Genomic DNA, 57,545 nt, shown 5'->3' on the forward strand with positions numbered 1-57,545 from the left:
AGGACAGGGTTGACAAGAGCGAGTTGGATGGTATGAGCGCGGCTTAGCAAGTGCTGAGGGCCGCGGGCGGCCGAGGACGATGGAGGTGGTTATGGGCGAACAGTCCAATGCGCGGCGCCGGCGGGCGTTGCTCGATTTGAGGCCAGGCGTACAAGCGCGCATCATTTCCGAACTGGATCGTTGCGCGATCGCGCCGCACGCGCGTGCCCAGAACTTGGCCAACCTGTGCGGATGCGCCCTGCAGACAGCGATGCGATGGGTCGATCCCGACAAGCCGGGTCTGCCCGATGTGCCCTCCCTGGCGGCTTTGTGCGTCGCATTCGGTGTAGACGCGAATTGGTTGCTGGGATTGGTGCGCGAGCGCGGCGAGCTGCCGCCGTGTGACCTGGTCGGCGGCCGGCCGGCCTCGATGGCGCCCGACGTCGCGCTCTCCGCATGGGCGCGTGTCTTCATCGCGAGACTCAACCTGATCCAGCACGTGCCGGTGCACATCGAATTCGTGGCCGGCGACGAAATGGAACCGGAAATTCGGGCTGGTTCGCCCGTCATCGTCGATACGACGATCCGACGCATTGACCTGAACGGGGTATATGCCTTGCGCTATGCGGGGCGCGTGCTTGTGCGTCGGGCCGAGGTCCGGATCGGTGAAGGCGTAGTCTTGCACTGTGCTAACTCGAACTACCGGGACAGCTTGATTCCCGAACGTGACGTGATGGCAGGAAACGCGTTCGATGTTGTCGGAAGGGTTCGTCTCGTATTTCGTGCGGACGAGCTGTGAAAGGCTGGGTATCGCGTGCCGCGAGGGCCCGCGATACCTGCCTAAAGGGACGAGCTTACGCCGCGTCTGCGATGCCGTTCCATTCCGTTGGCGACATTTCGATTAAGCGGCCGCCCAGCATCTCGAGCTCCGTCGCCCGGTCATAGTCCTCTACATCCTTCGAAAAGTCCGTCACAGCGTTGAGCAGCCCGTAGCCCGTGAGCGAACCCCCGCTCACGAGGAAACGCAGGATGCCAGTCTGCTCCAAACCACTCAGCGCAAAGCGGTCGGCCAAGACTTCGACCGATTTGGCGGGATCGCCGCGCAAAGGGATGCCGAGAGTCTTGCGCATCTTGTCCGCTAGCAGGCTCAGCGTCGCCTCCGATACGGCTGCTTGCACCGCGTCGCGTACGGCCAGCAGTAAGGCTTCGTCTTCGGCGCGCAGCGTGTCGTCCTGGAAAACCACGAAAGTGTCTTCCGACGCTTCGAGCAGCCGTCCCAGGTGGGTCTTGGCTAAGCGTTGGTCGACCGCAATCATGCCGTTGCCGCATTTTAAGCGATACACCAAGGGTTGCACCCACAACCTGCCGCAACCCACTTCCGAGTTACTAACCACGACACCGGCCTGCACTACATCGCCGGGCACGATCTCGTGCTCGATCTTGCGCGAGACGACCTTGAGGTACATGCGCGTCTCCGTCAGTTCGACGGAAGTGAAGGTCGCGCCAGGCAGCTGATCGAGGATGGGGATCACGCGATCCGCGACTTGGAAATTGTCGATACGCCGGTAGCGCTTCGACAGTACGGCCCGGAGTCGTCGGTCAAGTGTCCGCATCAAATAGGACTCGCCGCCCGCATGGAGCCAGGTGTTGACGTTGTGATCCAAGAGCTGCGGCTCCTCGACGCGCATGCGCTCGAAATAATTGAAGGGAATTTTCAATTTCTCGGCCAATTGGCGGCGAGCGACGGGATTCACCAGATAGTCGACTGGGGCCTGCGGTTCGTTGATGGTGACTTTGCTAACGCCGAGCAGATCGGTATGGTGCGCGAACTGCGTGGCCGGGACGACGAGGTCCCGTTTGGAATTGAGCTGGCGCGTCAGTTCTTCGGCCAGGCTGGTCAGGCTACGTCCGTGTTTCATGGTCAAGCTCCTTTCATGCAAGTGAACGGCGGACAAGCCGCCCCGGCGGGGCGGCCCCACCGGGGTAAATGGCTTCAAACAAGCGACGCGGGCGGCGTCGGCTGGCAAACTATCGGCGCGCTTTGATCGCGGTATCCCACGCATCGGACCATCGTTGGCCCGGGTGCGGAGGGACGTGCACTTCGACCGTGATGTCTGCGCGCTCGTGCTTCAATCGCGTCGCCAAGGCGAAAGCGGCCGCTTGACCCTCATGCGCCCGGTCACTGTCGTTGGCCGTGAACACATCCAAGCGGCCCACGCAGGCTGGCACGACGAGTCGGCCCAGACCGTGATGGTCGAGTACCGCCCAAGCCGCCGATCCCAGGTAGGCGCCGACTGTCAATGCGCTTTCGATATCGAGCGTTACGACGAGGTCGGATGCGGGCGCTGCAAGGCGTACGACTGCCCCGTCGATCGTCCTGTGCATGCGCTTGCGTGCAAGCGCTTGTGGCACCGAAGCACGGTCAAGCAAGTACGTCCGATGCAGCGACACGAGTTCGCCTTGCTCGTTTTCGATGGCTGCCAACATGGCTGGCAGCGCTGAATGGCGGAAATGCTTTCCATCCAGACTGTTGATAAAGTCGACGGCAGGGTGGTAACGCAGCTTGCTGGAGATCTGGCCGAATCTCAGGCCAAATCGTGCGAGGTAGCGGCCGACGATATTGTCGGCCGACACCGGATGCCCTTGTTCCCAAAGTTCCAAAGCGCGGCTGGCCGCCTTGCGTCCATTTCTCTGCATTAGCGGTGGCGGAATGCCATGCCTGGCAAGAAACGCGCGCAATTGGGCGATCGCTTGTGCAGTAGGCCAACCGAACACGCCACGCAGGAGTTGAAACCCCCGACCGGAACCACAACGCCGACAACTGTAATTGCCTTCGCCTGCGTGGTCCGTATACTGAAAACAGTCGCGCCCGCCACAAAGGCGGATCGGGCACGGCTGGTTGCGTTTGTTGACGATCCTGCGGTCGATGCCGAGCGCGAGTAAGGCGTCGGTCCAGCGTCCGCGCAGATGGTCAAACAGCTCGCTCCATGCCGCCGGTTTTGCAGTGACATGGCAAGGCTCAAACGAAACGGAAGAAGTCATCGCATCCTCGCTCCTAAAAAGGACAACTTTCCCTCAGGCGAACAAGTCGGCTTGGCGCCGGCCGACCCGCATTGCTTCATTGAGGCATTGCGGGTTGCGTGCCAACCGCTCGGCAATCCAGCCAGGATTGGCTGCGATGGCTGCTTGGACCCAGACGGGGTATGCCGCAAAGGTCGCCCTGAGCCAATGGCGCACCTGTCCACGTAGCCATCCGCGCACTTCGTCCACGTCGATGGCGCCGAGGTAGGCGAGTGGCGAGAAGGGACTGCAGGCGACGACGCGCAGGCAATTGGCGAATGAAAACGGACGAGCGTCGCGTTCGGAGTCGGTGAAGACCCAGCGCAGCAGATCGATTTTTTCATCCAGGGACGCCGTCGGCTCCGCCAAAGCGTCGACTTCACAAAGCAAGCGCCAGTGCAGGTAGACGACTTCCTCTTCGGTCCAATCGACCTGGAGCTCATCGTCGGCCAACAAGACGGCCGTGACTTTGGGCAGGAATGCGACCCTGCGCGAGAAGAGGGCAGATGCCCAAGGCGGAACCGGTGTGTTATCGGACCGCGTGAAAGACAAGGAAGAACCCATATAGCCTCCGAAAAGAAAAATGCGAAGGGAGGCCGTACCGCAATGGGATGGGCGTCCCGTCGCGGGTGGGTCGAAACCGGCTGGGCCGGTATGGAAAGGGCTGGCTTGCGCGGCAGGTGCCGTTCGGTCGGATGCCAGCAACCGACACAGAATGCTATCCCGAGGGGGCGCTGTCGCACCGCCGTCGGGGCAGGGTTCTGTGCGCGGGCGCATTGCGCAGAGCGGAATTGATGCCGGCCTCGAATTCGAGACAGGCTTGGAAAGGGCTCGCCGAAACTTGCAGGGCCAGCTGCTGCTCCGGTCACGATAGGCGAGAAGGTGAACGGCGTCAAACGTCCCTGGCGATTACCTGCGTAATATCAGTTGAGCACAAATCCCCCAGTTCAGGAGGTGGGGTTTTCGATTGAGCTGAGCGCGGTGTCGCGCCATGATCGCGTGCGCTTGTGACGGTTGAGGAGAATGGCATGGACATGCAGCAATTCGTTCGGATCGATCAAGGGGAGATCAATGCCAGGCTCTTGGCCCGCATTGCATCGGAAGACCTTGCCAAAGTCGAGTCGGCTAGCCGCAAAGTCCCCGTATCCTTGTGCAGCCCGGAAGTGAAGCGTTTGTTCCTTCGAAACTACAACTCGATGCAGCGGCAAATGCACTTCATCTCGGTCGTATCGCGTTACAGCTTGCCGGGAGCGGAGGTCGATGAAGTCGAACGCAAAGTGACGATACTGCTTGAGAGGAACATCCGCCTTGCGAACGCGGCAATTGTCCGGTCAAAGGGCAAGTGCGAACGCAACGGGATAACGTCGCTCGCGTCTTATGACGCACAGCCATTGGAAGTCGAAGCCAGGGTCATTTCCCCATTTGGGCGGCGATTGCTCGATCTTTTCCTGATTCTGGATCAATTGATGCCAATGCTTGAGACGCTGGCTCTCGACGACGTCTTATCAAATGAAACGGTGTTCGCGACGAAATGCACCTGTCGTCGTTGGGTGCGGATGATCGTAGGAGAGGTGAGAGCACATGCCGGCCGCCTCACCAAGCGCCTACCTGGACCGGATGACCGTCGCAGCGGAAAGGTCTATTCAAACAAGAAGGATCCCCGCTAAGCGGTTCTTGCTCGCCCGTCGTTTAGAATTGAGGTAACAAGTGTATGTGCGAGCTGCGCGTCCACGGCGTGGCGCGAGTGAGGTCTCGCAATGATGATTTTTCTCAATTCATGGGGCTCGACGAAGTCATACGAGCCAGCAATCTTGCCCACATGGGTTTGGAGCTCCCACTTAAGACTCATCAAGACTGAGCTGCAGTGATTGCAGATCCAGGATATGTTCTGCCATGCCTCATTCTTAGTGCGCACTTGGTGTAGATGCAATGCGACGTTGCCTTTGTCCTCCACATAGACAAGTTCCTCTTTCTTGCGCCGACAAATCGGACAGATCCAATCGGCCTCCACTTTGTTCCAGTGCATAGCGCTGAACTGGTCGCTCAGTAACAGGGCCAGATAGTTCTTTGGCAGCGCTTTGCTTTTACGCTTGGGCTCGGTGCGCCACTTACTCATATTTGGCGTTGAAACTGCCGTTTTGGCGCCGAGGGCATCAGAAATTTCGTCGGTCGTAAACAACTTTAGGACGAATGGGTCGAGAAGCCCGTTCGATCCAAGCATGGGAAGACGTTCCTGCACTTTGCCATTGGGTTCGTACCAGTGCCGATCCGTTGCTGCCGCGTGCGCCACAGCGTCAACGATACGCATCCGCAGGCCATAGGCGGGTTCGGCGGCACCCCAAGCAATCTCGATCTTCTGCTGGTCGAGGCGATGCGGCAAATGATCAGCCACGGAAATGAATGTGGCGATCTGGCCGATTGAGAATGAAAATACGTCCGGAAGTTGGAACAATCGCTTGGCATTGGTGTCGGCGTTGTTACAGTCCTCGCAGACCAGAATCTCATCGTAGGCCGAGAATGCCGAGCTAATGCGCCGAATAAGTTCAAGCCCGTCTACCTGTTCAATGTCTGTTCCAGCCGCTACGAACTGCGCGTTGAAGGCTGTGCGCAGCGCTCGGTCCATGTGGTCATGATGTACGACGCTCTTGGCAAGTATTTGTCCGTGTTGGCCGACGCGCGAAATTTGTAACTTCGAACGCTTGCAGCAAGGGCAGCACCAATCTTGCGGCGAGAGAACCCAGTTGCTGTTCATCTCGAATTTTATGGCGCTATGGTGTCGCATAATTGCGCGCGAGACTGGGGAATTTGGACTATCGAGAATAGACAGTTCGCCGGACTCTACAGATTCAATCAACAGTGGCAAAGCTTGCGATCGGATCGTTTGCGCGTCGTCGCCGGCACGGCGCCGTTCATATACAAACCGCGCGTAACGGGTATCAAAGACTGAATCGTTCGCCATGTGATCTAATTGCAACTTGGATGTTGGGGCCGGACCGTTTGAACTTGGAGCGGGGCAAGGGGCGTACGCTTAGCGAAAGCGCTGTCTTTAGGTCGAGGGCGCGAGCTGGGTCTGTGGATCTTCACACACGGCCTGTCCATCGTTCTCGATCGCTTCTTCGAGATTCTTCATTTTGTGTGCGCTCAGAATGGTCCAGGCACGTGGTGTCAGTTCCGTCTTCGTGAGCACACTGGCTGCACCGCCCAGAGCGACTTTGCCGCCGCAAAGGTAGGGGTGCTTGAGGCAGTAGGCCGCTGTGCCGGCGACCTTCCCCGGGACCTTGCCCACTTTCGCACCGCTCTTCATCGCGGATTCCTGGTCGGTACTTGCCGTGACCATGCCTTCCGTTTGACCGACGATGGACCCGACCTTCTTGGTCGTGCGGAACCCATGATCGATCGAGGATAGCGTCATGTGTTTGATCCCATCCTGGAAGAAATGCGAAAACGCACGGTATTCGGGGCCGCGTAGATCGACACATACGGGTACGGCATATTGTTTGCCGATCACTTTTAGGCCGGCGATTTCTGGTTGGTTCAAGTATTCGGTGGTCAGCTGAGACACGGGATCGCCATAAGCACCAGACTTGCTTTGCCGCGTCGTCACGAAGGACACATAGTGGCGGATCGTGGAGCGCGTGTGTTCGCCGGACGCATCCTTCTGCAGCTGCGCGCTGAGCGGGGCCGGGTTAAAGGCGACGATTTGTGCGACGTTGCTGCGCAAGCCGGCGTATTGGGCGTAGCCGCCGCCAAGCGAATGACCACTGAGGATCAGCCGGTCGGCAGGTGTGCCGCCCTGAATGATCTTTTTGACCAAAGCGTCGGCGACGGAAAAAGCGGCGGGGCGTCCCGTCGATGCCGGCGAGGGATGCGCTTCGCCTGCGCTAACGCGGCTGGCGCCTGTCACCATGGCCCGGCCCGATGCGGTCTTGATGCTATTGACCAGTTCCTTGGCCAGTTCCGGGGTCATGCCAATCTGCAGGTCAGTCCACAGGTCTTGCCCGTTGTCCGTGCCACGGAACACCATGATCTGCCTGCCGTCGGTCAGGCGATAGCGCTCAAAATACACGTGGCCGGCCGAGGCCACGCGGGTCAAGGCGGCATCGACCACTGGCTCGGCGCCATACTCGCGTGCCACTTGGTCCTTGAGCGCCATTTGTGCTTGCAGTTCTTCGAGCTTGAGCACAGCAGCGTCCAGTTTGGGTTGGAGCTCCTTCAGCTCGTGCGCCTGGATCACCGGATCGCGGCCGCTGTCGTTTTGGATGCGCGCGAATTTCTCTTGAATCTGCTGTGCGGTTTTCTGTGCGACCGCAACTTTTTCTGGGTCGCTATACGCCGCATAAGCCAAGGCCGCCAAGAGCTTGTCCAGGCGCAGGGTTGGGGTATCGTCCGGCACGCCGACGATGATGGGCTGGCCATCGGCGGGGGCAGTGGCGGCGGTCGGGTTAGACGTAGACCCGGTCAGCGGCGCGGGCGCCGTGTCAGCCGTGACCGCATCGCCAGGGGCTTGTGATGCTGTTGCCGAAGCTACAGCAGGGCGTGACGACGGGGGCGGGGAATTCGGTTTGCTTTTGGCTCCGGGTCGGGCGGGCGCCCCCGGCCCAGCATTCGGGAGCGGACCAGCCACGAGGATTTGCCCGGTCGCCAGTTCCACAAGAACCAGGCCGATAACGCGTGCAGGCTGCGTTCCCGCCACCAAAGCTTGGTCAAGGAAGTTGCCGACGCGCAGAGGTGCGCCCGTCGCCAGGCGGAACGCCCCATCGCGCGCGGTTACAAAATAAAATCCTGCCTTGCCACCGACGAGCATCTGTTTGATGCGCTGCGCCTCACTTTGCTCGTCGATCGCGAGAAACTGGAAAGCGCCGCTATTTTCATTCCAATTGCTGATGCTGATGCAGGCCGTCTGCGCCATGTTCTGGAATTTATCGTAGGCACCTGCGCAGTGCAACCCGTCCGCTGATTTGGACTTGTTGACAGCAAGCGTGAGCTTGAGCGGAAAACGGTGGTGGTCGAAATCGTATTCTCCGAGCTGGAAGCGCAGGGGGACCAGATAGCCGCCTGTCTGCTTGAGCGTCGCCATTTGTTCTTCCACGAAGGGCCGATAGCGCTCAAGCAGCGCGTGCACTTTGAATTCATCGCGCGAGTACGAGACTTCGGCCAGCGCTTCCTGAGCGTCCTTGGGCATGTCCGCCCGGCCGCTGACGAGAAGGACTTTGAGGTTGTAGGGTTTGGCCGTGTAAGCGGGGTAGAGCAGGGGCGTCGTGATCTTGTTCATCGTCACATAGCCGGCTTGCTCAAGTTCCTGCAAGCTGTTCGCATCGGGCATTTGTGCGCGGCCGAGCGCGGGGAAGAGCGCCACGACCGTGATGATGAATGCGCGCAAGCGTGGCATACGTGACTCCTAAGTTTGTGGCGAATTTGGGTGGTAGCCGAATTCGTAGCCCTGCAAGACTTGTTTGCGGATGGCTTCGAAGACGGGATAGGCGAAGACTTGGGCGTGGATCACGCTGCGGGCAAGTACCATGGCTGCGCGGCCAGGGATGGTTGGGTTGTCGCCGTCGCCGCCCATCGTGCTACCTCTGGCCTCGAAATAGGCAAACAAGGGTTGGCGGGTAATCGGGGATGCCGGCACGAAATAGAAAGTGAGGAGCAAGGCGAACGCCAGGGTTGGCACTGCGATGGCCTTCACGGCGCCATAGGCAAAGCCGCGCTCGAAGGCAAGTTGCAGCGCAAACAGAATCAACTTGATGATGTGCACCAAAGCGCCGATGATCGAGAACATCAGCGCTATCGGCGGGACTGCAAGCGCGCGCATCTGTTCCCGACCAAGGGCCCCTTGCGGACGCCCGTCGGCGAAAGTCGCGACTGGAGCATCGTATTTCTTGAGTTTTTCCTGCACATGGAAGCCCAGGACCTTGTCGTAGACTTGGCGTTGGAAGAAGGCTGGTGCAGCGTTTGGTTCCGGTAAGTCCACCGGAAGCCGCACCCCCGTTCCTTCGTATCCAAGCTTCGCTTGCCATGCAGCCTGGATGGTTGGATGTCCGAAGAACGCGTCCTTGTCCAAGTTGGGCGGCAGACTCGCTTGATTGGGAAATTGCTTGCGCATCCCATCGGCGAAGCGTCGTTCGGATTCGCTGCGGATCTTGTGGGCGATCGCGTTGTAAAAGCCTGCTCGGTCGGCTGGATCCCAGTTGGCCGGCACCGGAACTCCGGCCGCAACCACGTCGCGGCGCACGCGCGCCCAGTAGGGCGGCGGCACGCGATCCGCACTCATCCGATTCTTCTGCAGTTTGCGTTCGTAGTCGGACCATGCCCGCTCCTGTTCCTGCGGCGTGCGTGCGATCGCACGATTGAAGTCCCCGCAGGCTTTCAGGTAGTCACCGTTGTAGCGTTTGATCAGTTCTTCGCGCACGGCGATGAAACGGTTGTAATTCTGGGTGACACCGCCATACATGCGGTCGATCGCGTTGCGCAAGATGAGCGGCTTCTGTTTGCCAATCTTTTGGTCGAGGTCGCGGGTCGAGTACGCGAGCATGGGGAAGATCGCGAGGAAGGTCTTGCCGTCCGGCTCGGCCATCGATTCCAGCGTCAGTGGCAAACCGTCAAGCGTCGCCCCGCGTGAGACGAGGGCGTTTTGTACGGTGACGAGATTGGTCGCGATATAACGCTGTGCGGGCGTCGACCGATCCACGACCCAATTGACCAGTTTGAGCTCCGCTTGGTACACCATGGCTCCGACACCGCTACTGACCACAGCGATCACGAGGACCGCGCTTAGCCAACTAGCGCGGACGCGCAAAGCGCGCTTGAGCAAGGCGGGCCAGAACATCAAGGCGACCGCGAATCCAGACAGAGAGCGTCCGAAGACCTCGATGGATTCGACCGCGTGCTTGTCCGGCATGCCGCCGACGACGTCGAGCAGCCTGGAATTGAAGCCGCATTCGACGAGCAGGTAGAGCGCCGTCACGACTGTCATCAAGACGACCCATCCGGCCCGTGGCTGGTGGCCGATGACGATGTTGGCCAGCTTGGGCCGCGTCCGCGCTGTCGCGATCGCCAAATTAGTTACCGTCATGCAGAGTGATCTTGACGGGCGTGATCTCGCTTTGGGCAGTGGCAGGCAGCTTTTCGTAATTGCCCGCATTGATCGGTTTCGGTCCGCTGCTGCTCGCCGACGTCGCCACAGCCGTTTTGGCCACAGTCGTTGTTGCGGTATTTCCCGCAGGGAGCGGCGCGGCACTGCGTGGCGTGGTAGGGGCGGCCGATTCGACGGCGCCGGATTCGAAGTGGGCACGCGGTCGCGCTTCGCGGGCCGGTGCAGTGGCAGTGGCGGGCGGCGTGGAAACGAACGTCGCGGTTGCAGGTCGGGTTTCCGTCGCTGGGCGTGGCGCGCCAGGGGGAGCGGCGACCGCAGCCGCAGTAGGTACCTGTTCCATGCCGCCTGTTAGCCAGCCGTTGTACCAATTCCAGCGCTGGCGCGCACCTTGGTCCTTGTCTTCGCGGGCGCTCCATCCGTCGGCATACAGTGTGAAGACCAGCGGCGTCTGGCAGCGACCGGACGCGGTGTTCATTTCCCACATGTTGACCTCGTATCCAGCCAATTGGTAGACGCGATAGGCATGTGGGCAGCTGGGCGTAGGCATGTGCACAACGAGGACGTCGTAACGCGGATAACGCTCTGCGTAGGCCACGTAGGCCGATTTGACCTGGCCCCCGAGGTCAAGGACTTTCATCCGGTCGTACAGCTTGATCTGAAGTTGACCCTGCGCGTTCAGACGAAGGACGCCTTTGCTATCCCCGAGTTGGAAGTCCTGCAGGTTCCGGCCCAAGAGCTCATTGTGGTCAATGCCGAATTGATAATTATTCCCCTGCTTGTTGACGGCGCAGCCGGCGAGAAGGGCGGCAAGCGCCAAAACAAAGGCATGAACGAGGGCAATCTTAGAGCGCATGAAATTGGCGAGCCAGTGTGTTCGATACGTACATTTTAACAAGATGTAAAATGACTGAATCGAAATGTTGTTTGTTTCTCAGAAATGAGACCAAACGCCGCGGGGAGCAAAGGCCGGTGACGGTCGAGTCGGGCCTGGCGTTGCTGGGGCGGACATGAAGGATAGCAATGCAAGCTAGCGACCTTTTCAAATCATTACATGACGGGCAAGCAGTCCGTGAGATCGAGCGTATTTATGCGGCGCAAAGTGCGGTCGAGGCGATGTGCCGTGCCGCAGGCGTGAACAATGCTGAAGAATTGTTCAGCCTTTCGGAGAGGGCGGCGGGCGCCGGGCAGTTGCATAGCCGAACCAGCGCGGTGAGTGACTTCCTTGTGGAGCGTGAAAAAATGCGCATCTCGGAGATCGAGCGCGCTCTGGGCGGACAGACGGCGCAAGCGATCTTCTCAGTACAAGCCAGCGCTGCCAGTCAGGTCGGCATTGAGAGCCTTAACCAATGGCTTGCAAGATCGTTCGTGGGCGATGTGGGCGCAAGCGCGCTGCGCGACTTGGACCGCAATTGGTCTCAACTCGTCCAGGACGACCGCTGGAATGCGATCGGCCAGGTCGCACAGACTCTAAGTTTGTCAGATGGCTACGGCACATCGGTGGCGGCGGCCTTGGCGAGGCAACAACTGGAACGGGAGCGGTTCGCGCAGAGGGTCTTAGGAGCAACCGAGTTGACAGTGATGGCACAGGGCGTCGCTCGCCTTGCCCCGTTCCTGGAAAGTGTCTCGACGCTGATGCGTGCCGAACTGGGCGACTTTTCCAGCTGGACGGATTGGTCCGTATTCGCGACGGCAGATGGCGCGGAGCGAAGCGCCATCTACTCAGAACAAGGCTTTTCCCCGGCACTATCGAGTGTGCCTGCGGATGAAGTCGCCGATGTCTTGCTCAGTGAGAAGCCTGACAGCGGATTGGTTCGCCTCGACTCACCCTTGCCGGTGGAATTATTCCTGCGTGCGAAGGATGACGACGAACGCATGGTTTTGGCAAACAAGTGCCTGAAGGCGCTGGAACTGGAACTTAGGGCATTCATCGAGCGCGAAATGCGCCGTGTGTTCGGGGCGAACTGGATGAAAACGCACCTGAGTCAAAAATTGATTCTTGGATGGAAGGAAAAGGCCGAGATCGAAGCGAAAAACCTTGGGAGGCCGCCGGCCCCACTGATGGACTATGCCGATTTCACTGAATACGAAGTGATCATCACTGGGAACGCGGCATGGGAAAAAGTGTTCAAGCGCCACTTCCGAGTGAAGGAAGATGTCAAAGCGGCCTTCTATCGCTTGAGGCCATTACGTGTCGCTACCGCACACCATCGCATCTTGTTGAACGAAGAAGTGGCGATCTTGGCCTTCGAGGGAACGCGCTTGATGCGGCAAATGCGCGCCCCTCTGATCGACATAACCGACACTTAGAGATTGCTACTGGAAAACCAGCGATCACCGCTCAGCCGGGTAGCCGAGTGCTTCCAATTTGAAGAGCCGGTCGAAGTCTCTGATCCGCCGCTGCCGAATTTCCCTTAGCACTCGTTCACGTCGATGAACTTGATCGGGTGTTCCGATAAACAAGGGCTCGCGATCGATTGAAGTCAAGACTTCGGTGTGCCGCCAGCACAAGGTTAGTTTGCGGTGTTCGCTCGAATTGATATCGGGTTCGACTTTCCAAATGCTATTTGCGAAGAAAAATGAAAACCGTTCTTTGGCGAATTCGATCGACTCTGCAAAGGGCGGATCCTCATGACAGTCGGTGATCAGACTTGGGTTATTCCATATGCGCCCGTCCAGGCAAATAATTTGGTAGGCGTCGCCGTGCATGTTGAGTTTCAAATAAGGGCGCTCGAACCATTCTTTCAATTCGGATTCGTCTCGTTCCCAATTGGGAACGCTTGCGCGTGGACCTCGGAGCAATGTCGGTTCCTCCCCGATCGACAGCCCCGCACCACGAACCGTGGCCGCGAAGACGTTGCCCTTCAGTTCCTCCCAGCCTTTCATGTAGCCCGCTTCGCGCGCAAGCAGATCGAGCGCGACTTTGTGCCGCATGCCGGAGCGTGCCAGCGTTTTCGCGGTCTTGCGAATAGTGTTTAAGAGTGTCAAGGTCGCCGGTTTGGGCGCGCGCGTGCCGCGAAGGTTCATCTCGTTCTCCAAATGAGAACCGCATCACGCAGTGGCCAGTACACCACGCAGCGGTGGTTTGGAGAGAAGAGCCGTAGCACCATCCTGCCGTAGCGGGTTTCCATGGACTGGCGTCGTGGCGCAGGTGGGCGCCGACCCTCACCTTATCACAACGACTTTTCCTTTATCAACTGGGACAGGGTGTCGCGCGCTCCGTGGGGTTCCGGCGTCGAGCGAATTACGGTTGAACTTTTGCTCGGCTTTTCCCGTTCCCTCTCGGTCGGCCCTGCTGCGCGCCGGCTAACGATGCAACATAGGGCTCGAGAGCCTCTAGCTTGCCCCTTAGAGTGGCTGCAGTCTCTCGAGCTTGGGTTAAATCCTCGCGGAGCTGCAAATCCCGTTGGGCGTTGGCCTCTTTGGCGGTCGTCTGTGCTTCTCGCAGCTGGCGGATCTCTTCAGCGGTGCTTAGTTGCAGCCTAGTGAGTTCGGCCGAAGTCTTCGCATGAGCGCCGTGGGCCCGGTCGAGTTCCGCCTTCAGATCTTCTGCGCGTCGTTCGATCTCTGCGGATTGGGCCTTCGCCGTCTCCATTGCAGCGACAGCTTCCGCGCGCGCCCGTTCGGCAATGGTCGAAGCCGATTGTGCGGCGCGTAGCTGCTCGGTCAATTCCTGAAGCTGAACGCGCTGGTGCTCCATTGCAGCGTGCGCGGACTCCAACTCGGTTGATTGCGCTTCGAAGGCATTCGCCATTTGCTCTCGGAGCGCTTCCGATTCGGCCCTTTCCAACTCCCAGCTCGCTTGAGCGGCCCGGAGTGCTTCGTTTGCGCACGACACCGCTTCCGCCCAAAGGGCGTTCAAGGAAGCTGTGTTGGCTTGTTGCAGTGTGGCCGGTACCTGAACCGTGACCGGCGCTACCAGGGCGGACTGGGATCGGCGCCACTCCTTCATCCCGGTGCTTGCGTCGTTCATGTTGACCCGTGCTGCCTTGCGAACGGCATCTACGGTTGGGAATGACCGGCGACCGCTTTCTTCGTACAGGGCATCGGCTATTCGAAAGATCCGATCTCTCTTCTCCGTGGCGAGGTCCATGGCTGCTGTCCGGTTTGATTGATGAGGGTAAGCGTAGGCGCTTGCCGCAACTCGGTATTGACCGCGGTCTTATTGGCTGGCTTCGTTTTCGGGAACTTCTTACCATACTGTCCCTATCGCTACCTTCTTATTATTCTTACCTTCTTACCTCCTTACCGAATCGCCGTATTACGTGTTGCCGCTACTTGACCTGCCTGCCGTGCTGCGCATCGCGCACGGCACGCCAGTCTCGCCCTTGTTGGGGATGCCATCCCTGGTGCCTGAGCGCGTTTGCCTCGGGGCGCTTCGCTTGATGAGCAACCGAGGCCTGCGCGTCGTACACAGCGCCCAGTCGGTCAAGAATGCCCCGTGCGCGCCCGGGCGGTTTCTGCTTTTGAAGCGGCGCGGTACGCGGATAGACTGTACCGATCGCGTGTGGCGTCGCCTTCGGATGCGCTTCAAAAGAAAACAGAACCCATGTATTCAATGTCTGACGAAAATGAGCAAGCCTTTACCGGCACTGGCGCCGTCGTCGGTGCGGGAGCGGGTGCCAGCCAGCTGCCCCGGCGCCGCGCCATGGACGGGCAGGGTATCGACGCGTTGACGGCCGAAGATGTCGCGCTCGAACTAGGCTGCGAACCGCAGCATGTCAAAGCCCTAGCCGCTTCCCACGACTTACCGGCCGTGAAATACGGGCGATCCTGGCGCTTTCCCGTCGGGGCATTGAATATTTTCCTCAACGAGCAAGCCTTGGCCCACGTGCGGGCCAAGCCGGCACCGTCCTTGCCGACGGCGGTGGGCGACCCCAAGACGGGGCGGCCGGACCTGACCCGTGTCGTCAAGGTGTCGTAGTCCAAAGGCGCTCGGCAAGGTCCGAACCGCGCAGCGAGACGTAGCGCATGAACATACGCGGATCTTTGTGCCCCGTGATTCTCATGCATTCCTCAGTCCGGAATAGCCAATGCCGTTGCGCGTCGCGCATCAGGACCCAGCGGCACGTGGCCTCGTGGCGTAAATCGTGCTCGGTCAAGTCTGGACATCCGGCGTACGCGAACGCGCGGCCGAACGCGCGGCTCAAGCGGTTCGTGATGCGGCGCAGTTCTTTTTTGTCGTCGGCGCCGCTCCACCATGGGAAAATCGGTTGGCCCTTCTTCGCCGCCTTCACGCGCCGCACGAGAATGTCGTAAGCGACGGGAAGGATCGGGATGTCGCGTGCCGCGCCCGTCTTGCTTGCCGCCACATGGATCGTGCGCTGGTCGAGACGGATGTGTTCGGGCTTCAAGCGGTAGGCCTCGCGCAAACGCATTGCTGTGTTCACGATGATCTCGTATAAGTCGAGCATGGCCGGGCCGTCGGGTAGGGTCAAAGGCCGTTGGCGGCCGTCGCGCTTCTCGCCGCGCAGGACTGCGCGGATGGCCGCTTCCTCGCCGTCGTACAAGCGCCGGTCGCGCTCCACATCGGTCTTGGCCAGTTGGCCGTTGTCGCCCATTAGGAGCATGCGCTCGTGCTCGTTGTAGGTTGAATAGTTCTTCGGCAGGAGGCGCAGCGGATTGGCCACTGGGAGGGCACCGTCTTTGGCTTGCCGCTTGAGATGCCAGTCGAGCATGCGGGCCAGCGCGCCAGTCCGTTTGCGGATCGTCCCCGGCGCCAGGTGGGCTTCTATTTTCATGCTACGCACCCATTCTTCGGCCCATTTGTACGTCAAGGCGCGATCGACGCGGGTGCTGCCGATCTTCCCGTATAACAGGTCGAGGATTTCGCAGTCGAGTGCGCTGACCGGCACGGTCGCTTGGTAGTCGCGGATGACCTTGGCGAGCGTGTCCCCATTGGGGCTCCCGCGTTGCGAAGCGAGGTCTTGCGGGAGCAGGCCTTGCGCCAGCAGGGCTTCCAGGCGCGTCCCGTAGGAACGGGCCTCGCCTTCGGAGTCGAAAGTGCTCGTATAAATCTTGTTCGGCAGCAGTCGGTGTTTGACCCGCAATTCGAACTTGTTGCCGCGTTGCCTGACCATGGCCATGTGCTTCTCCCCGAGTTGGGTAGCAAGGTGGCGGCATCTCGCGTCGACGGCCTACTCGCGTAGACGGACAAACGAGGCCGAATCAGGGTAGCAGTGCTACCCAAACGGGGTAGCAGCGACCCGTTTCGAGCCTATTTGAAAGCAAAAAAGCCGGGGAGTTCCCGGCTTTGCGCAAGCTAAGTGCTTGATTTTGTTGGAGGCGAGGGCCGGAATCGAACCGGCGTAGACGGCTTTGCAGGCCGCTGCATAACCACTTTGCTACCCCGCCTTAGGGGACAAAAAAAGGAAGCCGTTGCTTCCCTTCCGCAATCTGGAGCGGGAGAAGGGTCTCGAACCCTCGACCTCAACCTTGGCAAGGTTGCGCTCTACCAACTGAGCTACTCCCGCATATTCGTGCTGCATAGCTCAACTGGAGCGGGAGAAGGGTCTCGAACCCTCGACCTCAACCTTGGCAAGGTTGCGCTCTACCAACTGAGCTACTCCCGCAGTGAACTGCTACAACTACATTGTCGCCGACCTCCATAAAAAAACGAAGCTTGCGCTTCGCCTCGAATTGGAGCGGGAGAAGGGTCTCGAACCCTCGACCTCAACCTTGGCAAGGTTGCGCTCTACCAACTGAGCTACTCCCGCGTCGTGACAGGTGGGTATTATAGAGGGTTGCCAAAAAATGTCAAGGAAGTGACTTGGACTTACTTGGCTTTTCGTGAGGACCAATGCAGATGGGTAATCACCCAGCGCCCGTTCTGCTTCTCGAGCACGGCGGTCTCGAGGTCGAAGCTGTGCACGGCCTTGCCTTTGTAGCTGCCGCTGGTCTCGCTCTCTTCCGTTACCACCGCCAGCTGCTCGCCCAGGCTGACGCTTTGTTGCAGGCGCTTGCGTTGGGTCTCGCGCGCAAACGCGATGTCGTCACCCAGGTGGTGGCTGGCATAGGCCTCGCGCGAACGCTCGGTGTAGCCCGACTCATAAATCAGAACCTGCGGCGCCAGCCGTGCCAGCGCCTCGTTGCGCTGCCCGCTTTGCAGGGCCGCGTGAAAGGCGTCGAGCGCGCTTTGCGGTGTCTCTTCGGCCCAGACGGGCATGCTCAACAGGGCGGTCGCGATCAGCAAGGGCAGGCGCATCGGTTTTTCCTCAGTCTGGATGGGGTGGGGTAGCGGCCAGGATACTGGCCATGACAAGCGTCGCCAGCAGCAGCAGGCTTTCGCCGCGCAAGATCAGCAGGCAGAGGCGGCGCGCACGCGGGCTGGTGTCCAGGCGCGGCAGCAGCAGAAAGCGGTTGGCGCCGCCAAGCAGGGCGGCCGCAGCCACGAGCGCCAGCTTGGCCAGCAAGAGCGTCTGGTAGGCGCCGCTCAGGCTGAAGGGCGCGAAGCCGGACACGAAGGCCCCATTCGCCAGGCCAGTCAGCACCAGCCCCGCCAGGGCCCAGGTGGCGCTGCGCGAGACGGCGGCCAGATAGCTGGCGAACGTGGGCGCGGGGGTGTCGCCGCGCAGCACGACCCAGCCGGTGAGCAGCACTTCGCCGCACCACACACTGATCAGCAGCAGATGGACGGCGGCGCTCGCGGCCTGCCAGGTCCAGTCGCCGTCGGCGCCGGCATGGCCGAACAGGCTGCGCGCGTAGGCGTACACAGCCAGTGCCGCCAACGCGGGCAGACGGGGGCGCGTGCGCAGCACCCAGGGCAGGGCGCCGAACAGCGCCAGGGTGGCCACGGTCCAGGCGCGTCCGTAGTGGGTCGTGGACAGCATCTGCTGCACGGCCGGGCCCGCCTCGGTGAAGCCAACGTCGGCCATGCTGGCCGCTTCGCTCCAGAGTCCGGCCATGGCGGCGGCCAGGCTGATGCCCCATCCGAGTGCAGCCGTGCGGCCGATGGCGCGCCGGGCGCGATCAGCCCAGCCCGGCGCGCGGGCCTGGGCCAGCCAGGCACCCGCCATCAGGGCCAGGCCCAGGTGGCCGGCGCCGCTCAGCGCCCAGTGGGCCAGTTCAACGACGGACATCTCAACGGACGCTGAAGCGGTACTCGCCCTTGACCTTGTGGCCGTCGCGGGTCATCGCGCTCCAGCGCACCGTGTAGCTGCCGGCGCCGAGTACGGGCACGGCGGTCCGCATGGTTTTGCCCTCGATGGTGGCCGGGGGCAGGGGCAGGGCCTTGGCCTGGGCGTCGCTCAGGGCGATGTTGCTGAAGGCCGGTTCCAGCACTTCATTAAAGCGCAGGCTGATCTCTTTCGGCGCCGCGTCGAGCTGGGCATTGGCGGCCGGGCTGGCGGCCTCCAGCTTGCCGTGGGCCTGGGCCGCGCCCATGCCAATCAGGAGCAGAAGGCCGGCAAACAGGGTGCGAATCATCGTGGGGTGTCCTTTGCATTTAACGAAACATTCGGGGCGATGATACCGCCCTTGGGCAAATATGCGACGATCTTTCGTGCGGATTGGCATACAGATCACATTTCTTGATGAAGTCTTGCTGGGATTCCTATATCCTTAGCGCCTTGGAGACAACGGCCCTGGCAAGCTGTCCAGGTCCGGCTTTGAATAACCACAACAACGTTTAGGAACCCACGTGAGTATTTTCCGAACCAAGAACCTGGACCACATGGTCGCGCAGAGCAAGTCCGACACGGGCTTGAAGAAAGTCCTCGGGCCGATGGACCTCGTCCTGATGGGCATCGGCGCCATCGTCGGCACCGGTATCTTTGTGCTGACCGGTACCGGCGCCGTCACGGCCGGCCCGGCACTGACCCTGTCCTTCGTGATCGCCGCCATTGCCTGTGGCTTTGCCGCCCTGTGCTATGCCGAATTCGCTTCCACGGTGCCGGTCGCTGGTTCGATCTATACCTATAGCTATGCCACCATGGGCGAACTGGTCGCCTGGATGATCGGCTGGGACCTGCTGCTCGAGTATGGTCTGGCCACCTCGGCCGTGTCGGTCGGCTGGTCGGGTTATTTCCAATCCCTCATCGCCGGCTTCGGCATGCGCCTGCCGGTGGAACTCACGGCCGCGCCCGGCGCCGTCGCCGGGGTGCACACCATCATCAACCTGCCGGCCCTGCTGATCATGCTGGTGCTGACCGCCATGCTCTCGCTCGGCGTGCGTGAATCGGCCCGCGCCAATGGCGTGATGGTGGTGATCAAGATCGCCGTCGTGCTGCTGTTCATCTTCACGGGTGCGCGCCACGTGCAGCCGGCCAACTGGCAGCCCTTCATGCCCTTCGGTATGAATGGTGTGATGAGCGCCGCCGCCCTGGTGTTCTTCGCCTTCATCGGTTTCGACGCCGTGACCTCGGCGGCCGAAGAGGTCAAGCGCCCCGAGCGCGATCTGCCGATCGGCATTATCGGTTCGCTGACCGTCTGCACCGTGCTGTATGTGCTGGTGTCGGCCATCATGACTGGCATCGTGCCCTTCCAGCAGTTCGCAGGTGTCGACCACCCGGTCTCGCTGGCCCTGCAGTACGCAAAAGAGAACTGGTTCGCCGGCTTCGTCGATCTGGGCGCGATTCTGGGCATGACCACTGTGATTCTGGTGATGAGCTATGGCCAGACTCGCATCATCTTCGCCATGTCGCGTGACGGCTTGCTGCCGCAGCGCCTGTCGAAAGTGCACCCGAAATACGGCACGCCTTTCTTCGCGACCTGGGTGGTCGGCATCGTGTTCGGCTTGATCGGTTCGATGGTGCCGCTCGATGTGCTGGCCGAGCTGATCAATATCGGCACGCTGGCCGCCTTCTGTCTGGTGTCGGTGGCCGTGGTCGTGCTGCGCAAGAAGCGCCCGGACCTGCCGCGCGCCTTCCGTTGCCCGGGCGTGCCCGTGGTGCCGGCCCTGTCGATCGTGTTCTGCTTGGCCCTGATGAGCTTCCTGAGCAAGACGACCTGGATCGCCTTCCTGATCTGGCTGGTCATCGGTCTGGTGATCTACTTCACCTACTCGCGCCACAACGCCGTGCTGCACAAGCAGCAGTAAGCCGCCCGCAGCGCCTGCTGCAAAACCCGACCCCGGCACTGCCCTGCAGTCCCGGGGTTTTGTTTTGCCCGCACGAAAAAATGGGGTCAGACCCCATTTATCGGTTCGACAGATTCTTGCCTTCCAACGAGAAGCCGGTCTGGCAGGAAAAAATGGGGTCAGACCCCATTTTTCTGGCTGGATAAATGGGGTCTGACCCCATTTTTTATGAACCATTTTTTCTGGCGGTATACCTTGTGTTGGGACGAAAAAAAACCAGCCGCTGACTGCGCGGCTGGCTAGCCCAAGGGAATGGGTAGGGTCAGAACTTGACGCTCATGCCGGCGTAGTAGCGGCGGCCCGACCAGATGTACTCGTTCACGCGCGACAGCGAGCCGGCGTCCGAGACTTGGTTCTGGTTCGACAGATTCTTGCCTTCCAGCGAGAAGGTGATCTGGTCGGAGTAGCGATACTGGATCTTGGCATCCAGATAGCCCGTGGTTTCGATGAACACCGGATTCTTCGATACATCCAGCGATCCCGTGTAGTAGCGGTCGCGGTGGTTGTAGGCGATGCGGGCGTTGATCGGACCCAGGTCATACCAAAGGCCAATGTTGTAGCTGTTCTTGGACAGACCCGGATACGGCAGGATCGAGTTGTCCAGCGGGTTCAGACGTTCCAGACCCTGCGCATAGCTGAAGTTCATGCGCGTGAAGTTGGTGTCCAGACCGAAACCGCGGGCCCAGCCCGGCAGCCAGGTCAGCGCGTGGCGCACAGCGATTTCCACACCGCGCGTGGTGGCGCCCGGGGCGTTCACCGGCAGGGTCACCTGCCACTGCTTGCCGTCGCCGAAGAAGTCCACACCGGTCAGCGTCGTCGAGATCGGGCTGCCGACGGTGATGTTCTTCTGGAAGTAGGCCAGGCTCAGGAAGGTGTCGCGGTTGACGCTGTATTCCAGGCTCAGGTCCTTGTTGGTGGCACGGAAGGGCTTCAGATCCGGGTTGCCGGTGGCGCTACACACGTCGTAGCCATTGCCGCCGAACTGGGCCAGACCGGAACCGAGCGTACAGGTGATGCCCGGCGACAGTTGCTGGATGTTCGGACGGGCCATGACCTTGCCCCAGCCCAGACGCACATTGAAGGTGTCCGGAATGATATTCACGACGGCGTTGAAGCTCGGCAGAATGTCATTGTAGGTGTTGTCGATCGAGGTGATGCCGTTGGCCGTGATGGTGTCGGTATAGGTCGACGCGCCCGGCGCCGTGGCGGTGCGCACCTGGGTACGGGTCAGGCCGATCGCCGTCTCGTAGGTCTTCACGTAACGCACGCCGACATTGCCGCGCACATCGTGGCCAAACAGCTCGGTCCCCCAGTCGCCGCGCAGATAAGCCGCACGCGTGCGCTCGGCCATCTTGTAGGCGGGGATCTGGTCATAGGTCTTGCCGTCGCTGCCCGGCGCCGTGTACAGGTAGTCGTGGTTGAACTTCGACAGGTCGAAGAACTGGCCGACATTCTGGTAACCCGGGGCGATCCAGCTGCTCGGGAAACCGCTGACGCCGCTGTAGCTGGTGTAGAAGTTGTCCGAACGTTCGGTCAGCAGGGAGCTGGCGATGTTCTGCATCGTGGCCGAGTTGACGAAGCGGTTCCAGGTCGGCAGCGAGGCGATGTTCGCCGGGTTCTGCTGGACCGGCAGGGTGCCGGTATTGTTGAACGGATCGTAGTTGATGTTCTGCGTCACGTTGGCCGTCTGCACATACACGCCCGGCGAGACCATGTAGCCGCCGCCCGCGTAGTTGGCCATCGTGCCCTTGCTGGCGCGCACACCGAACATCACGCGTTCGAGGAAGTTCCAGCCGGTGCGATAACGCAGGTCCAGCTTGACCTGGTCTTCGGTGGTCTTCTGCTCGACCGGACGGTACTGCAGCGCGGCCTGCACATAGGAACCCGGATTGCTCGGATCGTAGGCGCTCGGGAAGGTGAAGTGGGGCAGACCCTTGCTGTCGAGCGACACCTGCAGGCCCGGTGCGTTCTGGGTCATGATCAGGTTGTTGGTGTCGTTCGTGTAGAAGGCGTCGGACTTGGTGATCTGGCCTTCCGCTTCGAGGCCGCCGTTCTTGTACTCGAAACCGCCGTTGTAGTAGTTCGAGGTGATGTCCTGCTTGAAGAAGCGGGTGGCGGTCGAGAACGCGCCCTGGCCGCCCTGGTTGGCCACGTACAGGCAGTTGCCGACGGTGTAGGACGTTTCGATATGGTCGGCCGTGGTCACGCCGGCCGGGGTGACGGCAGTGCTGACCGGGGTGCAGGTGCCGGCCTTCGAGGCCAGGCCGGTCTTCGGATCATAGACCGGCGCCGTGCCGGCGTTCGACAGGCGCAGGGCCGTGGTGCCGGTGGTGCTGTTGAAGCTGTTGTCGGTACCGAAGTTACGGTCGGTCAGGGTCTGGTGCTGGGTATTGCGCTGACCGGCCACATACACGTTGAAGCCCTTGTCGATCTGGTACTGGGCCATCAGCTGGGTCGAGTTGCGGTTGTGGTCGCGCGACCACTGGCCGTAACGCGGAATCTGCGGCGCGTAGTCGTACCACTGCAGCTGGCAGTTGCGCTGGCTGGCCGTCGGCAGCGAGGCGCAGCCGGCCGGGGTGGTGATCGCGGCCAGGGTCGGGTCGGTGCTGACGTTGGTCTTGTCGGGCGAGAAGTCCCAATCGCGCAGATAGGTCCACGAGGTATTGCGGATGTAATCGTTACGCGTGAAGACCTTGTCGTACACCACATTGGCCAGCAGGCCAAGGCGGCCGTCGAGGAAGCGGTCGGTGATGAACAGGCTGCCGCGCGGCTGCACGCCGCCACGCAGCGAGGATTGCTCGGCCGAGGCATTCGCCGCCATCGTGAACTTCTTGAAGTCGAGCGGCTTGCGCGTCTTGATGATCACGGAGCCGCCGACACCGCCTTCGACCAGATCGGCCGTCGTGCCTTTGTAGACGTCGATCGACTGGATCAGTTCGGCCGGCATTTCGCGCAGTTCGGCGCCGCGCCCGCCCGGGTTGGTGCCATTGGTCGACAGCACCGAGGCGCCGTCGATCTCGACACGGTTCAGGTCCGGCTCGACGCCGCGGATGGCGACGGTCGAGCCTTCGCCGAATTCGCGCTGCAGCTGCACGCCGGTGACGCGCGAGAGCGCTTCGCCGACGTTCTTGTCCGGGAACTGGCCGATGTCTTCCGCCACGATCGAGTCCACCACGGTGGACGCCTTCATCTTGCGGTCGATCGAGGACTCAATCGATTTGCGCGTGCCGGACACGATCACCGTCGCGGTGTCGTCCTTGCTGGCGGGGGGAGTGCTCTGGGCATACGCGCTCGCGCCGGCAAAGGCCGACATGATCGCGAGATAGGTGCCGCAACGCTTGGTATTCAAGACGCGACGCGGCTGGTCGAGATTTTTCAATTTGGTCTCCTCTGGGTACCGCGCTTGGGTAGGCGGTTCTTGTTACTGCCCGATCATTCTAGGTGGAGCATCTGGCGAAAACAGCAGGGTCAAAAAAGTAATCAGGAAGTTGATTGCCAACTGTGGCGAATTCGTCAGAACGCCAGCAATGGCGGGCTTTTCCGCAATCATGCGGATGATCATTTGCGTCGTTTTCGCCGTTTTTTCGGGCGTGTGATCAGCTCGTCAGCAGCGCACGCCAACGCGCGCGGTAGACGGGCCACATCGGGTCCTGCCAGGGGGCGGCGGCCTGTTCGGCACGCGCCGCACCGGCTGCGCCAAGATGCAGCATCAAGCCGCCACTGGTGGTGCCGCTGGTGTCGTCCGACACCAGCACGGGCTGGGCCGGATGCAGGGCCGCCAGCAGCGGGGCGAAATACGGATTGGTGGTGAAACTGCCTTCGATCACGAGCGGGGCTTGCACGCCGAGGCAGTCGAGGCAGTAGTCGCTCATCAGGGCCACGTACAGCGTGGCCAGCGCATAGGCTTCGGCCGCGTTGGCCGGCGCCGGTCCGATCTGGCGGCCAGCCTGGCCGGCAAACGGCCCGCCCGCTTCGGCGAAACAGGGCAGGGCATAACTGCCGCGTGCGATCAGGCGGGCGATATCGTCGGCGCTGCAGGTCTGCGGCTGCGGCCCCGCCAGGGCGGCGAATTCGCGTCCGCCCATGAAACGCATGCAGGCCACCGGGTTGCCAAACGCGTCCACATTGGCCAGCATGTCGCGCCGCTCGTCCAGGCGCGCCAGCGGCACGTCGAAGGCCGCGACGATCACCCAGGTGCCGGTCGACAGCACCGCCGGCAGGCTGCGCTCGGGCGCCAGCAGGTGGCGCAGCAGTGAGGCATTGCTGTCATGAATGCCGCAGACCACGCCGCAGTCGGCAGGCAGGCCGGTGGCCGCCGCCACGCTCGGCAGCAGCGGGCCGAGCGTGTCGGCCGCCTTGTGCAGCGTCGGAAAGCGGCTCTGCCAGCCTTGCTTGTGCACCAGCGGCGCCAGCTGCTGCTCGAGCGGCAGCCACAGGTCAGTGTGGCAGCCGAGCGAGGTCACTTCGCTGGCGGCCACCCCGCACAGGCGCCAGGCCCAGTATTGCGGGTACATCAGAATATGGCGCGCGCGCTTGAATTCCTGCGGAAAGCGGCGTGCCAGCCAGAACAGCTGGCGGCCGAGATTGAGGCCAGCCGGCAGGCGCGGCGAGTAGGTACACTGGAAGGGATCGCAGGCGGCGCCATAGTCGGGCTCGGCCTCTTCGGGCAAGGCCGATTCGTAGTCGAGCACGGGCAGCACCAGACCCTGCTCATCGATCAGCGCGGCGGTTGCGCCATGCGTCACCGGCACGATCGCGCGCACATGCGCCTGGCTGGCAAACGCGCGCAGCACCTCCAGCATCCACTGCCACAGGCCTTCGGTATCGAGGTGCGGATAGGGACCATCGCGCAGCACGCTGTTGGCGCGGCGCGCGCTGGCGAGCGTCTGCCCGTCATGAGCGATCAGGCTGAGCTTGGCGTTGGTCTTGCCGATGTCGAGGACGATGGTCGCGTCTTGCATGCTTTACTTCTTCTGTTGGCGGCCGTTGAGCAGGCGCGGCAGGGCAATCGTCACCAGCAGCAGGCTGCCAACCACGATCGTCATCACAATGCCGGGCAGATTGGCCAGCGCCAGGCCGTAGTTGACGGCGCCCAGGGTCAGCACGGCCAGCAGTACGCCAGCGATGGTGCCGCTGCCGCCGGCAATGGCGACGCCGCCAAGGATTACCATCGTGATCGCTTCGAGCTCCCAGCCCATGGCGATGTTGGGACGCGTCGAACCGATCCGGCCCGTCAGCAGGAAGGCGGCCAGACCGGAAATCAGGCCGCTGAGGGCGAACAGAGCGAACCGGTAGCGGTCGACGCGGATGCCGGCAAAGCGGGCCGCCAGCGGGTTATTGCCGATGGCAAAAATGCGGCGACCCCAGCGCGTGCCATGCAGCAGCACGGCAAACACCACGGTCAGCAGCAGGAAGATGACGAAGGCGCGCGGCACCAGATCGAACACATAGCCCTGGCCCCAGTCGGCCAGCAGCTGCGGATAGCCGGTAAAGGCCTGGTCGCCGAGTACCACCGAGGCCAGCCCGCGGAACAGCGACACCGTGCCGATCGTCACCACAATCGAGGGCAGGCCGAACACCGTCACCAGCAGGCCATTCACACAGCCGCACAGCGTGCCGGTCGCCAGCGCCACCACGAACAGGCCGCCTGGCGGAACGCCGGCCTGGTGCGCCATGCCCATCGCCACCGAGGACAGGGCCAGAATGCCGGCCACCGAGATATCGATCTCGCGGCAGATGATCAGCAGGGCCATCGGCAGGGCGATCATGGCCTTTTCGCTGAAATTGGAGGTGCCGTCGAGCAGGTTCTGCGGGTCGAGGAAGTTCGGCAGCACGGCGCCGCCCGCGGCCAGCACGATCAGCAGCAGCACGGCCAGCAGGCTCTCCCACTGTTTCAGCCAGGCCGACAGCGGCCGCGGCGCGCGGTCCTGGATCGTATAGCGCGAGCTGCTCACGCCTTCGGACATCATGTTCAAGCTTGGCTCCTTGCGGCGTGGGTGCGGTACAGGGGCAGAATCTGGCGGCTGGCCGCGCGCTGGCTGCGCGCATTGATCAGCACGGCCGCGAGAATCACGACGCCGGTCAGGGCGCTCTGCCAGAACGGCGAGATCTTCAGCACCGGCAGCGCGTTATTGACCACCGACAGGAACAGCGCACCGAGCACGGCCGCGAGCACGCTGCCGGCGCCACCGGCGATCGAGACGCCGCCGATCACGCAGGCCGCGATCACGGTGAATTCATAGCCGTACGCGATTTCCGTGTAAGCCACCGCATAGCGCGCCACCCACAGATAACCGGCCAGGCCCGCCATGGCGCCCGACAGCGCATACACGCCAAGCAGGCGCATGCGCGCATCGATGCCGATATAGCGCGCCGAATGCGGCGCATTGCCGATGGCATACAGGTCGCGCCCGAAACGGGTGAAGCGCACCACATAGGCCATGCCGGCCACCACCGCCACGGCGATCCACACCAGATGGGTCAGGCCCAGCAGGCTGGCGAGCGGGAAGTCGACAAAATGGGCCGGCAGCTGGCGCGAGGACACCCAGGCCCCGCCCGAGAGCACGAACACGAGGCCGCGGAACACGCTCATGGTGCCCAGCGTCACCACGATCGGCGGCAGCTCGAGATAGCCGATCAGCCAGCCATTGAGCAAGCCCTGCACCAGGCCGATCAGGGTGGCCGCCAGCACGATCACCAGCAGCGGCAGCTCCGGATGGGCGGCGGCCAGCAGGGCCGCCATCATGCCCGACAGCGCCAGGTTCGAGGCCACCGACAGGTCGATCCCGCGCGTGACGATGACCAGCATCTGGGTCAGGGCCAGCATGACCAGCACGGCGGCATCGGTCAGCAGATTGCCCAGGCTTGCAGGGCTGAGGAATACGGGCGCACGCAGGCCGACCAGGCCCACCAGCAGCAGGGTGACGAGGGCCAGCACCCACTCGCGCTTTTCGATACGCAGCTTCATGCGGCGAGCTCCTCTTGTTCAGTGATGCCGGAGGCGGCCGAGACCACGGCCTCGGGCGTGGCATCGGCGCGCGCAAAAGTCGTGCGGATATGGCCCTGATGCATGACCACGATGCGGTCGGCTAGACCCAGCACCTCGGGCAGTTCGGACGAGACCAGGATCACCGACAGGCCTTCGCGCACGAGTTCGCTGATAAAGCGGTGCACGGCCGCCTTGGAGCCGATGTCGATGCCCTTGGTCGGTTCGTCGAGAATGATGATGCGCGGCTGCGTGGCCAGCCATTTGCCGAGCACGACCTTCTGCTGATTGCCGCCCGACAGTTCGGACACCTGCTGCAGAAAGTGGTGCGCCTTCAGTTCCAGCTTGCTGGCGAAATGGCGCGCCAGATCGCGCTCCTGGCGGCGCTGGCCGCGCAGGAAGAAGCCCAGCTTGTCGAGCACGGCGAGGCTGAAGTTATGCAGAATCGGCATCGTCAGGTGGGCGCCCTGGTGCTGGCGGTCCTCCGGCACATAGGCCAGGCCGAGCGCAATCGCGTCTTCGGGCGAACGGATGCTGACAGTCTGGCCGCCGATGCGCACCTCGCCGCTGACCTGGCGCGTCAGGCCGAACAGGGCCTGCATGAGTTCCGAGCGGCCGGCGCCGACCAGGCCATAAAAGCCCAGAATCTCGCCCTGGCGCAGATCGAAATCGATCCCGGCAAATTCGGTCGGGTGCGACAGGCCGCGCACCGACAGCAGGGTGTCGCCGAGCACCACCTCGGCCTTCGGATAGGCCTGTTTGACGCTGCGCCCGACCATCATGGCCACCAGGCCCTGCTCGTCGGTATCGGCCAGGCGGCCGGCGGCCACGTATTCGCCGTCGCGCAGCACGGTGTAGCAGTCGGCCACTTCAAAGATTTCGTCGAACTTGTGCGAGATGAAGATGATCGCCGTGCCCGCTTCCTTCAGCTGGCGCACGATGCGGTACAGCTCGCGGATTTCGCGCTGCGACAGCGAGGCGGTCGGTTCGTCCATGATGACCACGCGCGCCGCATGCGACAGGGCGCGCGCGATCTCGACGAAATGGCGCTGCGCCACCGACAGGTCCTTGACCTTCTCCGTCACCGGCAGATCGACTTCCAGCCGCGCGAACAGGGCGCGCGCTCCGGCCTCCATGGCGGCCCAGTCGACGCGCGCCGGCTTGTCCGTCATCGGCTGCCGGCCCACGTAGATGTTTTCGGCCACCGTCAGTTCATCGAACATCACGGTTTCCTGGTGCACGGCGGTGATGCCGGCCGCGCTCGCGTCCTGGGGGCTGCGCAGCTGCAGGGCCTGACCGTCGACCAGAATCTGGCCGCCATCGGGCTGGTAGATGCCGGTCAGGGTTTTCACCAGGGTCGACTTGCCGGCGCCGTTCTCGCCGATCAGGGCCATCACTTCGCCTGCGCGCAGGCTCAGCGAGACCCCATTGAGCGCGACCACACCGGCGAAGCGCTTGCTAATGCCCTGCAGTTCCAGGACGGGGGGAGTAGACATCATGAATCAATCAAGCAGGGGCAAGTTCAGAAGATTTTGGCGAACTTGTCCACGTTATCCTTGTTGTAGACGAAGGGCGGGGCCAGCGCGGCTTCGGTGTTGGCGTCGAGGGCGATCTTGCCCATGCGGCCCGCGTCGATCTGGGCGCCGGCCTTGGCCTGGTTGCTGCCCTTCACGAAGCCATAGGCGGCATAGGTGGCTGCGTAGCCGAGGTCGATCGGATTCCAGATCGCAAACTCCTTGACCGCGCCCGACTTCACATGGCCGGCCATTTCAGACGGCAGGCCAAGGCCGGTGACGAACACCTTGCCGACCAGTTTTTCATCGACCACGGCCTTGCCGGCCGCATTGATGCCGACCGTGGTCGGGGCGATGATGGCCTTCAGGTTCGGATGGGCGCGCAGCAAGCCGATGGCCTCGCGGTAGCTCTTGTCGGACTGATCGTCGCCATACGCGACGGTGACCAGCTTCAGGTTCGCGAACTGCGGCGTCTCGAGCTGCTTCTTCATCGTGGCGATCCACAGATTCTGGTTGGTCGCCTGGGCCGAGGCCGACAGAATCGCGATCTCGCCGCTGCCGCCGATGGCGCTGGCCGCCATCTCCAGCTGCTTGGAGGCGATCAGCTCGGCGTTCGAGGGATTCAGCTGCATCAGGCGGCCTTCGGTCGCGATGCCGGAGTCGAAGGACACCACCTTGATGCCGCGCGCCATGGCCTTCTTGGTGATCGGCACCAGGGCGTTCGGGTCGTTGGCCGAAATCACGATCGCATCGACCTTCTGGCTGATCAGGGAATTGACGATCTCGATCTGGCCTTCGGCGCTGGCCGTGGTCGGGCCGGTGAAGATGATCTCGACATTGCCGAGCTGCTTGGCGGCTTCGTTGGCGCCCTCGTGGGCGGCGTCGAAGAAGCCATTACCCAGGCTCTTGACCACCATGGCGATCTTGACCTTGTCCGTTTTCTGGGCGCAGCCGCCGAGGGCGAGCAGGGCGCCGGCGGTGATGACGGTGGCCAGGGTTTTCAGGACGTTCATTCAAGGATCTCCGTTTCCATAGAGTCGTGGTGGGCAAAGTCACGCGGGTGGTTCATGGCCTGGGGGTAGGGCATGGCTTCGGGCTCGACCGTGATCACGTTGACCCCGGATTGCTCAAGCAGCTGCACGGCATTGTCAGTGGCGCGCGTATCGGTGATCACCGTCGACACGCGGTTCAGGCCGCACAGAATCAGGCCGACCTTCTTCACGAACTTGGACGAGTCGGCCAGCACGATCAATTCCTCGGCCTGGCTGATCAGACGCTTTTCGGCCTGAATCAGCAGGGGATCGGCTTCCATCAGGCCCAGCAGGCTCATGCCATACACGCTCATGAACATCTTCGACGCATAGTGGTGCTGGGTGATGTCATTGTCGAAAGGACTGAGAATGACATTCTGCTCACGGTAGACCTTGCCGCCGGGGATGATGATCTCGTTATCGCTCGACACCAGCAGGCGCTCGGCCATGAGGAAGGAGTTGGTCAGAATCTTGAGCTGCTTATCGACCAGGAACTCGACCATCATGTAGGTGGTCGTGCCGCCATTGATGATGATGGTTTCGCCATCCACACACATGTTCGCGGCGCAGCGGGCGATTGCGCGCTTGGCCTCGGCATTGTTGTGGATGTTATTTTGGAAAGTTTCGCTCTGCAGGGCGAAGTTGCGCTTCTTTTGCTGCAGATGCTCGGCGCCGCCCCGGGTGCGGGTCAGCAGATTGCGTTGGGCCAGCCAGCCGATGTCGCGCCGCACAGTGGCGGGGGAGGCATTGAGCCATTCAACAAGCTGGGGAACAGTGGCGGACTGGTTTTCCGCCAGCAGCTTCAAGAGCCGCTTACGTCGGTTATGATTGATCACTTCGTGTCTCCTGGTGCCGCTTCGTTGATCATTGTGAGCGGCTTTGCCCTGCACCTGTGCCGGTGCCTTCGGGTTTGCTCAGAGTATGCGCCGCACGATTTAACGTCAATCAACAAATGATCAAATGACTGATTGTTTGATTATTGTGCGGTGCAAAACTTGATTGGTGATCAAGTGATTGATTATTTCTGATTCAATCGCCAGTTTGATTGCTTCCGCCTTGACGCTCATCAGCCCCTGTTTTTTACTGTCTCCAGTTGATGCAGCGCTGTTGCGACATCCCCTTACACCGAATGGAGACACGAATGACTTCTGTTAAAACCGCCCAGGAACCCATTGCATCCCGATGGGACGACGCGCTGGCCGCGACCCTGAGCGAACCCCAGTTGCTGCTGTACCGCTCAAACCTGCTCGGTTCTGATCTGCGTGTGACCAATTTCGGTGGTGGCAATACTTCGGCCAAGATCATGATGCAAGATCCGCTCACCGGCGCGCAGACCGAAGTGCTGTGGGTGAAGGGCTCGGGTGGCGACCTCGGCTCGATCAAGCTGGACGGCTTTTCGACCCTCTACATGGACAAGCTGCAGGCCCTCAAGCAGCGCTACCGCGGCCTTGAGCACGAAGACGAGATGGTCGCCTATCTGCCGCACTGCACCTTCAACCTGAACCCGCGCGCCGCCTCGATCGACACCCCGCTGCACGCCTATATCGACCGCAAGCATGTCGACCACATGCACCCGGACTCGGTGATCGCGATTGCCGCCTGCGCCAATTCCAAGGCCCTGACTGAGAAAATCTTCGAAGGCGAGCTGGGCTGGCTGCCGTGGCAGCGTCCGGGCTATGACCTGGGCCTGAAGCTGGAAGCGGCCTCGCGCGAGAATCCGCACTGGAAGGGTCTGGTGCTCGAAGGCCACGGCCTGTTCACCTGGGGCGATGACGCCAAATCCTGCTACGAAACGACGATTGCCATCATCCAGCGCGCTGAAGCCTGGCTGGCGGCGAACGCACGCCAGCCGGCCTTCGGCGGCCAGCAGTCGGCCCCGCTGGCGCGTGAACAGCGCGCCGCCCTCGCTGCGCGCCTGATGCCCGTGCTGCGCGGCAAAATCTCGAAGGACGAGTTCAAGCTCGGCGACTTCAATGACACGGATACCGTGCTCGAGTTCGTCTGCTCGAAGGACCTGAAGGCCCTGGCCGCGCTCGGCACTTCCTGCCCCGACCACTTCCTGCGCACCAAGATCCGTCCGCTGGTGATCGATTTTGATCTGGCCGACGCCGACTTCGACGCCAAGCTCGAGGCCGCCCTGGAAGCCTACCGCGCCGACTACGCCGCCTACTACAACCGCTGCAAGCGCGCCAGCAGCCCGGCCATGCGCGACCCGAATCCGGTCATCTATCTGATCCCGGGCGTGGGCATGCTGTCCTTTGCCAAGGACAAGGCCACGGCCCGCATCGCCGGCGAGTTCTACATCAACGCCATCAACGTCATGCGCGGCGCCAATGGCGTCGACAAATACGTGGGCCTGCCGGAACAGGAAGCCTTCGACATCGAATACTGGCTGCTCGAAGAAGCCAAGCTGCAGCGCATGCCCAAGCCGAAGAGCCTGGCCGGCCGCATCGCCGTGGTCACCGGCGGCGCCGGCGGCATCGGCCGCGCGGTCGCCCGTCAGCTGCTGAGCGAAGGCGCCTGCGTCATGCTGACCGATATCGACGCCGCCGCCCTCGACGACGCCAAGGCCGAACTGGTCAAGGTGGCCGGCAAGGACAATGTGGCCACCGTGGCCGGCAATGTCACCAGCGAAGAGGACGTGCTCGCCGTGTTCGACGCCACCGCCCTGCAGTTCGGCGGCTGCGACCAGCTGATCTCGAACGCCGGGATCGCGTCCTCGGCGCCCCTGCAGGACACCACGCTCGAGGTCTGGAACCGCAACCAGGACATCCTCGTCAAAGGCTACTTCCTGACCTCGCGCACGGCCTTCCAGATGATGCTCAAGCAAAAGCTCGGCGGCTCGATGGTGTTTGTCGCCTCCAAGAACGGCCTGGTCGCCTCGGCCGGCGCCGCCGCCTACTGCACCGCCAAGGCCGCCGAAATCCACCTGGCCCGCTGCGTGGCCCTGGAAGGCGCGCCGCACGGCATCCGCGTCAATGTCGTCAATCCGGACGCCGTGATCCGCGGCTCGCGCATCTGGGACGGCAAGTGGAAGGAAGAGCGCGCCGCCTCGAACAAGATCGGCGCCGAGGACGTGGAAGAGTTCTACCGCAACCGTTCGATGCTCAAGCGCAGCGTGCTGCCGGAAGACATCGCCGAAGCCGTGTATTTCTTCGCGTCCGAGAAGGCCGGCAAGAGCACGGGTAATATCCTGAATGTGGACGCCGGCAACGCTGCCGCCTTCACCCGTTAAGCAAGAGGACGATGATGACGACAACGATAGACACCGCACGTGTGCAGGAGCACAACGCGCGGGCACAGGAGACGCTGCAGGCCGATTTCGACGCGCTGGCCGGGGTGCTGGCGCGACGCGGCCAGGATATTGAACAGCTGGTCCGCGTGGCCCAGCAGTTCGCCGTGGCCATACCGAGCTGGGGCGTGGGCACCGGCGGCACCCGCTTTGCCCGCTTCCCGGGCAAGGGTGAGCCACGCGACGTGTTCGAAAAGATGCGCGATTGTGGCGTGATCCACCAGCTGACGCGCGCCACGCCGACCGTCTCGCTGCACTTTCCGTGGGACCTGCCGCAGGACCCGCAGGCCCTGAAGGACGTGGCCGACAGCTATGGCCTCGGTTTTGACCTGGTCAACTCCAACACCTTCCAGGACCAGGCCGGCCAGGCCGAGACCTACAAGTTCGGCAGCCTGACGGCCACCGATCCGAAGGTGCGCGCCCAGGCCGTGCAGCACAATATCGACTGCATCGAAGTCGGCAAGACGCTCGGTTCCAAGGGCCTGACCGTGTGGGTCGGCGATGGCGCCAACTTCCCCGGCCAGCACAATCTGCGCGGCGCGCTCGAGCGCTATATCGAGTCGGCCAAGCAGATCTACGCGGCCCTGCCGGACGACTGGCAGATGTATATCGAGCACAAGCTGTTCGAGCCGGCCTTCTACTGCACCACGATCGCCGACTGGGGCACCAGCTTTGCCGTGGCCCAGCTGCTCGGTCCCAAGGCCAAGTGCCTGGTCGACCTCGGCCACCACGCGCCGAACACGAATATCGAAATGATCGTCGCCCGCCTGGCCCAGTTTGGCAAGCTCGGCGGCTTCCACTTCAATGACAGCAAGTACGGCGACGACGACCTCGATTCGGGCTCGATCAATCCCTTCCAGCTGTTCCTGGTGTTTAACGAGCTGGTCGACGCGGGCGAGCGCGATCCGGGCTTCCGTCCGGCCTTCATGCTCGACCAGTCGCATAACGTGACCGATCCGATCGAAAGCCTGATGCAGTCGGCCGTGGAAGTGCAGCGCGCCGCCGTCCAGGCCGCGCTGGTCGACCGCGCCGCCCTCAGCGCCTATCAGCAGAGCAATGATGCGCTGCAGGCAGCCCAGACCCTGAAGGCCGCCTTCCGTACTGATGTCAGCCCGATTCTGGCCATGGCGCGCCTGCGCAATGGCGGGGCGATCGATCCGGTGGCCTGCTACCGCGCCAGCGGCTATCGCGCCCGCTGCGCCGAGGAGCGCCCGGCCAAGGCCGGCACCTCCGGTTCCGGTATCGTCTGAGTCCGCCACGATGGGGGCCCAGCACAGCGGCGGCGCAAGCCGCCTGTCCGTGGCCGCCGCCCTGGTGGCCGCGGCCCTGTCCCTGGCTTCGACGGCCGCTTCCGCCACCCGCGTGGCAGAGGCGGCCGCTTCGCTGGCCAAGCCACCGCAGGACGCCCGCACCCTCGTGCGCTGGTGGTGGTTTGGTCCGGCCGAAGAGCAGGGCGAACTGGCGCGCGAAATCCGCGCCATGCACGCCGGTGGTTTCGGCGGTTTCGAAATTCAGCCTGTGTACCCGATGCAGCTCGACGATCCCGCGCGCGGCATCCGCAACACCGGCTATTTGTCACCCGAATTCCTAAAAAACGTCGGCTTCGCCAACGAGCAAGCCCATGCGCTCGGCCTGCGCGTCGACATCACGCTCGGCTCCGGCTGGCCGTATGGCGGCCCGCATATTCCGGTGCAGATGGCCGCTTCGCGCCTGCGCGTGGTGGCGGTCGACATTCCGCCCGGCGCCACTGGCGTGGCCGCGCCCGTGATCGGCAGCGGCGAGCGCCTGCTGGCCAGCTTTATCGGCCCGGGCAGCGCCAAGAAATACGAAGGCAGCCAGCTCCAGCTGAAGGAGCTCGGCCCTGACGCCCGCCCGGCCATTGCGCCCAGCAGCGAGGCGCGCGTGGCCGTGTTCTACCTGGCCAGCCGCACGGGCCAGCAGGTCAAGCGCCCGGCCATCAATGCCGAAGGCTTCGTGCTCGACCACCTGAGCAGCGCGGCCGTCCAGCACCATCTGCAGACCGTGGCCGAGCCGCTGCTGAAAGCCTTTGGCGACAAGCCGCCGTATGCCGTCTTCTCGGACAGCCTGGAAGTGTATGGCACCGACTGGAGCGACGACTTCCTGGCCGAGTTCCAGAAACGCCGCGGCTATGACCTGCGTCCGCTGCTGCCAAACCTGGACGCCATCCACAACGAGCAGGCCGCCGCCATCCGGCACGACTGGGTGCAGACCCAGACCGAGCTGGTGAACGAGCGCTACCTGAGCCCGATCGACGCCTTTGCCAAGGCGCATGGAACGCGTTTCCGCTCGCAGACCTATGGCGAGCCGGCGGTCACGATGTCGTCCAACCGCCTGGTGGCCCTGCCCGAAGGCGAGGGACCGCAGTTCCGCAGTTTTTCGTTCACGCGCTGGGCCACCTCGGCCGGCCACCTGTATGGCCGCAATGTGATTTCGGCCGAAACCTGGACCTGGCTGCATTCGCCCTCGTTCGCAGCGACGCCGCTCGACATGAAGGCCGAGGCCGACCGCATGTTCCTGTCGGGCGTGAACCAGTTCATCGCCCACGGCTGGCCCTACACGCCGCCCGGCACGCCCGAACCCGGTTACAGCTTCTACGCCGCCGCCGTGTTCAACGACCATCTGCCGTGGTGGAACGTGATGCCGGACGTGAACGCTTACCTGACGCGCGTCAGCCATCTGCTGCGCCAGGGCCAGCCGGCCAATGATGTGGCCGTGCTGCTGCCCGTGCACGACGCCTATGCCGAGATGCCGCTCGGTAAAGTCTCCGTCTCGGCCGAGATGCACAAATTCGTCAGCAACACGCTGATGGAGCAAGTGCTCGACGCCGGTCACAATATCGATTACGTCGATCCCGAATCGGTGGCCAGCCTCGGCATCCGCTACCCGCTGCTGGTGCTGCCGCACGTTACGCGCCTGGCGCCCGAGGTGCTGCTGAAGATCGAACAGTACGTCAAGCAGGGCGGCAAGCTGCTGATCGTCGGCAGCCAGCCGCGGCTGGCGCCCGGCTACCGCGACTATGCGCGCCGCTCGCAGGAGACGGCCGCCATCACGGCCCGTCTGATCCAGCTGCCCGGTGTGCGCGTGGTGGCCAGCGATGCCGAGGTCGGCCAGGCCGTGGCCGCGCTGAGTCAGCCCGACATGCAGCTCGACGCCAACGCCAGCGCCATCGGCTTCATCCACCGCAAGCTCGATGACGGCGATCTCTATTTCATCGCCAACACCAGCAACCGGCCGGTGCAGGCCAAGGCCCGCTTCAGCGCCAAGGGCCGCTACGCCGCCTGGTGGGACCCGCACAGCGGCGCCATCAGTCCGGCCGCGACAGCGCCCCAGCTCGATCTGGCGCCCTACGAGTCGCGCGTGCTGGTTTTCAGCGACAAGCCGACCAGCGGCAAGGCCGCCGGTCCCCAGCGCCTGCGCGTGCTGCAGGACCTCGGCCAGCAATGGCGGGTGCGCTTCCCCGGCCAGCCCGAGCAGAACCTGGCCAAGCTGGGTTCCTGGCACGAGGACCCGGCCACGCGCTATCTGTCCGGCGTGGTCAGCTACAGCAAGCGCGTGCAGCTGGCGGCGACGGGCAAGCGCGTCTGGCTCGATTTCGGCCAGGGCACCCCGCTCGACACTGTGCCCAAGGTACCGGCCGGCATGCGCGCCATGCTCGACAGCCCGGTGCGCGAAGCGGCTGTGGTGCTGGTCAATGGCCAGCGCGCCGGCAGCGTCTGGCGGCCGCCTTACCGGATCGACATCACGCCCTGGCTGAAGGCAGGCGAGAACACGATCGAGGTCCAGGTCGGTAATTCGGCGCTGAACGTGCTGGCCGGGCGCGGCTATTTCGACCACCGCCTGCTGTGGGCACGCTATGGCCAGCGCTTCGTCCCCCAGGACACCGAGCTGATCGCCCCGCAGCCGTCCGGCCTGCTGGGCCCGGTCACGCTGCAGACGGAGGCCGAATGAAAACCCTGTGGATGCTGGCCGCGCTGGCCAGCGCAAGCGCCTGGGGCGCCGACTTCCGGCCCGAGGACTTTGGCGCGCGCGCCGACGGCAGCACGCTCGACACGGCCGCGATACAGGCCGCGATCGACCGCGCGGCCGGGCAGGGCGGCACCGTCGTGCTGAGCAAAGGCACCTACCTGTCCGGCTCCGTGTTCGTGAAAAGCGGCGTCACCCTGCGCATCGACAAGGACGCCACCCTGCGCGGCTCGCAGCGCCTGCAGGACTACCCCGTCATGCCGACCCGCATCGCCGGCATCGAAACCAGCTGGCCGGCGGCCCTGGTCAACGTCTATCGCGAGCACAATGCCAGCATCACCGGCGAAGGCACGATCGACGGCGACGGCAAGGTGTTCTGGCAAAGCTTCTGGGACCTGCGCAAGGCCTACGAGCCGCGCGGCCTGCGCTGGGCCGCCGACTACGACGCCCAGCGCCCGCGCCTGGTGCAGGTGTACGATGCGCGCGACGTCAAACTCGGCGGTGGCCTGCTGCTCAAGCGCGCCGGCTTCTGGACCGTGCAGCTCGTCTACAGCGATGGCGTGACCGTCGATGGCGTGACGATCCGCAATAACGAAGACGGCAAAGGCCCCTCGACCGACGGCATCGACATCGATTCCTCGCGCAATGTGCTGGTCCAGCATGCTGATATCAGCGTCAACGACGACGCGCTCTGCCTCAAGGCCGGGCGCGACAGCGACGGTCTGCGCGTCAACCGCCCGACCGAAAACGTGGTGATCCGCGACGTGCTGGTGCGCGAAGGCGCGGCCGGCGTGACCTTCGGCAGCGAGACCTCGGGCGGCTTCCGCAATATCGAAGCCTATAACATCACCGTCGAGGGCCGGGTGCCGGTCGGCATCCTGTTCAAGTCGGCCCACACGCGGGGCGGGCTCGGCCAGGATATCCGCCTGCACGACATCAAGCTGAACAACATCCCCGTGGTGTTCCGCGTGACGATGAACTGGAACCCGTCCTACAGCTACGCGCGCATCCCCGACGGCATCGACCCGGTGCCGCCGATCTGGAAAGTGCTGGCCACGCCGGTCCCGCGTGAGCGCGGCATGGCGCGCCTGCGCGACGTCCAGGTCTGGAATATCGAAGCGCGCGGCGCCCGTACCGTGTTCGAAGTCGAAGGCTTCCCCGAAGCCCCGCTCGAACGCTTCAGCTTCAGCAAACTCGACATCCAGGCCGAGCAGGGCGGCAGCCTGCGCTACGTGCGCGACTGGAAGTTCAGCGACAACAAGATCCAGCTGACCGGCAGCCCGGTCCAGGTGGCGCCCGAGTCCAGCGTGACCGGCTTGTAAGACCAACAGGAGACCCATGAACTCGATCCGAACCGCCGTCCTCGCCTTGTGCCTGGGCCTGGCCGCCAGCGCCCAGGCCGCGCCCCAGCCGACCCCGGCCATGCAAGCCATCATCGACAAGGACACCTCACGCCATTTCGGCGACGCACCGCAGAACCCCGGCCCACGCGCCAGCGATCTCAGTGCCGCGCTCGAACCGGCCGCCGTCGATAAAGTGCTGCGCAAAGTGGCCGACTGGCAGCTAGCGCGCCACCAGCCGCATTTCGACCAGCTGTGGACGGCCGCCGTCATGTACAGCGGCTTCATGGCCGCCAGCGAGGCCACCGGCGACAGCAAATACCGCGACGCCATGCGCGAGATGGGCAAGAAATTCGACTGGAAGCTGCGCGGCACCTATCCGAACGCCGACGACATCGCCATCGCCCAGACCTATCTCGAGCTCTACTTCATCGACAAAAAGCCCGAGTACATCGCCAACGCGCGCAGCCACCTCGACACGCTGCTGCCGTTGCAGACCCTGCGTCCGGGCGACGAACGCCAGCCCTGGTGGTGGTGCGACGCCCTGTTCATGGCCCCGCCCGTGTGGGCCAAGATGGCCGCCGCCACCGGCGAGCGCAAATACCTCGACTATCTGCACCGCGAGTGGCAGCGCACCTACGACGCCCTGTACGATCCGGCCGAGCGCCTGTATGCGCGCGACGTCGCCTACCTGAGCAAGCGCGAATTCAATGGCAAGAAAGTGTTCTGGTCGCGCGGCGAAGGCTGGGTGCTGGGCGGGCTGGCGCGCACGCTCGACGTGCTGCCAGCGGACGACCCCAAGCGCGGTTTCTACGTCAAGCAGCTGCAGGACATGGCCGCCCGCGTGGCCGAGCTGCAGGACAAGGACGGCGCCTGGCACGCCGGCATGCTCGATCCCGAGACCTGGCCGGCAGCCGAGACCTCGGGCGCCAGCCTGTTCGTGTTCGGCATGGCGTACGGCATCAACCACGGCCTGCTCGACGCCAAGACCTACCGGCCCGTGATCGACAAGGCCTGGAAGAACCTGGTGGCGAACATCTACGCCGACGGCCGCCTGGGCAATATCCAGCAGACCGGAGCCGAGCCAGCCTGGTACCAGCCGAGTTCCAGTTACAACTACGGCGTCGGCGGCTTCATGCTGGCCGCGGCCGAACTGAAACGCATGGTGAGCCGCCCATGAACCAGCGTGCCTTCAAGATGCAGCTCAAGCCCGGCCACGTGGCCGAGTACAAGCGCCGCCACGACGCCATCTGGCCCGAGCTGTCGGCCCTGTTAAGCGATGCCGGCATCTACGACTACTCGATTTTCCTCGACGAGCAGACCCTGAGCCTGTTTGCCGTGATGCGCGTCGAAGCCGACAACACCCTGGCCAGCCTGCCCGAGCATCCGATCATGCGGCGCTGGTGGGACCACATGGCCGAGCTGATGGAAGTCGAGCCCAGCAACCGCCCCAAAGAGTGGCCGCTCCAGCCAATGTTTCACCTCGACTAAATCGGGGTCAGACCCCATTTATCCGAGCAGAAAAATGGGGTCAGACCCCATTTTTCGTGTAGCCAAAACCTTTCTCTCGGACTAAATCGGGGTCAGACCCCATTTATCTCGGCGGAAAAATGGGGTCTGACCCCATTTTTTCTTACTGGATCAGTTTGTGGTCGCGCAGCCATTCTTCGGCGCGGCGGGTCCAGTCGGAACTGGTGCCGAGGCCGGCTTTCATGCCCATGCCGTGGCCGCCTTTTTCGAACAGGTACATTTCGGCCGGGACGTGGTGGCGCGTCAGGGCCTGGTAGAACAGGATGCTGTTTTCAACCGGCACGGCCTGGTCGGCCTGGGTGTGGATCAGCAGCGTCGGCGGCGTCTTCTCGTTGACCTGCTTGTCGACCGACATCAGCCGGACCAGCTCGGGCGTCGGGTGGCTGCCGATCAGGCTCTTGCGCGAACCCGCGTGCACGGCCGGCGGCTCCATCGTGATGACCGGGTAGAGCAGCATCAGGAAGTCGGGACGGCCGGAGACGTTGTCGAGCGGGTGCCCGGTTTTGCCCTCGGGCAGATCGAACAGGGTGCCGGCCGTGGCCGCCAGGTGGCCGCCGGCGGAGGAGCCGATCACGCCGATACGGTCGGGCTTGATGCCATACTTGGCGGCCTCGGCCCGCACCATGCGCACGGCGCGCAGGATGTCCTGCAGCGGGGCGGGGTGGCCGAATTCTGCCTGGCGGTATTTGAGGACGAAGGCGGTGATGCCCAGGCTGCTCAGCCATTGCGCGTACTGGTTGCCTTCGCGCTCGACCGACAGGCGGGTGTAGCCGCCGCCCGGGCAGATGATGACGGCCGTGCCGCTCGGGCGGTCGACGCCGGCCGGATAGACGCTCAGCGTGGGCTCGCTGATATTCGCCACGCGCCCCTGGTCCCAGCGTTCGGGACCGAGTTCGGGCTTGGCGTTGGGTACGCCTTCCGGCCACAGCGGCAGGACGGTTTGGGATGCGAACATAAGTGCTAACAGAAAGGAATTCATATGCATCATATCGTGGCTGGGTTGTGGATGGCAGCCGGACTATTGTCCAGCTGGGACTGGGTGTCGCCAAGCCCCTCGACCCTGGCCGAAGTGGCGCAGGAGCGGGCGGACGGCGTGATCGTCGCCAGCGGCAAGCCGCTCGGCTTTCTGGCCTCGCGCGCAAGCTACCGCAACTATCGCATGCATGTCGAATGGCGCTGGACCGAGAAGCCCGGCAATAGCGGCGTACTGCTGCACATCGTCGGCGGGCCGAAGGACGGCGCCTGGCCGCTGAGCCAGCAGGTGCAGACCAAATTCGGCTTCGCCGGCGACCTGCTGTCGATGGCCGGCGCCAGCTTCAACGAGCCGCTGACCAGCGCGCCCGGCACCACGCGCATCAAGGCGCGCACGGGCGCGAATAGCGAAAAGCCGGCTGGCGAGTGGAACAGCACCGACATCGTCTGCCGCGACGGCAGCATCGAGGTCAGCGTCAACGGCGTGCCGCAGAACCGCGTGACCGGGGCCAGCCCGGACAGCGGCCGGGTCGGCATCCAGTTCGAGGGCACGCCGTTTGAACTGCGCCGCATCGAGATCACGCCGCTCGACTAGGCTCATTGCGGCACGTCGATGACGACGATGTTCATCGTGCGGCCATCGGCCGACAGCATGGCCGACTGAAACTGGATCTTGGTGCCGGCCTCGTTGAAGGTCGGGTGGATGTGGTCGGCCGCCGTGGTCTTGTGGCCGGTGGTGAGCAGGCGCATCGCGTGGGTCCGGCGGTCGATCAGATAGAGGTTGCGGTTGAAGTCATCGCCCGCCGCCCAGCGCCCATCGGCCGAGCCGTGCACGTGCCAGAAGCCGCTGCCGCTTTCGGTCTGCCCGACGATCTGCATGGCGCGCGTGCGCAGGTTGACGATGGCCAGACCGCTGGGCTTTTCGCGCGTGCCGTTGTTACCCCAGGCCGCGTCCTGGCCCGGATTGGCGCCACCGACATCGGTGGCGGCGCCGGCCACGGTCGGCTGCGCACCCGGAATCGTGCGGTGGCCCATGATGGCCAGCGCCACTTCGTCCTTGCCGATCACCGCTTCGTGCGTCACCCATTCGAAGTCCGCCTCCGGATAGAGCGGGCGCAGGCCGCTGCCATCGCCCTTCACGGTCCAGGTGCGCTGCGGCGATTTGCCGCCCGTCTCCCAGCAGAACACCACTTCGCCCGGCTGCCATAGATTGGTCTGCACATGCCCGATCTGGAAGCCGACGCTGACCACGTGTTCGACTGCGCCGGTCTTCAGATTCACCCGCGCGATGGCGCTTGGGCCGGCGCCCATATTGCGCGGACCGTAGTTGGGCGCCAGCGCGGTGCCGGGTTTGAGGTGGGCCGCGGCCCAGGCGCGGGCGGTGCGGAAGTAAAGCCATTGGTCGTCGGCGTCGAGGGCCGTGTCGCCACCGGCATCGAGTTCGGCCGGCAGGGTCGTCACCACGCGCTGGTAGTCGGCCGCGCTTTTCAGCGTGCCGGCGGCGCTGTCTGCGAGCAGGCGCGCCAGGTCGGTCTCGATGACTTCCTTGGCGGCGCCGCGCCCGCGCAGATAGACCAGCTTCATCGCCTGGCGCGACAGATTCAGCATGCCGTTGTAGCCGCCTTCGCTGATCTGCACGATGTCGCCGCTGGCCTCATTCACGGCCATGGCCTCGCCGCGCGCGAGGCCGGAGCGGAAGATCACCCATTGGCCGTCGGCTGTCCATTGCGGGTGGGTCGGATAGACCTTGCTGTCGCCGTGCGCCTGGCTGGTGAGGAAGTGCAGGGTCAGGCCGGTGACCGGGTCCTTGACCAGCTTTTTCTCGGACGGGAAGCGGGCGCCGATGCCGGCATGGGCCTGGGCGGCCAGCAGCAGGGCGGCCAGCGCCAAAGTACGTACGGTATGCTTCATGGTGTGCGCGCGTGAGTGGGGAATCGCTGCATTGTGCGCCAGTGCGCCGCGCCGAAAAGATCATTTTCCTGATTCTTTAAAACGCCGTGCGAAACCAAAATCGGCCTCGTCCTAGAATGGCTGGGTTTCTTGTTTCGGAAGCTGAATATGGCGCGTCTGCTCTCGCTCTTTGGCCTGCTGCTGTGGGCTGGCCTGGCATCGGCTCAGGTCAATACCGACCCGGCCCGTCCCAACCTGGACCCGGCCAAGGCCGTGGTGGTGCTGCCGGAACCGGCCAATCCGCGCCTGCCCAGCCTCATCCTGATTGGCGACTCCACCGTGCGCAATGGGCGCGATGACGGCCAGGGCAAGGGCACGGCCGGCCAATGGGGCTGGGGGAATCCGATTGCGGCCTTCTTCGATCCGGCCAAGGTGAATGTGGTGAACCGCGCCGTCGGCGGCCTGTCCAGCCGCACTTATCTGAGCAGCGGCCACTGGGAGCGCACGCTCGCCTTCATCAAGCGTGGCGACGTGGTGGCCATGCAGTTCGGGCATAACGACGCCAGCCCAGTCAACGACAGCAGCCGCGCGCGCGGCACCATCCGCGGGGTGGGCGAGGAGACCGAGGAGATCGACAATCAGCTGACCGGCAAGCACGAGATCGTGCATTCCTACGGCTGGTACCTGCGCTACTACGTTACCGCCATCCGCGCGCGCGGCGCGCTGCCCGTGATCGTCTCGCCGATTCCGCGCAAGGACTGGGACGAAGCCGGTAAAACGCGGCGCGACCGCTACGCCGCCTGGGCGGCCGAGGTGGCGCGCCAGACCGGCAGCGCCTTCATCGATCTGAACGAACTGGCCGCCGCCCGCTACGACGCGCTGGGCCGGGAGGCGGTGCTGGGCTTTTTCCCGCCCGAGGAAAAGGTGCACACCAACTGGGCCGGTGCGGAGCTGAATGCGCGCATCGTGGCCGCCAGCCTGAAAGCGCTGCCCGGTTTTCCGCTGCCGGTGGAGGACGAACGTCCGGTGGTCGACGCCAGCAAAGTGAAGGACGAAGCGGCCGCCAATCCGGCCCTGCCGACCGTGTTCCTGGTGGGTGACTCCACTGTGAAAAGCGGCGGCGCGGCCGGCGCCATCGGCTGGGGCGAGCGGATTGCGCCTTACTTCGACAGCAGCCGGGTCAATGTGGTCAACGCCGCCATTGGTGGGCGCAGCAGCCGCACCTTCTTCACCGAAGGCCGTTGGGACAGGCTGCTTGGCCAGATCAAGCGCGGCGACGTGGTGCTGATCCAGTTCGGGCATAACGATGTGGGCCGCATCGGCGATCCGGCCGCCAAGAACCGCGGCTCGGTGCGCGGCATCGGGCCGGAGACGGTGGAGGACACGCGCCCGGACGGCAGCAAGGAGCAGGTGCACAGCTTTGGATGGTACATGGCGCGCTATGTGGCTGACGCGCGTGCGCGCGGCGCCCAGGTGGTGCTGCTGTCGCCGATACCGCACAAGGACAAGTGGGAACAGGAGCGCGATTTTGCGGAATACGCGGCCTGGGACCGCGCCGTGGCAGAGCAGGGCGGCGCCCAGTTCATCGACCTGACGGCCCTGGTCAGCGCTGGCTACCAGCAGCTCGGCGCGGACAAAGTGGCGGCCCTGTTTTCGGATGCGCGCACCCACACCAATGCAGCCGGCGCCGAATTTAACGCGGCCCGCGTCATCGCCGGCTTGAAGCGCCTTCAGCCCAATCCCGTCGCCCCCTTCCTTGCGCCCAAAGCGGCGGACATCCAGTGAAAGCACTCCTTCTTCTTGGCGCGGCCCTGGCCGCCGCCGCCCCGGCCCTGGCCACCGATGTGAAACTCGACTGGGTCGGCCAGGCGCCGGCCGTGCGCACCGGCGTGAGCTGGGGCGTACCCTTCCCGCAGGGGACGGTGGCGCGTGACCAGCGCTTTCACCTGACCGGCCCCGATGGCAAAGCGCTGCCGCTGCAAAGCTGGCCGCTGGCCTACTGGCCGGATGGTTCGATCAAGTTTGTGGGTCTGGCCAGCGTAGCCCAGGCCAGCGGTAGCTACACCCTGTCCACCGGCGCGGGCGATACCCCGGCGGGCCTCAAGCTGAGCGAAACGCAGAACGGCGTCGCCATCGACACCGGCGTATTCCAGGCCACCGTCAGCCGCGGCGGCAGTAATCTGATCGACAGTCTGGTAGTGGCGGGGCGCGAAGTGGCGCGCGCCGGCCAGCTGGTGGCGCTGGCCGATGATGGTTTCGCGAGCGAGGAGGGCGCCCAGCCCGTGCGCACGCGCTACACCAGCCGCGTGGAGAAGCTGAGCGTGGAGCAGGCTGGCCCCGTGCGCGCCGTGCTCAAACTGGAAGGCCACCATCAGGCAGGCCAGCGCGCCTGGCTGCCATTCTCGGTGCGCCTGTATTTTTACGCCGGCGATTCGGCCGTGCACGTCGTGCACACCGTGATCTACGACGGCAAGCAGGAACGCGACGCCGTGCGCGGCCTGGGCCTGCGTTTCAGCGTGCCGCTGCGCGAAGCAAGCTGGAACCGCCATGTGCGCTTCAGCGGTCAGGAGGGCGGCCTGTTCGGCGAGCCGATTCAACCCGGCGCCGGTAATCCGGCCCAGGTGGCGGGCCAGCGCATCGACGGCGGCCGCTTCTACAGCGCCAACGACAAGGAACAGTATGCGATCTGGAGCGACTTCAAGCTGGTGCAGCCGAACGCCGATGGTTTCACCATCCAGAAGCGCACCGGCGCCAATGCGTCGTGGGTGATGGCCGATGGTGGCCGCCGCGCCTCTGGTCTGGCCTTTGTGGGCGACACCAGCGGCGGCCTCGCCCTGGCGCAGAAGGACTTCTGGCAAAGCTACCCGTCCGGTCTGGAGATTCGCCACGCGGCCGACGCCAGCGCCGAACTGACCGCCTGGCTGTGGTCCCCGGACGGCCCGGCCATGGACATGCGCCCCTACGCCACCCGCGCGCACGGCCTGGCTGCCACCTATGAAGACGTGCAGGACGGGATGGCCCAGGCCTACGGCGTGGCCAAGACCACGGAGCTGACCATCTACCCGACGGCCGGTGTACCCACGCGCGCCGACACCGTCGCCATGGCGCAGGCAGCCGGCGTGCGCCCGCTGCTGGCCGCGGCACCCGAAACGCTGCACGCGGCCAAAGTGTTCGGCGTGTGGAGCCCGGTGGACCGCTCGACGCCGGGCCGCAAGAACATCGAAGACAAACTCGATAGCATCCTGGCCTACTACCAGCAGCAGGTGGATGAGCGGCGCTGGTACGGCTTCTGGCACTTCGGCGATTTCATCCACAGTTATAACTTCGCCGGCCACACCTGGTACTACGACTACGGCGGCCACGCCTGGGATAACACCGAACTCGGTACGCCCCTGTGGCTGTGGGCCAGCTATGTGCGCAGCGGCCGCGCCGATCTGTTCCGCCTGGCCGAAGCCCTGACGCGCAACACCAGCGAGACCAATGTCTACCACCTGGGACCGATGAAGGGCCTGGGTTCGCGCCACGCCGTCACCAAATGGGGCGATGGCTCGAAGGAGGGCCGCATCAGCCAGGCCGCGCACTGGCGCCCGTTCTACTACCTGACCACCGACGAACGCACGGGCGACATCCTGCGCGAGCAGCTCGAGAGCGACAAGGCCATGGTGGCCTACGACCCGATGCGCCTGGCCCAGCCCGTGCTGCCGCAGGACCCGAAATACCCGGGCCGCATCCGTCTCGGGCCGGACTGGTTTGTCCTGGCCGGGAACTGGATGACGGAATGGGAGCGCAGCGGCGACACACGCTGGCGCGACCGCATTCTGGCCGGCGTCGATTCGATTCTGCAGATGCCTTACTGGCTGCGCTCCGGGGTGATGAATGGCCTGAACCCCGACCTGGGCGGCAACCGCATCGGTCCGCTCAAAGGACGCGGCAGCATGACAGTCGGTTACGACCCGGCGACCGGCAAGCTCTATCCGATTCCCGATCCGATCGTCGGCAAGCAGGTCCCCGTGCTGTACAACCTGGCCACGATTCAGGGGGGCGCGCAGGTGATGTTCGAACTGCTGCCGCTGCTGCAGCGGCCGGACTTCGAGCGCGCCTGGCTGCAGTACGCGCGTCTGGGTACGGCGCCGGCGGAGGTGCTGGAGCGCGACCGCAGCACCGGCAGCGAGGGGGCCAATGGCGAGTATCTGGAGCAGGCCCAGGGCGGTCCGCGCCTGGCCGCCTGGGCCTACGCCAAGACCGGCAACCCGGCCTTTGCCAAAGCCGCCGTCGAAGCCATCAACCGCTATCGGGGCGCGCCGCTCAAGGCCCTGGCCGGACCGGACACGCTCAACCCTGTGCACGAAACCCCCGGCATGTCGACCAATGAAGCGGCCCAGGGCGGCCTGACGATGATCGAAGTGCTGTCCCTGCTGGGCAAGGACTTCCCGGCCGATCTGCCGCCGCCGAACGGCCCGCAGCGCAGTTTCTGATGCTGGCCGCCGCTCTCACTGCCGCCTGCGTGTTCGGTGCGCCCGGCCGCCTGCTGGCCAGCGACGATTTCAGCGGCCCGCTCGACCAGTGGGTCAGCGAGGTGGTCCCGGCCGCGCATGCCAGCATCCGCGCCGACCAGGGCAGCATGCTGCTCGATGTCGATGCCGGAGCGACCGCCTGGCTGCGCCAGCCGCTGCAGGGCAGGGTGCTGATTCATTTCGAGCGCCAGGTGCTGCCCGAAGGCCGCCTGTCCGATCTGAATATGTTCTGGATGGCGCAGGACCCGCGCCAGGCCAATCTGTTCACCCGCAGCGGTAAGTTCGAGGACTACGACAGCGTACGCATGTACTACCTGGGCATCGGCGGGAACACCAACACCACCACCCGCCTGCGCCGCTACGACGGGGCGGGCGAAAAGCGCATCCTCGGCGAATACCTCGATCCGGCCCACCTGCTGCGCCCCGGCCACTGGTACGCGATCGACATCGCCGTGGCCGATGGCTGCACGCGCGTGCAGGTCGACGGCCAGACCTGGTTCCAATTCCGCGATCCCGAGCCGCTGCAATCCGGCTGGTTCGGCATCCGCACCACGCAGTCGCGCCAGCGTGTGCGCGCCCTGCGCGTCTATGAACTCAAACAAGGAGACACCCCATGAAACTGCGCATGATCGCCCTGGCCGCCGGCCTGCTGGCCCTGTCGGCCCAAGCGGCCGCGCCCAAGAAGGCGGAAAAAGTCAATGACGTGACCACCCCGCTGCACGCCATGAAGCCCGACTATCCGACCCCGTACGGCGCCCCCAAAACGGAGGACGTGAAGGCCGTGCTGGACCGCGTATTCACTTATCTCGACCAGGTGACCCCCGCCAAACTGGTGGACAAGACCACTAAGGCCGACATCGCCGATCTGAGCAAGGCGCACCCGAACGCCATGCTGGCCCAGGGCGACTACCGTCTCACCAGCTACGAATGGGGCGTCACCTACGCCGGCATGCTGCAGACCGGCGCCGTCACCGGCGACAAGCGCTACACCGACTACACCTTCAAGCGTCTGGACTTTCTGGCCGCGCTGACCAAGACCTGGCTGCCGCTGGTGAAGGCCAACCCCGCCACCGACACCCCGCTCAAGCGCTTCCTCGACCCGCATGCGCTGGACGACACCGGCGCCATCTGCGCCAGCGCCATCAAGGCGCGCCGCATGGGCATCAGCACCGACCTGTCGGCCTACATCGAACTGTGCTCCAATTTCGTGTCGAAGAAGGAGTACCGCCTGGCCGACGGTACCTTGGCGCGCATGCGCCCGCTGGCCAATACGATCTGGCTGGACGACCTGTTCATGGCCGTGCCGGCCCTGGCCCAGATGGGCAAACTCTCCGGCGACAAGGCGTATTACGACGACGCCGTGAAGCAGGTGCTGCAATTCTCGAAGCGGATGTTCAATCCGCAGCTGGGCATCTACATGCACGGCTGGGTGGAGGGCATGAGCATGCACCCCGAGTTCCACTGGGCGCGCGCCAACGGCTGGGCGGTGATGACGATGGTGGAGCTGCTCGACGTGCTCCCGCCAGAGCACCCCGGCTACAAGGCCGTGCAGGAGCAGCTGCGCGCCCACATCAAGGGGCTGGCCGCGTATCAGGATGGTACCGGCTTCTGGCACCAGCTGATCGACCGACCCGAAACCTACCTCGAAACCTCGGCCACCGCCATCTACACCTTCGCCATCGCGCGCGCCGTGAACCGCGGCTATGTCGACCGCCAGGCCTACGCGCCGGTGGCCATGCTGGGCTGGAATGCCGTGGCCACCAAGGTCGCCGCCAATGGCCAGGTCAATGGCACCTGCGTCGGCACCGGCATGGGCTTCGATCCCGCCTTCTACGCCTACCGCCCGGTCAATCCCTATGCGGCGCACAGCTACGGCCCCGTGCTGCTGGCTGGCTCCGAGATCATCACCATGCTCAAGTCGCACGAGTTCGAACAGAACGACAGCGCCTTCATGCTGAAGCGAGGCCTGTGATGCGCCGCCTGATGATTGGCGCCAGCCTGCTGCTGGCCACCCTCGCAGCCCACGCGCAGCAGGTGCTGGAAACGGGATCGCTCAAACCCATGCCCAAGGTCTGGATCGACAAGGACACCGGCCACCGCATCAAGCGCCTGGAAGGGCGCCAGGGTCAGATCAGCAACTGGTACTTCCACAATAATCCCTTCTTCGCCCCACTGAAGGACGAAGGCGACCGCATGCTGTTCTCCGAATCCGACGGCAAGGCGCGCCAGGTCTACACCCTGAATCTGAAGGACGACAGCATCGTGCAGCTGACCGAAGGCGAGGAGAACAAGCGCCTGCTGCCGATGACGTCGCAGAACACGCGCGAGGCGATCTACATGGCCGGCCAGAGCCTGTACGCCGTCAACGTCGACACGAAGAAGAGCCGCAAGCTGTACACCTTCCCCGACAACGTGCGCCCGAATGTCGCCACCATCAATGCCGACGCCAGCATGGTGGCCGGCTCCTTCGCCGACCCGCAGCAGGGCGAGATTCTGCGCCAGTACCCGAAGAAGGCCGACTTCTTCCCGCGCATATTCGACGCCCACCTGAAGAACAGCCTGTTCACGGTGGACCTGCGCACCGGCGAATACAAGGTGATCCACGAGGAGAATACCTGGCTCGGTCACGTGCAGTTCTCGCCGACCGACCCCGACGTCCTGATGTTCTGCCACGAAGGGCCGTGGGACAAGGTCGACCGTATCTGGAATATCAACGTCAAAAACGGCAAGGTGACCTTGATGCACAAGCGCTCGATGCCGATGGAGATCGCCGGCCACGAGTTCTTCCAGCCGGACGGCAAAGTGATCTGGTTCGACCTGCAGAAGCCACGCGCCCAGACCTTCTATCTGGCCGGGGCCGACGTGGCCAGCGGCGCCCCGGTGGCCGCCTACCAGATGACGGCCGACGATTGGTCGATCCACTTTGCAATCTCGCCAGACAAGACCATGTTCGCCGGCGACGGCGGCGACCCGACCCAGGTGGCGCGCGCCAAGGACGGCATGTGGATCTACGCCTTCCGCCCCGTGAACGAACGCTTCCAGTCCGAACGCCTAGTGAACATGAAGGCGCATGACTACCGCGGCCTTGAGCCGAATGTGCACTTCACCCCGGACGGCAAATGGATCGTCTTCGGCGGCACCTTCGAAGGCCGCCACGCGACCTACGCAGTGGAGATCGCCCCGGCCGCCAAGCCCTGAAGTGCTACACTGCGGCGCATGAGTGGAGACGACAAACCGCAAGGCGCGGCGCCGCGCCGCAGCCGTCGCAAGGGCACCGGCCTGACCCTGCGCGACGTGGCGGCGCTGGCCGGGGTAGCCCCGATCACCGCCTCGCGCGCGCTGAACACCCCGCAGGCCGTATCGCCCGAGGTGCTGGCGCGCGTGCAGGAAGCCGTGGCCCGCACCGGCTACGTGCCGAATATGCTGGCCGGCGGCCTCGCCTCACGCAAAAGCCGCCTCGTTGCCGCCGTCGTGCCGACCCTGGTCGGCCCCGTTTTCCAGGATATGATCCAGGGCCTGACCGAAGCGCTGGCCGAGCAGGGCTACCAGCTGATGCTGGGGCAGAGCGGTTACGCCGACTCGCGCGAGGACGATCTGCTGGCCACCATCATCGCGCGCCGGCCGGACGGCATTGTCCTCACCGGCATTCTGCATTCGGCCGAAGGACGGCGCCGCCTGCTGGCCAGCGGCATCCCCGTGGTCGAGACCTGGGACCTGACCCACAGCCCGATCGACATGCTGGTCGGCTTCTCGCACGAACAAATCGGCGCCGCCGTGGCGCGCTACCTGCATGCGCGCGGGCGGCGCCAGCTGGCCGCCATCCACGCCGACGACGCACGCGCCGCGCGCCGCCAGCAGGCCTTCGCCAGCGAGGCCGCGCGCCTCGGCCTGGCGCCGGTGCGCGCCATCAGCGTACCCGCCCCGACCACGCTGGGCAGCGGCCGCAGCGGCCTGGCCCAACTACTGTCCGAAGGCGCACGCCCGGACGCCATCTTCTGCAGTTCCGACATGCTGGCTCTCGGCGTGCTGACCGAAGCCCAGGTGCGCGGCGTGCGCGTCCCCACGGACCTGGCCGTGATCGGCCTGGGCGACCTCAGTTTTGCACGCGACCTGCACCCAGCCCTGAGCAGTGTGCGGATCGACGGCCAGGCCATCGGCCGCCAGGCTGCGGCCTGCATCATCGCGCGCGCCCAGGGCCAGACCCCGAGCCAGCACGTCTACGACCTCGGCTTCAGCATCATCGAACGCGCCAGCACCTAAAAAAATCGGGGTCAGCCCCCATTTATCCAGCGCTCAAGTTTTTGAGTGTGTGGGCGGGTGGCGTACCGTGCGCCGATTGCTGTTTGATAATCGGATCTGCTAAAAAATCGGGGTCAGACCCCATTTATCCAGCGCTCAAGTTTTTGAGTGTGTGGGCGGGCGGCGTACCGTGCGCCGATTGCTGTTTGATAATCGGATCTGCTTTAACTTTGTCTGATCAGCATGCGCTACCTCGTTTCCGTTCTGTGTTTGCTGGCTGCCTTGCCAGCGGCTGCCAAAGTCAGTCTGCCCGCGATTCTGTCCGATCACATGGTGCTTCAGCGCGGCGCGTCGGTGCCGGTATGGGGCAGGGCCGATCCCGGTGAGCGCATCAGCGTGCGCCTGGGCGCCCAGCATGCCGAAGTCGTGGCCGATGGCGCTGGCCGCTGGCGGGTGACGCTCGATCTGCGCAGCGCGGCCAGCGCGCCCGGCGAACTGCTGGTGGAAGCTGCGAGCGAACGCCTGCGCATTGCGGACGTATTGGTCGGTGAGGTCTGGCTCGCGTCCGGCCAGTCGAATATGGAGAAGCCGATCGGCGAGCATAAGGGCCAGAAGACAGTGCTCAACGCGCCCGCCGAAATCGCCGCAGCCGATCATCCCGAGCTGCGCCTGTTTAAGGTGGAGCGCAACAAAGCCAGCACGCCGCAGGAGGACGTCAAGGGGCAGTGGGTGCGCAGCAGCCCATCGTCCATCGAGGCGGTGAAGTTTTCAGCGGCCGCCTACTTCTTCGGACGGCGCCTGCAGGACGCGCTGCATACGCCGGTCGGCCTGATCGACAGCACCTGGGGCGGCACCCGCATTGAACTCTGGACCCCGCCCGGGCTGGCGCAGGATAGCGAGGCGGCGCGCCTGTTTAATGGCATGGTCAGCGGCCTGGCGCCCTTCGCCATGAAGGGCGTCATCTGGTACCAGGGCGAGTCGAACATCATCGACCGCGATGACGGCGCCCGCTACACCGCCAAGATGGAGGCCTTGGTGCAGGGCTGGCGCCAGCACTGGCAGCAGGATTTCGCCTTCTACTACGTGCAGGTGGCGCCGCATCTGTACCACGTGGTCCGGCACGACAAAATCACCGACCCCGAAGCCGCCCCGCGGTTGCAGGAAGCGCAGGCCGCGGCGCTGCGCATTCCGCACACCGGCATGATCGTGACCACCGATCTGGTGGACGACCTCACCGACATTCACCCGCGCGATAAAAAATCGGTCGGCGATCGTCTGGCCACGCTGGCCTTGCATGGCAGTTATGGGCGGCGCGGCTTGCATGCCTATGGCCCGGTGTTCAGCGGCTTGCGGATCGAGGGCAGCAAAGCCATCGTCAGCTTCGATCACGCCGAGGGCCTGGCCGCGCGCGACCGCAAGAGCATCAAGTGGTTCGACCTGGCCGGCGCCGATGGAAAGTACTATCCGGCCGAGGCCGAAATCGACGGGGAACAGATCGTGCTGACCAGCCGCCAGGTGGCGCAACCGCTCAAGGTGCGTTTCGGCTGGGACGAAGCGGCGCAGCCGAATCTCGTGAACGGCGCCGGTCTGCCGGCCATGCCTTTTCGCAGCGACGGCCCGGCGATTGCGCCGCTGGTCCGTGCGCGCTTGGCGGAGAGTCCATGACGCCGCAGGCCGCGCCGCCCGCCTTCGAGATCGTCATCACCGTCGACGACCTGCCCGCGCATGGACCGCTGCCGCCGGGGATGAGCCGCCTTGGCATCGCGGAGCAGACCCTCGCCGTGCTGAAGGCCCATGGCGTGCCCGAGGCCTGGGGCTTCGTCAACGCCAAGCGCCTGACGGAGGACCCGGCCACCGAGCAGGTGCTGCTGCGCTGGCGCCAGGCCGGCTACCCGCTCGGGAACCACACCCACAGCCATCTGAATATCGACCGAGCGCCGAGCCAGCGTGCGTGGGAAGCCGACGTGGAGGCCGGGGAGGGCGCGATTGCGCGCCATATGCCGGGCGATAGCTGGCGCGTCTTCCGCTATCCGAATCTGAATGTGGGCAGCGTGGCGGAACGCCGCGCCGCAGCCCAGGCCTATCTGCGGGCGAAGGGCTACCGCATCGCCGATGTCAGCGTCGCCTTCAGCGATTGGGACTACACCGATGCCTATGCGCGCTGCCTGGCGCGGGGCGACCAGGCCAGCATCGCGCAGATGACGCGTGCGTATCTGGCCAATGTGGATGCCGGCATCCTGCGCATGCGGGCGATGAGCCAGCGCGTGTATGGCCGTCAGATTCCGCAGGTCCTGCTGACCCATCTGGGCGGCTTCAGCGCCATCACGCTCGATGCTGTGCTGAGCAAGCTCGATGCGGCCGGCGCGCGCTACATCACCCTGGCACAGGCCCAGCGCGATCCCGCCTACGCCGAAGCAGGCGGCGGCAGCGTGATGAGCCGCGCCGCCCAGGCCCAGTCAAGCGACCTCAGCGGCCTTCCGACCGTCCCCGACAGCAGCGCCGCCCGGCAAATGTGCAAATAGGATAAATGGGGTCTGACCCCGATTTAGTTGTGGGGCAATTCGTAGAACTCGGCTTCAACAATTGAGAGCACGCCTTTCGGGGTGCGGTTGGCGCCGGTGTCGGCGATGGCCTGGTTGGCCACTTCGGTCAGCACGATGGCGTTCTTCTCGTCGGCCGCGCCATTCAGTTCGATCCGCACTTCGCTGCCGCGCACCGCGCGCAGCGGCAGGGTCACGTAGCCGAGGCTCTTGGGCGTCATGCCGCTGTAGACGACCTGGCCGTCGATCAGCACACGCAACGGGTAGCTGCGCTCGCGCCAGCCGGAGAGTTTGAGCACCACTTCGCTTAAGGTCACGGGCCGAGCCAGCTGGTAGCGGATCGCGGGTGCCGGGTCGCCACTGACGCTGGCCCAGACGGTGGTCTCGTCGTCGTCGATGGATTTGGCGGCATCTTCGGCGCGGCTGCTGGCGGTGGCGCTGGCCACTGGCACGGCCACGCGGCTGGCGCGATAGGAGGGGCTGGTCGGCGTGGGGCCGCGCTCCAGATGCAGGGGCAGGCCGGCGTCGGGCAGACGCATGCTCAGGCCATCCTGTACCGTCACGGCGCGTGAGGGCAATTGGAGTTCGGCCGGCGCGAGTCCGGGGGCGCTGGCTCGCACGCGGATCACGCCTGCGCTGGTCGCGCTGCGCAGCAGGGCGCGGTTGATGCCGCCTTCCACCGGCAGGTCGCGGTCGAGGATGTGGTTATGCGGCCCCTGCGCGATCCCGCCGCGCCATTCGGCCGGACCGGCGATCTCAAAATGTATGCTGTCGTTGGCCAGCGGGTGGCGCTGGCCTGTTGCGTCCACCACTTCCACCTGCAGCAGGGCGAGGTCGGCGCCGTCGGCCTGCAGGCCCTGGGGCCCGGTCTGCACACTCAGTTTGAGGGCGCTTGGCGGGCCAGCCGTGCGCAGCGTCGCTTCGCAGATGGCTTTGCCGCTGGCGTCGTAGCCAATGGCTTTCAGCTCGCCGGGCTGCCATGCCACTGCGTCAAAGGTGAACAGAAAGCGTTCGCTCTGTCGCCCGCGGCCGATCTTCTGGCCATTCAGGTAGAGGTCGACGCGCTCGGCGCTGGAGACCACGGTGATGGGTTTGACGGTGCCGGGCGCGTAGTTCCAGTGGCCGATGATGTGGGCGCGCGCGCGCTCCACGTCGACCCAGCCATCCCACATCACCTGATGCGCGTAGTAGCCGTCCTTGGGGATGCGCATGGCGTCCACTTCGCCGCTGCGCCGGTAGTTTTCGGCGCCGCGGTGGTGCGTATTACTGTCCGAGAAAATGATGTTCACGCCGCCGCTCGACACGCGCGTGCCGGTGCCGGGCCGCTCGCGCCAGTAGTCGTACCAGCGTTTGACGTTTTCGATCGCGTGCGAATCCTGATTGCGGTTGTAGGCGCTGGCATCCTGGCCTTTGTGCAGCGGGCCGTCGCCATCCTTGTGGTAGGGCGGGCTTTGCTCGTCCCAGAATTTGCGCGCGCCTTCGTCGCGCGAGTACTCCATGGCCCACATGGGAATGCGGGCGCTCTTGTTCACGTAGAGCATCTCGCCGCCGTATTCGGCCACTTGCTGCAGCGCGGTGCTGAGCATCTCGCGGCTGCCGCTGGCGCGTCCGCCGTGCGGATCGTACTGGTCGCGCAGGGCCTTCATCTCCTGCATATGCTCGGCGCTCACGCCGCGGTTTCCGCTTTCGTAGAAGATGATGCTGGGGCTATTGCGGTTGTAGATGATCGCGTCGCGCATGACGGCGATGCGCTGCTCCCAGCGGCGGCCGCTGACATCGGCCTCGGCGTCGCCGGCCGGCATGGCCTGAATCAGGCCGAGGCGGTCGAAGGATTCGACATCCTGCTTCCACGGGGTGATGTGCATCCAGCGCACCAGATTGCCATTGCTGCCAAGGATAAGGCCATTGCTGTAATCGCTCAGCCAGGGCGGGACGGACAGGCCGATGGCAGGCCACTCGTTGGAGCTGCGCTGGGCATAGCCGTGCACCTGTATCACGCGGCCGTTCAGGGCGATCATGCCGTCCTTGAAGGCGGTCTGGCGAAAGCCGGTGCGGGTGCGCACTTCGTCGATCACTTTGCCATCGGCCTTGAGCGCGGTGCGTACCTCGTACAGATAGCCGTAGCCCCAGCTCCAGAAGTGCAGGCCGCTCACGGGCGCGCTGGCCTTGAGGACTGCGCTGGCACCTGCGGCCAGGGTCTGCGGCGCACCATCGAAGCTGGCTACGCGCTTGCCCTCGGCGTCGTACAGGCTCACGCTGTAGCTGATGCGGCGTGGCTGGCTGTCCTCGTTGCGCACTTCGGATTCGGCGTGGATGGTGGCGCGCCCGCCGGTCTGCGCAAAGTCGCTGGCATACACGTAGACGCCGGTGGTGCCCAGGCTGGAATACAGGGGCAGGGTCTGATACACGCGGTCGGCCACGTGCAGGCGCACGTTCTTGGGCAGGCCGCCGTAGTTGGCGTTGAAGTTCTTGTCGGCCCACTGGTAGCGCTGCCCGCTGGCCTGTTCGCGGTAGTCCCAGCTGTTGTCGGTGCGGACGGCGACGACGTTGTCGCCATCGGTGACGGCGCTGCTGATGTCGACGCCGAATGCGGTGATGCCGTTTTCGTGCAGCGCCAGGCGCTTGCCGTTGACGTAGACCTCGGCCGCCTGGCGCGCGCCTTCAAACTCGAGGAAGATCTTGTGGCCGAATGCGCCCGCGGGCAGGCGGAAGTGCTTGCGGTACCAGGCTACGCCGGTACTGTGGTCGGCGATGTCCTTGGCGAAGGCGTCGTTTTCGTTCCAGGCGCGCGGCAGGGTCACGCGCTGCCAGCTGCTGTCATCAAAGCCCGGATCGGCCGCACGCGCCGGATCGGCCACGGCCAGCCGCCAACCGGGATTGAAGTTGTAGACGGTGCGCTCGATGGCGTGCGCGGGGGCGAAGGCGTTGGCCAGAACGAGGGCTAGCAGGGTAGGGCGCAGGGGCATGATGGGCTCGGATTTGGTAGCGATACCAGTGCGATGCTAGGACGGGGTCTGGGCAGCGTCAATCCTTGCGACTGCTTTGATCATGGGCTTGATTGAATGCGGCAAGAGCTGCGCAGCGCGGATGCAGATGTGTTACGGTAGCGCTACCATCGTCAAGGAATCCGCCATGTCTTCGTCTCCCCTCGTCACCGCCGTCCGTGTCATTCCCGTCGCCGGGCGCGACAGCATGCTGCTTAATCTGTCGGGCGCGCACGGGCCTTACTTCACGCGCAATCTGGTGCTGCTGACCGACAGTTCGGGTGCGACCGGCGTGGGCGAGGTGCCGGGCGGCGAGGCGATCCGGCGTACATTGGAGGAAGCCGCTGCGCTGGTGATCGGCCAGCCGGTTGGCGACTATCGCGCGATTCTGAATGCCGTGCGCGCCGCCTTTGCCGACCGCGATGCGGGCGGGCGTGGCCAACAGACCTTCGACCTGCGCGTGATGGTGCATGCCGTCACCGCGCTGGAGGCGGCGCTGCTCGATTTGCTCGGCAAATTCCTTGGC

Annotated in this window: 46 protein-coding genes and 4 tRNA genes (1 of these 50 cut by a window edge); 21 read left to right on the forward strand and 29 right to left on the reverse strand. The window is 64.1% G+C overall.

Annotated features, from left to right (window positions below):
• Positions 1 to 91 precede the first annotated feature (91 nt).
• The gene (locus LZ005_RS06030; RefSeq protein ID WP_237805716.1) at positions 92 to 778 is read left to right on the forward strand and encodes a S24 family peptidase; all 687 of its coding nucleotides are present in this window, start codon (positions 92 to 94) and stop codon (positions 776 to 778) included.
• A gap of 55 nt (positions 779 to 833) precedes the next feature.
• Here the strand turns inward: LZ005_RS06030 and LZ005_RS06035 are convergent, their stop codons facing one another.
• The 3 genes from LZ005_RS06035 to LZ005_RS06045 form a co-directional block, all read right to left on the reverse strand.
• Positions 834 to 1,898 (reverse strand): DUF932 domain-containing protein, encoded by a 1,065-nt coding sequence (locus tag LZ005_RS06035; protein WP_237805717.1) that lies wholly within the window; start codon positions 1,896 to 1,898, stop codon positions 834 to 836.
• A 109-nt stretch (positions 1,899 to 2,007) separates the two neighbouring features.
• Entirely contained in the window at positions 2,008 to 3,021 is a 1,014-nt protein-coding gene (locus LZ005_RS06040) for a primase-helicase zinc-binding domain-containing protein (RefSeq protein WP_237805719.1), read from the reverse strand.
• A gap of 33 nt (positions 3,022 to 3,054) precedes the next feature.
• Entirely contained in the window at positions 3,055 to 3,603 is a 549-nt protein-coding gene (locus tag LZ005_RS06045; RefSeq protein ID WP_237805721.1) for a hypothetical protein, read from the reverse strand.
• A gap of 464 nt (positions 3,604 to 4,067) precedes the next feature.
• On the opposite strand from LZ005_RS06045, the gene LZ005_RS06050 reads away from it, so the two are divergent.
• Positions 4,068 to 4,706: a DUF1845 domain-containing protein gene (locus LZ005_RS06050; RefSeq protein ID WP_237805723.1), complete on the forward strand. Its 639-nt coding sequence runs from the start codon at positions 4,068 to 4,070 to the stop codon at positions 4,704 to 4,706.
• Here LZ005_RS06050 and LZ005_RS06055 read toward each other — a convergent pair.
• The 4 genes from LZ005_RS06055 to LZ005_RS06070 form a co-directional block, all read right to left on the reverse strand.
• Positions 4,703 to 5,998 (reverse strand): hypothetical protein, encoded by a 1,296-nt coding sequence (locus LZ005_RS06055; protein WP_237805725.1) that lies wholly within the window; start codon positions 5,996 to 5,998, stop codon positions 4,703 to 4,705. The two genes, LZ005_RS06050 and LZ005_RS06055, sit on opposite strands and share 4 nt — an antisense overlap.
• Before the next feature lie 87 nt (positions 5,999 to 6,085).
• Positions 6,086 to 8,428 (reverse strand): hypothetical protein, encoded by a 2,343-nt coding sequence (locus LZ005_RS06060; protein WP_237805727.1) that lies wholly within the window; start codon positions 8,426 to 8,428, stop codon positions 6,086 to 6,088.
• Between the two features lie 9 nt (positions 8,429 to 8,437).
• Positions 8,438 to 10,111, reverse strand: coding sequence for a hypothetical protein (locus LZ005_RS06065; RefSeq protein ID WP_237805728.1), 1,674 nt, complete (start codon positions 10,109 to 10,111; stop codon positions 8,438 to 8,440).
• Entirely contained in the window at positions 10,098 to 10,985 is an 888-nt protein-coding gene (locus LZ005_RS06070) for a hypothetical protein (protein ID WP_237805730.1), read from the reverse strand. Before LZ005_RS06070 ends, LZ005_RS06065 begins: the two co-directional genes overlap by 14 nt.
• 167 nt (positions 10,986 to 11,152) lie before the next feature.
• Between LZ005_RS06070 and LZ005_RS06075 the strand changes: the two genes are divergently transcribed.
• Entirely contained in the window at positions 11,153 to 12,439 is a 1,287-nt protein-coding gene (locus tag LZ005_RS06075) for a Swt1 family HEPN domain-containing protein (protein WP_237805732.1), read from the forward strand.
• A 24-nt stretch (positions 12,440 to 12,463) separates the two neighbouring features.
• Here LZ005_RS06075 and LZ005_RS06080 read toward each other — a convergent pair whose 3' ends face one another.
• Both LZ005_RS06080 and LZ005_RS06085 read right to left on the reverse strand, forming a co-directional pair.
• Complete coding sequence (locus LZ005_RS06080; RefSeq protein WP_237805734.1) at positions 12,464 to 13,156, reverse strand: hypothetical protein; 693 nt, start codon at positions 13,154 to 13,156, stop codon at positions 12,464 to 12,466.
• A 217-nt stretch (positions 13,157 to 13,373) separates the two neighbouring features.
• Positions 13,374 to 14,222: a DNA-binding protein gene (locus LZ005_RS06085; protein ID WP_237805736.1), complete on the reverse strand. Its 849-nt coding sequence runs from the start codon at positions 14,220 to 14,222 to the stop codon at positions 13,374 to 13,376.
• Positions 14,223 to 14,687: 465 nt separating this feature from the next.
• On the opposite strand from LZ005_RS06085, the gene LZ005_RS06090 reads away from it, so the two are divergent.
• The gene (locus tag LZ005_RS06090; protein ID WP_237805738.1) at positions 14,688 to 15,053 is read left to right on the forward strand and encodes a helix-turn-helix domain-containing protein; all 366 of its coding nucleotides are present in this window, start codon (positions 14,688 to 14,690) and stop codon (positions 15,051 to 15,053) included.
• On the opposite strand, the gene LZ005_RS06095 is transcribed toward LZ005_RS06090, so the two are convergent.
• The 8 genes from LZ005_RS06095 to LZ005_RS06130 form a co-directional block, all read right to left on the reverse strand.
• A complete protein-coding gene (locus LZ005_RS06095) occupies positions 15,040 to 16,215 on the reverse strand; it encodes a site-specific integrase (protein ID WP_237805740.1) in 1,176 nt (391 codons plus the stop codon). The genes LZ005_RS06090 and LZ005_RS06095 overlap by 14 nt on opposite strands.
• A gap of 194 nt (positions 16,216 to 16,409) precedes the next feature.
• Positions 16,410 to 16,483 (reverse strand) — tRNA-Cys (locus LZ005_RS06100).
• Positions 16,484 to 16,526: 43 nt separating this feature from the next.
• Positions 16,527 to 16,602: transfer RNA gene (locus LZ005_RS06105), tRNA-Gly, on the reverse strand.
• Positions 16,603 to 16,625: 23 nt separating this feature from the next.
• A tRNA-Gly gene (locus tag LZ005_RS06110) sits at positions 16,626 to 16,701 on the reverse strand.
• A 68-nt stretch (positions 16,702 to 16,769) separates the two neighbouring features.
• Positions 16,770 to 16,845, reverse strand: a tRNA-Gly gene (locus LZ005_RS06115).
• A gap of 59 nt (positions 16,846 to 16,904) precedes the next feature.
• The gene (locus LZ005_RS06120) at positions 16,905 to 17,333 is read right to left on the reverse strand and encodes a nuclear transport factor 2 family protein (RefSeq protein ID WP_237805742.1); all 429 of its coding nucleotides are present in this window, start codon (positions 17,331 to 17,333) and stop codon (positions 16,905 to 16,907) included.
• Between the two features lie 10 nt (positions 17,334 to 17,343).
• Complete coding sequence (locus LZ005_RS06125; RefSeq protein WP_237805745.1) at positions 17,344 to 18,207, reverse strand: CopD family protein; 864 nt, start codon at positions 18,205 to 18,207, stop codon at positions 17,344 to 17,346.
• 1 nt (position 18,208) lies between these two features.
• Positions 18,209 to 18,553: a copper resistance CopC family protein gene (locus LZ005_RS06130; protein WP_237805747.1), complete on the reverse strand. Its 345-nt coding sequence runs from the start codon at positions 18,551 to 18,553 to the stop codon at positions 18,209 to 18,211.
• A gap of 214 nt (positions 18,554 to 18,767) precedes the next feature.
• Between LZ005_RS06130 and LZ005_RS06135 the strand changes: the two genes are divergently transcribed.
• A complete protein-coding gene (locus tag LZ005_RS06135) occupies positions 18,768 to 20,165 on the forward strand; it encodes an amino acid permease (RefSeq protein ID WP_373889307.1) in 1,398 nt (465 codons plus the stop codon).
• Between the two features lie 301 nt (positions 20,166 to 20,466).
• Here the strand turns inward: LZ005_RS06135 and LZ005_RS06140 are convergent, their stop codons facing one another.
• The 9 genes from LZ005_RS06140 to LZ005_RS06180 all read right to left on the reverse strand — a co-directional run bounded on the left by LZ005_RS06140 (position 20,467) and on the right by LZ005_RS06180 (position 30,873).
• Positions 20,467 to 23,583 (reverse strand): TonB-dependent receptor, encoded by a 3,117-nt coding sequence (locus tag LZ005_RS06140; RefSeq protein WP_237805749.1) that lies wholly within the window; start codon positions 23,581 to 23,583, stop codon positions 20,467 to 20,469.
• Positions 23,584 to 23,625: 42 nt separating this feature from the next.
• Complete coding sequence (locus LZ005_RS06145) at positions 23,626 to 23,766, reverse strand: hypothetical protein (RefSeq protein WP_237805751.1); 141 nt, start codon at positions 23,764 to 23,766, stop codon at positions 23,626 to 23,628.
• Between the two features lie 34 nt (positions 23,767 to 23,800).
• Positions 23,801 to 25,165 carry an FGGY-family carbohydrate kinase gene (locus tag LZ005_RS06150; protein WP_237805753.1) on the reverse strand — a complete coding sequence of 455 codons (1,365 nt, stop codon included), beginning with the start codon at positions 25,163 to 25,165 and terminating at the stop codon, positions 23,801 to 23,803.
• 3 nt (positions 25,166 to 25,168) lie between these two features.
• Positions 25,169 to 26,173, reverse strand: a complete 1,005-nt coding sequence (locus LZ005_RS06155) for an ABC transporter permease (protein ID WP_237806124.1) — start codon at positions 26,171 to 26,173, stop codon at positions 25,169 to 25,171.
• A 2-nt stretch (positions 26,174 to 26,175) separates the two neighbouring features.
• The gene (locus LZ005_RS06160) at positions 26,176 to 27,171 is read right to left on the reverse strand and encodes an ABC transporter permease (RefSeq protein ID WP_237805755.1); all 996 of its coding nucleotides are present in this window, start codon (positions 27,169 to 27,171) and stop codon (positions 26,176 to 26,178) included.
• The gene (locus LZ005_RS06165; protein ID WP_237806126.1) at positions 27,168 to 28,685 is read right to left on the reverse strand and encodes a sugar ABC transporter ATP-binding protein; all 1,518 of its coding nucleotides are present in this window, start codon (positions 28,683 to 28,685) and stop codon (positions 27,168 to 27,170) included. The genes LZ005_RS06160 and LZ005_RS06165 overlap by 4 nt, the downstream gene beginning before the upstream one ends.
• 26 nt (positions 28,686 to 28,711) lie before the next feature.
• Positions 28,712 to 29,716, reverse strand: a complete 1,005-nt coding sequence (gene rhaS / locus LZ005_RS06170) for a rhamnose ABC transporter substrate-binding protein (RefSeq protein WP_237805757.1) — start codon at positions 29,714 to 29,716, stop codon at positions 28,712 to 28,714.
• The gene (locus tag LZ005_RS06175; protein WP_237805759.1) at positions 29,713 to 30,570 is read right to left on the reverse strand and encodes a DeoR/GlpR family DNA-binding transcription regulator; all 858 of its coding nucleotides are present in this window, start codon (positions 30,568 to 30,570) and stop codon (positions 29,713 to 29,715) included. The genes rhaS and LZ005_RS06175 overlap by 4 nt, the downstream gene beginning before the upstream one ends.
• A gap of 120 nt (positions 30,571 to 30,690) precedes the next feature.
• Positions 30,691 to 30,873: a hypothetical protein gene (locus LZ005_RS06180; RefSeq protein ID WP_237805761.1), complete on the reverse strand. Its 183-nt coding sequence runs from the start codon at positions 30,871 to 30,873 to the stop codon at positions 30,691 to 30,693.
• Positions 30,874 to 30,875: 2 nt separating this feature from the next.
• On the opposite strand from LZ005_RS06180, the gene LZ005_RS06185 reads away from it, so the two are divergent.
• From LZ005_RS06185 to LZ005_RS06210, 6 genes are read left to right on the forward strand one after another with little or no spacing between them, the layout of a single operon-like run.
• Positions 30,876 to 32,969, forward strand: a complete 2,094-nt coding sequence (locus LZ005_RS06185; protein ID WP_237805763.1) for a bifunctional rhamnulose-1-phosphate aldolase/short-chain dehydrogenase — start codon at positions 30,876 to 30,878, stop codon at positions 32,967 to 32,969.
• Positions 32,970 to 32,983: 14 nt separating this feature from the next.
• Positions 32,984 to 34,276, forward strand: coding sequence for an L-rhamnose catabolism isomerase (gene rhaI, locus LZ005_RS06190; RefSeq protein ID WP_237805766.1), 1,293 nt, complete (start codon positions 32,984 to 32,986; stop codon positions 34,274 to 34,276).
• Positions 34,277 to 34,286: 10 nt separating this feature from the next.
• Positions 34,287 to 36,995 carry a glycosyl hydrolase gene (locus tag LZ005_RS06195; RefSeq protein WP_237805767.1) on the forward strand — a complete coding sequence of 903 codons (2,709 nt, stop codon included), beginning with the start codon at positions 34,287 to 34,289 and terminating at the stop codon, positions 36,993 to 36,995.
• Positions 36,992 to 38,332, forward strand: a complete 1,341-nt coding sequence (locus LZ005_RS06200) for a glycoside hydrolase family 28 protein (RefSeq protein WP_237805769.1) — start codon at positions 36,992 to 36,994, stop codon at positions 38,330 to 38,332. Before LZ005_RS06195 ends, LZ005_RS06200 begins: the two co-directional genes overlap by 4 nt.
• Before the next feature lie 16 nt (positions 38,333 to 38,348).
• Complete coding sequence (locus tag LZ005_RS06205) at positions 38,349 to 39,530, forward strand: glycoside hydrolase family 105 protein (protein WP_237805771.1); 1,182 nt, start codon at positions 38,349 to 38,351, stop codon at positions 39,528 to 39,530.
• Entirely contained in the window at positions 39,527 to 39,841 is a 315-nt protein-coding gene (locus LZ005_RS06210) for an L-rhamnose mutarotase (RefSeq protein ID WP_237805773.1), read from the forward strand. Before LZ005_RS06205 ends, LZ005_RS06210 begins: the two co-directional genes overlap by 4 nt.
• 142 nt (positions 39,842 to 39,983) lie before the next feature.
• Here the strand turns inward: LZ005_RS06210 and LZ005_RS06215 are convergent, their stop codons facing one another.
• Positions 39,984 to 40,835, reverse strand: coding sequence for an alpha/beta hydrolase (locus tag LZ005_RS06215; protein ID WP_237805775.1), 852 nt, complete (start codon positions 40,833 to 40,835; stop codon positions 39,984 to 39,986).
• Positions 40,836 to 40,859: 24 nt separating this feature from the next.
• Between LZ005_RS06215 and LZ005_RS06220 the strand changes: the two genes are divergently transcribed.
• A complete protein-coding gene (locus LZ005_RS06220) occupies positions 40,860 to 41,447 on the forward strand; it encodes a DUF1080 domain-containing protein (protein WP_237805777.1) in 588 nt (195 codons plus the stop codon).
• 2 nt (positions 41,448 to 41,449) lie between these two features.
• Here the strand turns inward: LZ005_RS06220 and LZ005_RS06225 are convergent, their stop codons facing one another.
• Positions 41,450 to 42,763: a hypothetical protein gene (locus LZ005_RS06225; RefSeq protein ID WP_237805779.1), complete on the reverse strand. Its 1,314-nt coding sequence runs from the start codon at positions 42,761 to 42,763 to the stop codon at positions 41,450 to 41,452.
• A 147-nt stretch (positions 42,764 to 42,910) separates the two neighbouring features.
• On the opposite strand from LZ005_RS06225, the gene LZ005_RS06230 reads away from it, so the two are divergent.
• The 8 genes from LZ005_RS06230 (at position 42,911) to LZ005_RS06265 (ending at position 54,017) form a co-directional block, all read left to right on the forward strand.
• Positions 42,911 to 44,527, forward strand: coding sequence for a rhamnogalacturonan acetylesterase (locus LZ005_RS06230; protein WP_237805781.1), 1,617 nt, complete (start codon positions 42,911 to 42,913; stop codon positions 44,525 to 44,527).
• A complete protein-coding gene (locus tag LZ005_RS06235) occupies positions 44,524 to 47,217 on the forward strand; it encodes a Tat pathway signal sequence domain protein (protein WP_237805783.1) in 2,694 nt (897 codons plus the stop codon). The genes LZ005_RS06230 and LZ005_RS06235 overlap by 4 nt, the downstream gene beginning before the upstream one ends.
• Positions 47,217 to 47,873 carry a DUF6250 domain-containing protein gene (locus tag LZ005_RS06240; protein WP_237805785.1) on the forward strand — a complete coding sequence of 219 codons (657 nt, stop codon included), beginning with the start codon at positions 47,217 to 47,219 and terminating at the stop codon, positions 47,871 to 47,873. Before LZ005_RS06235 ends, LZ005_RS06240 begins: the two co-directional genes overlap by 1 nt.
• Positions 47,870 to 49,228, forward strand: a complete 1,359-nt coding sequence (locus tag LZ005_RS06245; RefSeq protein WP_237805787.1) for a glycoside hydrolase family 105 protein — start codon at positions 47,870 to 47,872, stop codon at positions 49,226 to 49,228. Before LZ005_RS06240 ends, LZ005_RS06245 begins: the two co-directional genes overlap by 4 nt.
• On the forward strand, positions 49,228 to 50,454 hold the full coding sequence (locus LZ005_RS06250) for an oligogalacturonate lyase family protein (RefSeq protein WP_237805789.1): 1,227 nt from the start codon (positions 49,228 to 49,230) through the stop codon (positions 50,452 to 50,454). Before LZ005_RS06245 ends, LZ005_RS06250 begins: the two co-directional genes overlap by 1 nt.
• Positions 50,455 to 50,472: 18 nt before the next feature.
• Positions 50,473 to 51,516, forward strand: a complete 1,044-nt coding sequence (locus tag LZ005_RS06255; RefSeq protein WP_237805791.1) for a LacI family DNA-binding transcriptional regulator — start codon at positions 50,473 to 50,475, stop codon at positions 51,514 to 51,516.
• Positions 51,517 to 51,738: 222 nt separating this feature from the next.
• Positions 51,739 to 53,160 carry a sialate O-acetylesterase gene (locus tag LZ005_RS06260; protein WP_237805793.1) on the forward strand — a complete coding sequence of 474 codons (1,422 nt, stop codon included), beginning with the start codon at positions 51,739 to 51,741 and terminating at the stop codon, positions 53,158 to 53,160.
• Entirely contained in the window at positions 53,157 to 54,017 is an 861-nt protein-coding gene (locus LZ005_RS06265; protein WP_237805795.1) for a polysaccharide deacetylase family protein, read from the forward strand. The genes LZ005_RS06260 and LZ005_RS06265 overlap by 4 nt, the downstream gene beginning before the upstream one ends.
• Positions 54,018 to 54,040: 23 nt before the next feature.
• On the opposite strand, the gene LZ005_RS06270 is transcribed toward LZ005_RS06265, so the two are convergent.
• Positions 54,041 to 57,001: a DUF4982 domain-containing protein gene (locus LZ005_RS06270; RefSeq protein ID WP_237805798.1), complete on the reverse strand. Its 2,961-nt coding sequence runs from the start codon at positions 56,999 to 57,001 to the stop codon at positions 54,041 to 54,043.
• 166 nt (positions 57,002 to 57,167) lie between these two features.
• Between LZ005_RS06270 and gudD the strand changes: the two genes are divergently transcribed.
• A protein-coding gene (gene gudD / locus LZ005_RS06275) for a glucarate dehydratase (RefSeq protein WP_237805800.1) crosses the window boundary here: on the forward strand, positions 57,168 to 57,545 show its 5' end (the start). It continues 954 nt past the right edge of the window; 378 of the gene's 1,332 nt are visible here — the first part of the coding sequence; its start codon is at positions 57,168 to 57,170; its stop codon lies off the right edge, out of view.

Origin of the sequence: Massilia sp. TS11, from assembly GCF_022012445.1 — a bacterium.
Lineage (GTDB): Bacteria > Pseudomonadota > Gammaproteobacteria > Burkholderiales > Burkholderiaceae_D > Telluria.

Coding starts and splice junctions, on each gene's coding strand:
- LZ005_RS06200 (WP_237805769.1), top strand. CDS start 36,992: ATGAAAACCCTGTGGATGCTGGCCGCGCTGGCCAGCGCAAGCGCCTGG.
- LZ005_RS06080 (WP_237805734.1), bottom strand. CDS start 13,156: ATGAACCTTCGCGGCACGCGCGCGCCCAAACCGGCGACCTTGACACTC.
- LZ005_RS06055 (WP_237805725.1), bottom strand. CDS start 5,998: ATGGCGAACGATTCAGTCTTTGATACCCGTTACGCGCGGTTTGTATAT.
- LZ005_RS06215 (WP_237805775.1), bottom strand. CDS start 40,835: ATGTTCGCATCCCAAACCGTCCTGCCGCTGTGGCCGGAAGGCGTACCC.
- LZ005_RS06035 (WP_237805717.1), bottom strand. CDS start 1,898: ATGAAACACGGACGTAGCCTGACCAGCCTGGCCGAAGAACTGACGCGC.
- LZ005_RS06120 (WP_237805742.1), bottom strand. CDS start 17,333: ATGCGCCTGCCCTTGCTGATCGCGACCGCCCTGTTGAGCATGCCCGTC.
- LZ005_RS06240 (WP_237805785.1), top strand. CDS start 47,217: ATGCTGGCCGCCGCTCTCACTGCCGCCTGCGTGTTCGGTGCGCCCGGC.
- LZ005_RS06090 (WP_237805738.1), top strand. CDS start 14,688: ATGTCTGACGAAAATGAGCAAGCCTTTACCGGCACTGGCGCCGTCGTC.
- LZ005_RS06265 (WP_237805795.1), top strand. CDS start 53,157: ATGACGCCGCAGGCCGCGCCGCCCGCCTTCGAGATCGTCATCACCGTC.
- LZ005_RS06155 (WP_237806124.1), bottom strand. CDS start 26,173: ATGATGTCCGAAGGCGTGAGCAGCTCGCGCTATACGATCCAGGACCGC.
- LZ005_RS06160 (WP_237805755.1), bottom strand. CDS start 27,171: ATGAAGCTGCGTATCGAAAAGCGCGAGTGGGTGCTGGCCCTCGTCACC.
- LZ005_RS06145 (WP_237805751.1), bottom strand. CDS start 23,766: ATGATCATCCGCATGATTGCGGAAAAGCCCGCCATTGCTGGCGTTCTG.
- LZ005_RS06040 (WP_237805719.1), bottom strand. CDS start 3,021: ATGACTTCTTCCGTTTCGTTTGAGCCTTGCCATGTCACTGCAAAACCG.
- LZ005_RS06070 (WP_237805730.1), bottom strand. CDS start 10,985: ATGCGCTCTAAGATTGCCCTCGTTCATGCCTTTGTTTTGGCGCTTGCC.
- LZ005_RS06065 (WP_237805728.1), bottom strand. CDS start 10,111: ATGACGGTAACTAATTTGGCGATCGCGACAGCGCGGACGCGGCCCAAG.
- LZ005_RS06220 (WP_237805777.1), top strand. CDS start 40,860: ATGCATCATATCGTGGCTGGGTTGTGGATGGCAGCCGGACTATTGTCC.
- LZ005_RS06270 (WP_237805798.1), bottom strand. CDS start 57,001: ATGCCCCTGCGCCCTACCCTGCTAGCCCTCGTTCTGGCCAACGCCTTC.
- LZ005_RS06050 (WP_237805723.1), top strand. CDS start 4,068: ATGGACATGCAGCAATTCGTTCGGATCGATCAAGGGGAGATCAATGCC.
- LZ005_RS06030 (WP_237805716.1), top strand. CDS start 92: ATGGGCGAACAGTCCAATGCGCGGCGCCGGCGGGCGTTGCTCGATTTG.
- LZ005_RS06195 (WP_237805767.1), top strand. CDS start 34,287: ATGGGGGCCCAGCACAGCGGCGGCGCAAGCCGCCTGTCCGTGGCCGCC.
- LZ005_RS06230 (WP_237805781.1), top strand. CDS start 42,911: ATGGCGCGTCTGCTCTCGCTCTTTGGCCTGCTGCTGTGGGCTGGCCTG.
- rhaI (WP_237805766.1), top strand. CDS start 32,984: ATGACGACAACGATAGACACCGCACGTGTGCAGGAGCACAACGCGCGG.
- LZ005_RS06060 (WP_237805727.1), bottom strand. CDS start 8,428: ATGCCACGCTTGCGCGCATTCATCATCACGGTCGTGGCGCTCTTCCCC.
- LZ005_RS06260 (WP_237805793.1), top strand. CDS start 51,739: ATGCGCTACCTCGTTTCCGTTCTGTGTTTGCTGGCTGCCTTGCCAGCG.
- LZ005_RS06075 (WP_237805732.1), top strand. CDS start 11,153: ATGCAAGCTAGCGACCTTTTCAAATCATTACATGACGGGCAAGCAGTC.
- LZ005_RS06130 (WP_237805747.1), bottom strand. CDS start 18,553: ATGATTCGCACCCTGTTTGCCGGCCTTCTGCTCCTGATTGGCATGGGC.
- LZ005_RS06045 (WP_237805721.1), bottom strand. CDS start 3,603: ATGGGTTCTTCCTTGTCTTTCACGCGGTCCGATAACACACCGGTTCCG.
- LZ005_RS06185 (WP_237805763.1), top strand. CDS start 30,876: ATGACTTCTGTTAAAACCGCCCAGGAACCCATTGCATCCCGATGGGAC.
- LZ005_RS06085 (WP_237805736.1), bottom strand. CDS start 14,222: ATGGACCTCGCCACGGAGAAGAGAGATCGGATCTTTCGAATAGCCGAT.
- rhaS (WP_237805757.1), bottom strand. CDS start 29,716: ATGAACGTCCTGAAAACCCTGGCCACCGTCATCACCGCCGGCGCCCTG.
- LZ005_RS06150 (WP_237805753.1), bottom strand. CDS start 25,165: ATGCAAGACGCGACCATCGTCCTCGACATCGGCAAGACCAACGCCAAG.
- LZ005_RS06250 (WP_237805789.1), top strand. CDS start 49,228: ATGCGCCGCCTGATGATTGGCGCCAGCCTGCTGCTGGCCACCCTCGCA.
- LZ005_RS06225 (WP_237805779.1), bottom strand. CDS start 42,763: ATGAAGCATACCGTACGTACTTTGGCGCTGGCCGCCCTGCTGCTGGCC.
- LZ005_RS06095 (WP_237805740.1), bottom strand. CDS start 16,215: ATGGCCATGGTCAGGCAACGCGGCAACAAGTTCGAATTGCGGGTCAAA.
- LZ005_RS06210 (WP_237805773.1), top strand. CDS start 39,527: ATGAACCAGCGTGCCTTCAAGATGCAGCTCAAGCCCGGCCACGTGGCC.
- LZ005_RS06245 (WP_237805787.1), top strand. CDS start 47,870: ATGAAACTGCGCATGATCGCCCTGGCCGCCGGCCTGCTGGCCCTGTCG.
- LZ005_RS06205 (WP_237805771.1), top strand. CDS start 38,349: ATGAACTCGATCCGAACCGCCGTCCTCGCCTTGTGCCTGGGCCTGGCC.
- LZ005_RS06255 (WP_237805791.1), top strand. CDS start 50,473: ATGAGTGGAGACGACAAACCGCAAGGCGCGGCGCCGCGCCGCAGCCGT.
- LZ005_RS06125 (WP_237805745.1), bottom strand. CDS start 18,207: ATGTCCGTCGTTGAACTGGCCCACTGGGCGCTGAGCGGCGCCGGCCAC.
- LZ005_RS06165 (WP_237806126.1), bottom strand. CDS start 28,685: ATGTCTACTCCCCCCGTCCTGGAACTGCAGGGCATTAGCAAGCGCTTC.